41 protein-coding genes and 1 riboswitch (2 of these 42 only partly in view) are annotated in these 57,671 nt (G+C 33.8%); of the genes, 32 read left to right on the forward strand and 9 right to left on the reverse strand.

Annotated elements, in window-relative coordinates:
- Positions 1-1,061, forward strand: a protein-coding gene (locus tag NST60_RS14210) for an IS3 family transposase (protein ID WP_341099089.1) whose coding sequence is annotated in 2 segments (ribosomal slippage) — positions 1-169 and positions 169-1,061 — 1,170 coding nt in all (it extends 108 nt beyond the left edge of the window). Because the reading frame shifts where the segments join, the coding sequence is not laid out codon by codon here.
- A 204-nt stretch (positions 1,062-1,265) separates the two neighbouring features.
- On the opposite strand, the gene NST60_RS14215 is transcribed toward NST60_RS14210, so the two are convergent.
- The 4 genes from NST60_RS14215 to NST60_RS14225 form a co-directional block, all read right to left on the reverse strand.
- Entirely contained in the window at positions 1,266-1,526 is a 261-nt protein-coding gene (locus NST60_RS14215; protein WP_016205452.1) for a hypothetical protein, read from the reverse strand.
- Positions 1,527-2,011: 485 nt separating this feature from the next.
- Positions 2,012-2,251 (reverse strand): UPF0236 family transposase-like protein, encoded by a 240-nt coding sequence (locus tag NST60_RS14220; RefSeq protein WP_341099091.1) that lies wholly within the window; start codon positions 2,249-2,251, stop codon positions 2,012-2,014.
- Between the two features lie 156 nt (positions 2,252-2,407).
- On the reverse strand, positions 2,408-2,566 hold the full coding sequence (locus tag NST60_RS26815) for a transposase (protein ID WP_445304399.1): 159 nt from the start codon (positions 2,564-2,566) through the stop codon (positions 2,408-2,410).
- 95 nt (positions 2,567-2,661) lie between these two features.
- A complete protein-coding gene (locus NST60_RS14225; protein ID WP_341099093.1) occupies positions 2,662-2,991 on the reverse strand; it encodes a helix-turn-helix domain-containing protein in 330 nt (109 codons plus the stop codon).
- An 873-nt stretch (positions 2,992-3,864) separates the two neighbouring features.
- Between NST60_RS14225 and NST60_RS14230 the strand changes: the two genes are divergently transcribed.
- The 16 genes from NST60_RS14230 (at position 3,865) to NST60_RS14305 (ending at position 31,750) form a co-directional block, all read left to right on the forward strand.
- Positions 3,865-5,010, forward strand: coding sequence for a DNA glycosylase AlkZ-like family protein (locus NST60_RS14230; RefSeq protein WP_341099095.1), 1,146 nt, complete (start codon positions 3,865-3,867; stop codon positions 5,008-5,010).
- 27 nt (positions 5,011-5,037) lie between these two features.
- Positions 5,038-8,217: an amino acid adenylation domain-containing protein gene (locus NST60_RS14235; protein ID WP_341099097.1), complete on the forward strand. Its 3,180-nt coding sequence runs from the start codon at positions 5,038-5,040 to the stop codon at positions 8,215-8,217.
- 33 nt (positions 8,218-8,250) lie between these two features.
- Positions 8,251-9,537 carry an MFS transporter gene (locus tag NST60_RS14240; protein ID WP_341099099.1) on the forward strand — a complete coding sequence of 429 codons (1,287 nt, stop codon included), beginning with the start codon at positions 8,251-8,253 and terminating at the stop codon, positions 9,535-9,537.
- Entirely contained in the window at positions 9,515-10,876 is a 1,362-nt protein-coding gene (gene glyA / locus NST60_RS14245; protein ID WP_341099100.1) for a serine hydroxymethyltransferase, read from the forward strand. Before NST60_RS14240 ends, glyA begins: the two co-directional genes overlap by 23 nt.
- A 24-nt stretch (positions 10,877-10,900) precedes the next feature.
- On the forward strand, positions 10,901-11,896 hold the full coding sequence (locus NST60_RS14250; RefSeq protein ID WP_341099102.1) for a TauD/TfdA family dioxygenase: 996 nt from the start codon (positions 10,901-10,903) through the stop codon (positions 11,894-11,896).
- Positions 11,896-13,707, forward strand: coding sequence for a non-ribosomal peptide synthetase (locus NST60_RS14255; RefSeq protein ID WP_341099103.1), 1,812 nt, complete (start codon positions 11,896-11,898; stop codon positions 13,705-13,707). The genes NST60_RS14250 and NST60_RS14255 overlap by 1 nt, the downstream gene beginning before the upstream one ends.
- A gap of 19 nt (positions 13,708-13,726) precedes the next feature.
- Positions 13,727-18,238: an amino acid adenylation domain-containing protein gene (locus tag NST60_RS14260; RefSeq protein ID WP_341099104.1), complete on the forward strand. Its 4,512-nt coding sequence runs from the start codon at positions 13,727-13,729 to the stop codon at positions 18,236-18,238.
- Between the two features lie 17 nt (positions 18,239-18,255).
- A complete protein-coding gene (locus tag NST60_RS14265; protein WP_341099106.1) occupies positions 18,256-19,884 on the forward strand; it encodes a condensation domain-containing protein in 1,629 nt (542 codons plus the stop codon).
- Between the two features lie 15 nt (positions 19,885-19,899).
- A complete protein-coding gene (locus tag NST60_RS14270) occupies positions 19,900-21,765 on the forward strand; it encodes a non-ribosomal peptide synthetase (RefSeq protein WP_341099107.1) in 1,866 nt (621 codons plus the stop codon).
- Positions 21,766-21,779: 14 nt separating this feature from the next.
- The gene (locus NST60_RS14275) at positions 21,780-25,817 is read left to right on the forward strand and encodes an amino acid adenylation domain-containing protein (protein ID WP_341099108.1); all 4,038 of its coding nucleotides are present in this window, start codon (positions 21,780-21,782) and stop codon (positions 25,815-25,817) included.
- The gene (locus tag NST60_RS14280; protein WP_341099110.1) at positions 25,814-25,987 is read left to right on the forward strand and encodes an MbtH family protein; all 174 of its coding nucleotides are present in this window, start codon (positions 25,814-25,816) and stop codon (positions 25,985-25,987) included. The genes NST60_RS14275 and NST60_RS14280 overlap by 4 nt, the downstream gene beginning before the upstream one ends.
- A complete protein-coding gene (locus tag NST60_RS14285) occupies positions 25,987-26,709 on the forward strand; it encodes a 4'-phosphopantetheinyl transferase family protein (RefSeq protein ID WP_341099112.1) in 723 nt (240 codons plus the stop codon). The genes NST60_RS14280 and NST60_RS14285 overlap by 1 nt, the downstream gene beginning before the upstream one ends.
- Entirely contained in the window at positions 26,710-27,540 is an 831-nt protein-coding gene (locus NST60_RS14290; RefSeq protein ID WP_341099114.1) for an SDR family oxidoreductase, read from the forward strand.
- Positions 27,541-27,554: 14 nt separating this feature from the next.
- Positions 27,555-28,265, forward strand: a complete 711-nt coding sequence (locus NST60_RS14295) for a thioesterase II family protein (RefSeq protein WP_341099115.1) — start codon at positions 27,555-27,557, stop codon at positions 28,263-28,265.
- Positions 28,266-29,270: 1,005 nt separating this feature from the next.
- Positions 29,271-30,914, forward strand: coding sequence for a PTS transporter subunit IIBC (locus NST60_RS14300; RefSeq protein WP_101729532.1), 1,644 nt, complete (start codon positions 29,271-29,273; stop codon positions 30,912-30,914).
- Positions 30,911-31,750 (forward strand): endonuclease/exonuclease/phosphatase family protein, encoded by an 840-nt coding sequence (locus NST60_RS14305; protein WP_254415812.1) that lies wholly within the window; start codon positions 30,911-30,913, stop codon positions 31,748-31,750. Before NST60_RS14300 ends, NST60_RS14305 begins: the two co-directional genes overlap by 4 nt.
- Before the next feature lie 160 nt (positions 31,751-31,910).
- On the opposite strand, the gene guaD is transcribed toward NST60_RS14305, so the two are convergent.
- Positions 31,911-33,278 carry a guanine deaminase gene (gene guaD / locus NST60_RS14310; RefSeq protein ID WP_224428324.1) on the reverse strand — a complete coding sequence of 456 codons (1,368 nt, stop codon included), beginning with the start codon at positions 33,276-33,278 and terminating at the stop codon, positions 31,911-31,913.
- A gap of 157 nt (positions 33,279-33,435) precedes the next feature.
- A riboswitch (purine riboswitch) is annotated at positions 33,436-33,537 on the forward strand.
- Between the two features lie 182 nt (positions 33,538-33,719).
- Between guaD and NST60_RS14315 the strand changes: the two genes are divergently transcribed.
- The 6 genes from NST60_RS14315 to cysK all read left to right on the forward strand — a co-directional run bounded on the left by NST60_RS14315 (position 33,720) and on the right by cysK (position 44,062).
- Positions 33,720-35,078 carry a uracil-xanthine permease family protein gene (locus tag NST60_RS14315; RefSeq protein ID WP_224428325.1) on the forward strand — a complete coding sequence of 453 codons (1,359 nt, stop codon included), beginning with the start codon at positions 33,720-33,722 and terminating at the stop codon, positions 35,076-35,078.
- A 25-nt stretch (positions 35,079-35,103) separates the two neighbouring features.
- The gene (locus NST60_RS14320; RefSeq protein ID WP_224428326.1) at positions 35,104-36,093 is read left to right on the forward strand and encodes an aromatic ring-hydroxylating dioxygenase subunit alpha; all 990 of its coding nucleotides are present in this window, start codon (positions 35,104-35,106) and stop codon (positions 36,091-36,093) included.
- A 546-nt stretch (positions 36,094-36,639) separates the two neighbouring features.
- Entirely contained in the window at positions 36,640-39,030 is a 2,391-nt protein-coding gene (locus NST60_RS14325) for a TOTE conflict system archaeo-eukaryotic primase domain-containing protein (protein ID WP_224428327.1), read from the forward strand.
- 256 nt (positions 39,031-39,286) lie between these two features.
- A complete protein-coding gene (locus NST60_RS14330; RefSeq protein ID WP_217989369.1) occupies positions 39,287-39,847 on the forward strand; it encodes a transposase in 561 nt (186 codons plus the stop codon).
- A 1,271-nt stretch (positions 39,848-41,118) separates the two neighbouring features.
- Positions 41,119-42,456 carry an ISLre2 family transposase gene (locus NST60_RS14335; RefSeq protein ID WP_341099119.1) on the forward strand — a complete coding sequence of 446 codons (1,338 nt, stop codon included), beginning with the start codon at positions 41,119-41,121 and terminating at the stop codon, positions 42,454-42,456.
- Positions 42,457-43,126: 670 nt separating this feature from the next.
- Positions 43,127-44,062 carry a cysteine synthase A gene (gene cysK / locus NST60_RS14340; RefSeq protein ID WP_101729581.1) on the forward strand — a complete coding sequence of 312 codons (936 nt, stop codon included), beginning with the start codon at positions 43,127-43,129 and terminating at the stop codon, positions 44,060-44,062.
- Positions 44,063-44,258: 196 nt separating this feature from the next.
- Here the strand turns inward: cysK and NST60_RS14345 are convergent, their stop codons facing one another.
- The 4 genes from NST60_RS14345 to NST60_RS14360 all read right to left on the reverse strand — a co-directional run bounded on the left by NST60_RS14345 (position 44,259) and on the right by NST60_RS14360 (position 49,441).
- Complete coding sequence (locus tag NST60_RS14345) at positions 44,259-45,611, reverse strand: gluconate:H+ symporter (RefSeq protein WP_341099120.1); 1,353 nt, start codon at positions 45,609-45,611, stop codon at positions 44,259-44,261.
- A gap of 522 nt (positions 45,612-46,133) precedes the next feature.
- Positions 46,134-47,180 (reverse strand): mannonate dehydratase, encoded by a 1,047-nt coding sequence (uxuA, locus tag NST60_RS14350; RefSeq protein ID WP_016205073.1) that lies wholly within the window; start codon positions 47,178-47,180, stop codon positions 46,134-46,136.
- A gap of 174 nt (positions 47,181-47,354) precedes the next feature.
- On the reverse strand, positions 47,355-48,071 hold the full coding sequence (locus tag NST60_RS14355) for a GntR family transcriptional regulator (RefSeq protein ID WP_101729530.1): 717 nt from the start codon (positions 48,069-48,071) through the stop codon (positions 47,355-47,357).
- Positions 48,072-48,223: 152 nt separating this feature from the next.
- On the reverse strand, positions 48,224-49,441 hold the full coding sequence (locus NST60_RS14360) for an MFS transporter (protein ID WP_341099122.1): 1,218 nt from the start codon (positions 49,439-49,441) through the stop codon (positions 48,224-48,226).
- 184 nt (positions 49,442-49,625) lie between these two features.
- On the opposite strand from NST60_RS14360, the gene NST60_RS14365 reads away from it, so the two are divergent.
- The 9 genes from NST60_RS14365 to NST60_RS14405 form a co-directional block, all read left to right on the forward strand.
- Complete coding sequence (locus NST60_RS14365; protein ID WP_341099123.1) at positions 49,626-50,402, forward strand: MerR family transcriptional regulator; 777 nt, start codon at positions 49,626-49,628, stop codon at positions 50,400-50,402.
- A gap of 215 nt (positions 50,403-50,617) precedes the next feature.
- Positions 50,618-51,271, forward strand: a complete 654-nt coding sequence (locus NST60_RS14370; protein WP_169189300.1) for an SMI1/KNR4 family protein — start codon at positions 50,618-50,620, stop codon at positions 51,269-51,271.
- A 238-nt stretch (positions 51,272-51,509) separates the two neighbouring features.
- Positions 51,510-51,932 carry a DUF1801 domain-containing protein gene (locus tag NST60_RS14375; RefSeq protein ID WP_016205077.1) on the forward strand — a complete coding sequence of 141 codons (423 nt, stop codon included), beginning with the start codon at positions 51,510-51,512 and terminating at the stop codon, positions 51,930-51,932.
- 596 nt (positions 51,933-52,528) lie between these two features.
- Positions 52,529-52,789, forward strand: a complete 261-nt coding sequence (locus NST60_RS14380) for a hypothetical protein (RefSeq protein ID WP_341099126.1) — start codon at positions 52,529-52,531, stop codon at positions 52,787-52,789.
- A 114-nt stretch (positions 52,790-52,903) separates the two neighbouring features.
- A complete protein-coding gene (locus NST60_RS14385) occupies positions 52,904-53,413 on the forward strand; it encodes a nucleoside deaminase (RefSeq protein ID WP_341099127.1) in 510 nt (169 codons plus the stop codon).
- 709 nt (positions 53,414-54,122) lie between these two features.
- Positions 54,123-55,352 (forward strand): MFS transporter, encoded by a 1,230-nt coding sequence (locus tag NST60_RS14390; RefSeq protein ID WP_101729580.1) that lies wholly within the window; start codon positions 54,123-54,125, stop codon positions 55,350-55,352.
- Between the two features lie 141 nt (positions 55,353-55,493).
- Positions 55,494-56,267 (forward strand): IclR family transcriptional regulator, encoded by a 774-nt coding sequence (locus tag NST60_RS14395; protein WP_224428467.1) that lies wholly within the window; start codon positions 55,494-55,496, stop codon positions 56,265-56,267.
- Between the two features lie 60 nt (positions 56,268-56,327).
- A complete protein-coding gene (locus NST60_RS14400) occupies positions 56,328-57,569 on the forward strand; it encodes a Zn-dependent hydrolase (protein ID WP_224428468.1) in 1,242 nt (413 codons plus the stop codon).
- Positions 57,570-57,644: 75 nt separating this feature from the next.
- Positions 57,645-57,671 carry the 5' portion of a dihydroorotate dehydrogenase electron transfer subunit gene (locus tag NST60_RS14405; protein ID WP_224428469.1) on the forward strand. The gene runs 759 nt beyond the window's last position, so only the first 27 of its 786 coding nucleotides appear in the window; its start codon is at positions 57,645-57,647; its stop codon lies off the right edge, out of view.

The following is a 57,671-nucleotide window of genomic DNA, read 5'->3' on the forward strand; positions in this document are numbered from 1 at the left end:
GTTTCTCAAATCAAAACGTGGATGAAATGGTATCGGGAAAATCAAGTTCATCGATTCGATCAACCAATAGGAAAGCAATACTCATATGGGTATGGACCAGATGGTTCAAGTGATGAAGAGAAAAAGGAACGCCAAATGAATCATTTAAAGCAGGAGAATGAAATCTTAAAAAAGTATTTGGAGATCGAAAAGGAGCTGAAAAAGAAATTGTCCTCCGACTAGTAAAGACATTACGAAAAAAGTATACTATATCAGCTATTTTATCCGCTTTACATGTACCAAGATCTACTTATTATCGCTGGGCATCTTCGCAATCTGCCAAGTTGTCTAAACAAGAGGAAACCATTATTTTCCTATGTAAAGAAACAAAGTACCGATATGGTCACCGGAAGATCAAGGAGCTGTTAAAGCGTAACTATCAGATTAAATTAAATCGCAATACTGTTCAACGCATTATGCAAAAATACCATCTTCAGTGTAGAGTAAAGCAAAAGAGAAAGTGGAAATCACAAGGGGAATCTGTCATTGTTGCACCAAACTTATTACAGCGAGAATTTTATGCAAGCAATCCTAACGAAAAATGGGTAACGGATATTACCTATATTCAATATGGTCCAGATACTTTATATTTATCTACCATCATGGATTTGTTTAACATTCAAATCGTTGCCTATAGGCTTTATCCCCATCAACAAACTTCTTTAGTAATGGATACCTTGAATGAAGCACTAGCAAAACGAGGAAACCCTGAAGGAGTAATCATCCACTCAGATCAAGGAAGTGTTTACGCCTCTCAAACCTATGCGTATCAAAATCGGATCAAAGAGAAGAATTTAGTCAGTAGTATGTCACGCAGGGGAAATTGTTGGGGCAATGCAGTCATTGAGTCCTTTCACTCAAACCTAAAATCAGAAGAATTTCAGTATGTTAAATTTCATTCTTTGTCTTTAAAAGAAGTTACAGAACGTGTCGATCAATTTATGAGGTATTATAACGAAGAGCGTATTCAAGAAAAATTAGGCTACTACACACCAATAGAGTTTGGTAATATGGCAGCCTAAGAAGGTGTTTTATAACTGTCCCATATTGCTAGGTCAGTCTAATAGAAAGGATAGACTTTTTTATCTAGATTAGTAATGATATGCTTAACTTGATGGCTATGGCCTGGCACCTGTTTCATGACTCTTTAACAGAAGCATCAGGCAAACCAACAATTCGGTGCACTGTGACCAAGAATTGTCAAATTGACATCTGTTAATCCCAATTTAATGTTTACTGCGATTGCGTAAAATAATGAAAATAGTAATATAAATAATTGCGATTATTGCTAAGAATGCTACTACAAAAAATAGATTTCTCATAAAATCCTCGTCCAAAGGCCTTTTATCAAACCCCGCCTTCTTCCATGCTTCTTCTGCATAAACATTACTTGGAATCACCAGATACAGACAGATTACTGCAGTCGATCCAAAATAAGCCAACTCCTTTTTTAGCCAATTTGCTTTTGCGCTTACTAACTTCTTCATAGAGACTCCTCCTTTTTTTCACAAAAAAAAACAAAAAAGTCCCTGAAAATGCTATCGAGTTTGTACAAGCAAATGTACAAACTTCCATAGGATTCTCGGGGACTTCCCGTTAGTTTTTTATTGTATCTTTATACTAATATATCAATAGGATTATAGTCAATGAATTATCAGTTTTTTTGAATCAATATTTTAATTAACTAAAATTCGTAAGTTCATTTTAAAATTTTTATAAATGAATTTACGAATTTGATTTCAAGACGTCTCTGTGCAACTATACCCTATTAGTAAAATAAGGGTTAAATAAGATTTGCTCTATTCTTCTGCAACAATCCATTAACAAATTTCTATAACCATCACACACATATAACATCCCGTGAAACATTCATGTGAAACAAGATTTTTCTGAACGTCGCTGTGCAACGAGTTCACACAATCTAACTCTCTATCAATCTTCGACAAATTTCGGGTCGTCACTGTGACCAAACCTAAGTCACACGATCAAAATAATAATTACGCTTCAGCTCCACAGCTCCAAACGCTGTATCTACTCGTATTTCTCGTTTATCACGTAAAGCAAATCTTCTTTTGTCTCGTTGCTTGGCAATCTCTTGATCCCAATTTTCTAACGTTTGAATAAGGATTTCTTGAAACGTCATTTGTAGTGTTCGAAATAAAGTTTTTTCCAATTCTTTTAATGATGGCATTTTTATGTTACATTGATTCATGAGAGCCTCTCCTTTTCGTAGTTTTCTAGTCAAACTCTACTTTACAAAAGGAAGCTCTCTTTTTTAATACTTAATTTTTTCCAGCTACCGCGCTTTCGCTTGGTGGCCTTTTTGTCTAGTTGGGGGACTCGTCCCCCAACTAGACAAAAAGGATATTTATTCTCCCACAAACATTTTACTCATACGAACAGTATTACGGTTTAATTTAATTTGATAATTACGCTTTAACAGCTCTTTGATCTTCCGGTGTCCATATCGGTACTTTGTTTCTTTGCAGAGGGAAATAATTGTTTCCTCCTCCTTAGATAACTCCATTGGTTGCGAAGATGCCCAGCGATAATACGTAGATCTTGGAACATGTAAAGCAGATAAAATAGCTGATACAGTATATTTTTTTCGTAATGTCTGTACTAATTGGAGGACAATTTCCTTTTCAACTCCTTTTCGATTTCCAAATACTTTTTTAAGATTTCATTTTCCTGCTTTAAGTGATTCATTTGACGTTCTTTTTTATCTTCATCACTTGAATTATCTGGACCATGCCCGTATGAATACTGTTTTCCTATAGGTTGATCGAATCGATGAACTTGATTTTCCCGATACCATTTCATCCACGTTTTGATTTGAGAAACATTTTTAATTCCATATTTCTGCATGATTTCTTGATTCGTAAACTGACCACTCATCTTATCTTTAACAACTGCCCATTTAACCTCACTTGAATATATGTTTTTGTCCACGCAAAACACCTCCGAGTTAGTACTTTGTTTAAGTGTACCATTCGAAGGTGTTTTATAGTGTCTCATTTATTTAGGTTAGTCTAGCCATTATAAGGCTTTTTTGTCATGCCTACATAACGGTTAACTTGTTCTATTTACTCTTGACTTTATATAGTTAGTCTCTCTGAGGGTTCGGAATGTTTCGTTCCGAATCCTTTTTGGATTTTATCGAATTCTCCAGAGGAAAATAGACTATCTTGGCTATACTTAAATTACTGGACTTATCAATGTCCAGTTGGCCATCCTCATTGAGTTGTTCAAGCCAGCGAAAGTAAGCATCTCCAGTATGGACAATTTTATATAAATCCCCTTAGGGTTGTCCAACTAAATGCCATGCTTTTCTTTTGAATGTGGAGTACACCCTCAATGGCATACCCATAACTGTAGGTAAAAGCATAAATGCACAATTTACCCATGTTAGTTCATCAATCGAAGTTAGGAAAAGGAGTAAATCATCAGTCTTTCCTTTTATACGTGAATGATTTTGGCTTGCCCTCTTAGCCGGCGGCAAAACTAGTTCATGTTTGCATTTAGCGTCTTACGACTTAACAGAGGTATATAAAATTATCTGTATATCATTTTTGTGGTGCGGTACTGATAAACATAATCATTACTTTATGGAATAAATAGGTCTAAATACCTTTTATACCATTTTTTAGTGACAAAATAGTGCAATTTAGTTATTATTTAGACAAGGTTTTCCTTTTTTGTAAATATTAAAAAAATAATATTAATTAAGAATTTTATTTTTTTCTTGCTTGGAAGACTTTTTAACAGAGATAGGAAAGGGAATTATTTCACAAAATATAGTTTTGGAAAAAAGGTGTTTTGTTAATGAATATAACCATCAATGAAGCAAGAAACCTAATTTTATATGCTCAAGGGTTCTACAATGAATTTTCAGAACCAATTGATGTCTTGAATTTTTTAGGAACTATACAGTTAGATTCAATTAATGTTTTAGCAAGGAATCAAGAATTAGTTATATATTCTAGGTTTGGTAATTATGATACTGACAAACTTTATAAAACTGTATATGATCAAAACGCATTTGAATACTGGGGCCATTCTGCCTCTTGGATGCCTATGTCTTATTATAAATTATTCTTACATCGAATAAGACTCTTACAACAACATGGACGAAGTGCTACCACAGTCAATAAGCAAGTAAGAGAAGAGTACTCTGAATATTATAAGGTCGTTATGGATCTGATAAAGGAAAAAGAGTTTGTAAGCAGTTCGGATTTTAAGGAGGTTAAAAGGTCAGGTCAAGGATGGTGGAATTTCAAACCAGCTAAAAGGGTGTTAGAAGACTTATTTGATCAAGGTATCATTACAGTAAGTAATCGAGATAAAAATTTTAACAGGATTTACTGCTTATCAGAAAAATACATAACGTGGCATAAAAATAAGACAGACATAGGAATAAGAGACTCGGTTAAAGAGCTTATGTGGTTAGGCATAAATAGGCTTGGTATCGCAACTCAAAGAGAGACTGCAGATTATTTTAGGTGTTACAAATGGTCTGAACCATGGAAAGAGGCTTTCGAAGAATTACTGGAAGAAAAGAAAATAGAGGAAGTCTACATAGAAAATAAAAAAACGAAATATTATTTAGCTAAGGAATTATTTGATAAGTACTCAAATGAGAATATATCAACTAATATGCTGCATCCTGTATTAATATCACCACTAGATAATTTGATATGGGACAGAAAGAGAGTACACAATTTATTCAACTTTAATTATAAAGTTGAATTTTACAAAAAAGTTGAAAATAGAGAATACGGGTATTTTGTTTTACCTCTCTTAAGTAGAGGAGGTATTAGAGGCCGAGCTGATCTTAAATTTGACAGAGGAAATAATGTGCTAAATGTCTTAGGGTTCTGGTTAGAGAATGAAGGTACTTCAGATGAAATGGAACAAGCATTAATAAACCTTAAGACATTCTTAAAAGCTGATAAGCTAGAGTATTTTTAATAAAATTTCTAATTTATGAGGTGCCTTATGCGAACTAGCGATAATTTTTGTGGTTTATTTGAAGAAATTGTTAATGAAAATCATAATGAGTATGCACTAATATCCCCAAATATATCTTATACATATGATGAGTTGAATAAAAAGGCTAATAGGATTGCACATTTATTACAACAAAGAGGAATAGAGAACAAAAAGATAGTTGCTATTTACTTGCCTAGAACAATTAATATAATTCCAATCATATTAGGGATATTAAAAACAGGTGCAAGTTATTTGCCTATTGATAAAGCATATCCTCTTAATAGAGTTGAATATATCTTAAATGATTCTTCCGCCGACTTAGTAATTACTGATCGCAGTGCAAGTTTAACTAATCTACAAGGCAGTTTAATGATTGAAGATATCGAAAAACAGTTGGCACATTATCCATCACATAATTTAAATATTAGTATCTCTAGTAAATCATTAATGTATATCATTTACACATCAGGCACTACGGGTAAACCAAAGGGAGTAATGATTACTCACCAATCCTTATTAGCCTTTGTAAGGGGTGTAAAGAATCAATATAACCTTAGCTCAGAGGATCGTATGTTACAGTTCTTTCCTATAGGGTTTGACGGAAGTGTTGATGAAATATATCCATCTCTCTTATCTGGTTCTAAGTTAATATTTTCTGGAAAAGAAACTTTAGGTTTCGATGATTTAATTGACTGTTGCTACGAATTCAATATAAATATTATTGATTTACCTACCGCGTACTGGCACGAATTTGTTGATTATTTAAACTATACGAAACACAAAAATTTACCTCCTTCTGTTCGTTTAATTATCCTTGGTGGGGAAAAAATGCAGCTAGATAAGTATAGAAATTGGAAGGAAAATACAAGCGCTGCGATTAAGTTATTAAATACATATGGACCCACGGAAACAACAGTTGAAGTGACAGCTTACGAACTTGGTCGTTTGACAGATACTTTAGATGAAATTCCATTAGGGAGTTCTATTGGAGAAAATAAAATATATTTATTAGATGAAAATCTAAATCAGGTAAAAGCAGAAGAAATAGGAACTATTTATGTAGGAGGACCTCAACTTTCTAGAGGTTATCTGAATAAACCTTCTTATACAGCTGAAAGATTTTTACCAAATCCTTTTGATCAAACCGTTGGTGAAAGAATTTATAATACTGGCGATTTAGGGAAGATAAATTCTCAAGGTTTATTAGATTATATTGGTAGAACAGATAACCAAATTAAGATTGATGGTCATAGAATTGACATCAGTGACATTGAAATTACATTACAGACAATGCAAGATATTAAACAAGCTATTGTAGGAACTTTTGAAAGCGATGGTAGTAAGTTGCTTGTTGCATACATTGTTAGTAGAGATAAAGACTTGAGAACAGAAAAAATTAGATCTTATTTAAATAGTAAATTGCCTAAGTATATGATTCCTTCTAGATACCATCTAATTAACGAAATACCCTTAAATACTAATGGTAAAACTGATATGAAACAATTATCGAAACTTAATTTGTCTTATCTTGTTGTCAATAAGAGCTATAATAATGAGAAATTGGATAAGTTAAATACCTTACTAGTTAACGTATTTAAAGTTGAATCTATACATCCAAATACAAATTTGTACGATTTGGGATTGAACTCCTTAAAATCTATTCAAATTATGTCAAGAATTAAAAATGTATTTGGTGTTACTGATATTACATTAGCAGAAATATTCAATATAAATAAGACCATTGATTTGTTGAATCTAATAAACAGTAAGGAAAACAATACTACTAAACAATCAAAATTTCAGATTCTAAAGCCGGTTAAAAACAAAGAAAGACTTGATATACCATTAACATATTCACAAGAAATGGTTCTTTTTTTAAACGCTCTTAACGAGGATAATTTAGCGTATAATACACAGCTAAGTATTAATTTTAATGGCAATCTTAATATTAGGTATCTAGAAGGAGCGTTTACTAAGATTATTGAAAGACACGAAATCTTTAGAACTACATTTACTTTAAAAAACGGAAGACCTGTTCAGAACGTACACAAACCGTTTAAAGCCCATATATCTGTTGTGGATTTAGCTGATATGGATTCGGTAAAACAAACAGCTGAGATTCAAAATATTATGAATGAGCAGTTTTCCTATAAATATAATGCTCAAAAGTTACCTCTTATCCGCTGGAAGCTTATTAAATTGAATGATCATAGTCACATATTAACTCAAACAGAACATCATTTTGTTCATGACGGATGGTCTTTAACTAGATTAATGTATGAGTTGAAAGAAATATATAATAGCCTGGCAAAAAATGAACCTATCGGATTAAAAGAACTAGAAATTCAATTTTCTGATTACTGTATATGGCAGCGTGAAAACATCAAATTAGATAATTTGAATTCAGAACTTCAATTTTGGAAAGGCAATTTAAAAGATGCACCCTGTACTGAAATTCCGACTGATTATAAACGTCCAAGAATTCAGTCATTTTCTGGTGATGCCTTCTATATGATTGTTGAGGATGAGAATGTTGAACATGTGAAAAAAATTGCTAAAGAAGAAAAGAGCTCTCTCTATATAGTTTTATTAAGTATTTTTAACATCTTAATGAGTGAAAGAACTGAATCAAATGATATTGTCGTTGGTTCAAGCGTAGCCAATAGACATTTTGATCAAACCGAAGAGCTTATTGGAATGCTAGTCAATCCTATCGTTTTAAGAACAAAATTTTCTTATAACAACACCTTTAAAGAGTTAGTAAACATTACAAAAAAAGTATTACTAAATGCGCAAGAAAATAAAAATATGCCATTCGAATTACTGGTAAGAGAACTTAAGTTAAAAAGGGATTTAAGCAGAAACCCTATATTTCAAGTAAACTTTGCTTTTCACGATGCATTAATGCCTAATTTAGACCTTTATGAGGTAGAAGGAGAAATTGTATACCATCATAATGCTTCGGCCAAATTTGACATCAATATTACGGGAATACCTCTAAATGACAAACAAAAGATTTTATTTGAGTGGGAGTTTAATAAAGAATTATACCACCAAAAATCTATTGAAAATTTAATGAGTGATTATAAAAATTTGATGGACATTGTGCTAAGTGATAATAATCTTACAATCTCAGATATAATTTCCACATTTAGAAAAGTAAAAAAACAATTAGTAAATAACTAAAATATTTGTTCCTACTTTGAAAGGTTGATTTAAGTGAAGTTAAAAGGTTTATGGAATGACTCAAATTTTTTGAAGTTTTGGGCGGGTGAAACGCTATCTCTCGTAGGCGGTCAGATAACAATTATTGCTCTTCCATTGTTAGCGATAAACATTTTAAAGGCATCTCCAGGCGAATTAGGAGTGTTAGGTGCTATGCAGTTTGCCCCTTATCTATTTTTCGGGTTATTTGCTGGAGTAATGGTAGATAGATTAAAAAGAAGACCATTAATGATTATAGCGGATATATGCAGAGCTTTACTTTTGATATCGATACCCGCTGGTGTTTGGTTTGATTTCCTATCAATGGAACAGTTGTATTTAGTAGGTTTTTTTACGGGGGTCTTTTCCTTATTTTTCGATATAGCATATCAGTCCTATCTACCTACCTTAGTTGGTAAAGATAAAATATCGGAGGGAAATTCAAAATTGCAAGCATCTGGCTCTATATCACAGGTAGCTGGACCAAGCATAGGTGGATTATTAGTTGACTTTTTAACAGCGCCATTTGCAATATTGTTTGATGCTCTATCATTTCTTGTATCTGCAATCTTTTTAAAAGCAATAAAGATCAAGGAAGAAAAAGTTGTAAGTACTAGTGAGAAGAAAAACATTTGGAATGAAATAGGGGAAGGATTAAGTTTTGTCTTTAAGAGTAATTTTCTTCGACCTATAGCGATGTGTACAGGTATCAGTAATTTTTTCGGAAGGATTCTTTTTACAGTTTTTATAATATATTTATCTGTAAATTTAAATTTCAGCGCTACCACAATAGGCTTAATTTTTGGAATAGCAAGTGTGGGTGCTTTTGTAGGGGCCCTTCTGGCAAATCACATTGTCAAAATGTTGGGATTAGGAAAAACAATAACTTTCTCTATTCTATTCGGAAATTCGTCGCTACTACTAATTCCTTTAACAGATGATAATTCTATTCTAAGTATACTGTTTTTACTAGCTTCACAATTCTTTTGGGGGATGGCAAACCCAATTTATAACATTAGTCAAGTTAGCTTTAGACAGTCCTATACTCCATCTCATTTATTAGGAAGAATGAACGCTTCAATGAGGACACTTGTTTGGGGAACGGTTCCTCTTGGTTACTTAGCAGGGGGGTTCCTTGGAGAGACAGTAGGTATAAAAAACGCAATTATAATAGGAGGATTTGGAGGTTTATTACCGTTTTTATTCGTTCTATTCTCCCCTGTATTTAAACTAAATAGCATTGAGGATGTACTCGAAAAACAAAAAGAAAGTATAGAAGGTGAAAAAATTGTTAGTACTTGATAAAAAAACAATGAACGTTAATGCTGATTACGACGATTTTTTCTCATCAAGCCTTGACTTATTAAAAGAATTTGATAATGAGGTTTATAAATATACATGTCAAGAGTATGAGCGACAGAAATATACATTATCAATGGTAGCATCATCAAGCATAGTTCCGCCTTCAGTTCTAGCGTGCGAAGCAAGTACTTTATCTAGTTTAACTACAGAAGGTTACCCTGGGAAAAGGTATCATGCGGGGTGTTTAGTTGCTGACAAAGTAGAAGAATTAGCTATTGATCGAGCTAAGTCTTTATTTAAGGCAAGTTATGCTAATGTTCAGCCTCATTCTGGGTCGTCTGCAAATCAGATTATATTATTTAATTTATTATCTCCTGGTGACACTGTTCTTAGTTTGGATATTAATTCGGGTGGTCACTTGAGCCATGGAGCTAAAGCATCAATTACTAGTAATTTCTTTTCTTTTGTACATTATGGATTAGATTCACATGGCTACATAGATTATGACCATGCAGAATATATGGCAAAAAAACATAAGCCTAAATTAATTATATGCGGGGCTAGCAGCTACCCTAGAAGAATAGATTTTAAACGATTCCGTGAAATAGCAGACAGCATAGGATCTTTTCTGCTAGCAGATATATCTCATATTTCAGGGTTAGTAGCAACTGGACTACATGAGAGTCCTATTGACTATGCTCATTTCACTACCACGAGCACTTATAAACAGTTATGTGGTCCGCGAGGTGGTCTTATACTTATGGGTAAAGATTATAGTATTGACTCAACTAATAATTTTAAAACTTTAGTTAATAAAGCCACTTTCCCAGGATTTCAAGGAACACCAAACCTTAATTCAATTTTAGCTAAAGCAAATGCATTTTACTATGTACAAACTGAAGAGTTTGCAGAAATCGCTTCGAATATTTTAGGGAATTCTAAAAAATTAGCAGATTTGTTTTTATCCAACGGTTATAAAGTTTTAACCGAAGGAACAGATAATCATATGGTTATCTTAGATGTTACTTCTATCGGTTTAAATGGTTTATTAGCACAGAAGGTTCTTGAGGATTGTGGAATTATTGTGAATAAAAATCTAATACCGAATGATTATAACAATCCATTTATAACTAGTGGGATAAGGATTGGTACAAATTCATTAGCACAAAGAGGGCTAAAACAAGAAGATATGAAGGATTGTTTTGAATTAATAGATAAAATATTACGCTCAACAAGAAAGATTAACGATAAAGAATATTTTGTTGAATCATCATTAGTTAATAACGTTAGAGAGCAAGTGGGGGGATTAGTAAACAACGCACCCATACCCTACTATTAATAAGTTGTTGAAGGAGGAAAAGTGATGGAAATATTAGATAAAGAAATAAAAACATTTTTCTTAAAAGAAAATAGTGAATTACCATTAGTAATAGAGTCAATTGACCCTCAACAAAATTTAATCGAATATGGTTTGGAAAATAAAAGCTTTATAGAAGAAACTATTCATAAGTATGGAGGTATATTATTTAGAAACTTCAAGGTAAACTCCGCAGAGAATTTTAACGATTTTTTAACAGCAATGTTCCCGGAATTAATTGAATATAAAGAAAGATCTTCGCCTAGACAACAGGTAAATAATAGTAAAGTTTATACTTCTACTGAATACCCAGCAGACCAGTATATTTATTTGCATAACGAGAACTCTTATGCAAATGTATGGCCACTAAAAATTTGTTTTTTTTGTGACGTTGAACCAAAAGTAGGGGGAGAAACCCCAATTGCTAATACAAGAAATGTGTATAACAGAATTAGTAGGACTACACGCGAAAAGTTTGAAGAAAAAGGTGTTATGTATGTAAGAAATCTAACCGAAAGGTTAGGATTATCTTGGAAATCAGTCTTTCAAACTGATAATAAAGAAATAGTAGAAGAATATTGTAAAAATGCAGGTTATGAGTATGAGTGGAAAGAAAACAAATTGCAAACTAAAAGAGTAGGGCCCGCTGTAGTCTTTCACCCCTATACTAAGGAACCTATATGGTTTAATCATGCAGTATTTTTTCACTACACGACTTTACCTAAGTTAGTTCAAGATACACTATTAATGCAGATGAAAGAAGAAGATTTTCCTAATAATACTTACTATGGAACAGGTGAAAAAATAGAAAATGAAGTACTAGAAGAGATAAGAAACGCTTATGCAGCAGAAACAGTTACTTTTAAATGGAAAAAAGGCGATGTTCTACTATTAGATAATATGCTTACTGCACATGCCCGAAGTCCTTTTAAAGGCGAACGTAGAATATTAGTAAGTATGGCTGAACCCTATAGTATCAAAAATATAAATGAGGTAAAGTGATGAATCTACAAATTGTAGAACGTAATGAAAGAAGTTCGCTCTTAGAAGATTATTGTTTTACACATGAAAATTTAACTCTTATTGATCTCTTCAAAAAAAGTGTTAGAGAAAACTCATCTAGTTTAGCTATAGAGTATGAGAAAGAAAAGTTTTCTTACAGGTCCATTGATCAATTATCAAATCAGATGGCGCATTATTTACTTAGTCTGAGTATTAATATGGAGACTCCTATTGTTATTTATCTGAATAATGGCCCATTTTTAATTATTTCAATTTTAGCGACTATTAAAGCAGGGTGTTCATTCATTCCTCAAGATTCAAGTTCTTCTTTAGGGAAAATAAACGATATTGTTAAGGATTCTGGTGCAAAATATGTTATCACAGATCAAAATTTAGACATTCCGCACACTAGAACAATACATATAAATTCTGTGAAGAAGAATATGAGTAATATGCCAAAAGAGGACTGTAACGTGTCAATTAGTCCAAAAAATAGTTGCTATATAATATACACATCTGGTTCAACGGGGAAACCCAAAGGTGTAATAATTGAACATAGAAATATTGTTAACTATTTGTTGTGGGCAAAAGATTACTACAATGTAAAAAAGAACAGAAAAGTTCTATTACATTCCCCAGTCTCTTTTGATTTGAGTCTAACAAGTATGTTACTACCCGTTATTTCTGGGGGATCTGTAAAGATACTATCTCGAAGTAATGATATTAATAAACTAATATCAAATACTGAAGAACATCACAGTTTCATTAAAGTAACCCCAACACATTTAATAGCTATTAGCGATTTATTGAGTAAGGATAGTTTTTTAAATATGACAATCCCAAACTTAATAATTGCTGGTGGAGAACTATTAACAAAATCTCATATTGATAAATGGGTTACAAGGAATGAAACTTTAACCTTTGTTAATGAATACGGTCCTACTGAAACAACAATTGGTTCTACTGTATTTTCTTTTAGAAATGATAGAGAAGTATCAGAAAGTATTATTCCCATAGGTAATCCTATCAAAAACACAAATATTTATTTACTCGATAAAGATTTAAACAAAGTAGCTTTTGGTGAAATTGGTGAAATCTTTATTGGGGGAGCTGGTGTGGGTAGAGGATACGTTAGAAATCCCAAGTTAACTAGTGTTAAATTCCTTCCAGATATAAGTGGTAATGGTGGAGTTATGTATAAAACTGGTGATAGGGCAAGATATGATCAAAATCAAAATCTTGTATTCTTGGGAAGAGAAGATGATCAAGTTAAAATAAGAGGTTATAGAATAGAGTTAGGTGAAGTTGAAAATGCATTATTAAAAATTAGCGAAGTTGCTAATGCATCTGTTATTACCAGATTTAATGAGAATTACACTTATAACAGTTTAGTTGCGTTTTTAGAAGGAGAAAATGTAAAAATTGAATCAGTCAGAAAAAGTCTAGCAAGTTTACTTCCCCAATATATGATTCCTGAACTAATGATTAAAATTGATAAAATACCTACTAGTAAAAGTGGAAAGGTTGATAGAAAAATGTTAGAAAATAAATTAAAAAAACTTGATGATAAAAACCAGTTTGTGGTTTCTAAGAAAATTGTAGAAGATTTGTTTATGGAGTTGCTTAACGTTGAACAAGTTAGTTTAGAAGATGATTTTTTTGAAAAAGGTGGACATTCTTTATTGGCAATACAATTTATAGCGTTATTACGAGAAAGACATAATGTAGAGTTTCCGTTAATTGAAATATTAGAAAACTCTAACGTTGAACATATTATTATAACCCTTGAAAAACTATTACCGAATAAATAAAAAAGGTGGCAATTCTATTATGAATGAATTAGTAGGACATGTAATGGGAAAGAAAGATCCCATTCCTATAACACCAGCACAACAGCAATTATTTTATTTCCAACAGCTAAATCCAGAAAGCGCGGCTTACAATAGCTCAGTATATTTGAGATTAGAAGGAAACTTGGACCCTCAATTACTATCGGATTCTATAGATTGGGTCATAAATAAGCATGATATCCTAAGGACAAACTTTATAGTAGAAAATGAGGTCCCTATACAGGTTATTCGGAGTAACGTTGAAAATAAAGTGGAAATAATTGAGATGGAAAGTCGACAAGAGGAAGAGTTGGCAAATATAGTATCTACTTTAATAGATACACCTTTTAATCTTAGTAATGATCCTTTATTAAGGAGTTTAATTATTAAGAAATCCAATAACATTCATTACTTTTTACTAGTAACACATCATATCGTTTCCGATTCTTGGTTTAAGCAGATTTTTAATGAAATCAGCACATATTACAATAGTTGTAAAGATGGAATAGACATTACCTTAAACACTAAGCTCTCTTTTCAATTTGCAGATTATGCACTTTGGCAAGAACAACAAATTAAAAAAGGAGCGTATGAGAACCAAAAAAAATATTGGCTCAAAAAACTTGATAATCCACCAGATTCAAGTATTATTGCTGATTTTAAAAGAGGAAGTGATAACCGTTATGTAGGAACAAGTGAGTTTATTAAGTTTTCTAAAGAACTGCAGGATAAAATTAAAATGTTCTGTAAAAAAGAACGAATTACTCCATTTATCTTTTACCTTGCGGCATTAAATCTTACTCTTCATAAATTTATTGAAAAAAAAGAGTTGATTATAGGAATTCCATTTTCAGGGCGTACTAGAAGAGAACTTGATAATTTGATTGGTTTTTTTGTCAACACATTTCCTGTAAGACTAGAAATAGAAGAAAATTTGACGGTTCGAAGATTTTTAGACAATGTAAAAAAGACGTTTGTTGAAGCCTTAAGTAATCAGGATATACCACTGACATACGTGTATAAGGAATTGAAACAAAAAAGTAATGGCTTACAGCATCCTTTATACGAAATAGTTTTAAATTATGAAGGGAATAGTCAGGAAAATAATTTAAAACTGAAAAATATAGAAAGTAAAATCATTGATACAAAAGTAAATACCTCAAAATTTGACTTGAATCTTTACATTTCAGAGAAAGAGGATAATGTTAGTTTGGAATTGATTTATTGTACTGATTTATTTACCAGTGATACGATAACAAATTTTTTACAATACTTTAGAAATATTGTGGAATTAATTATCAGTGATCCTTCTAAAAAAATCTCTCAATATCAGCTGGAAGAAAATAGGGAGATTCTAAATAGAATTAGAAGATTTAGTCCTCCTAAAACATACAATACTAAAAATCTAATAGAAAAATTTGAAGAGAACGTTTTAAACAATCCCAACAATATCGCGATTAAATATGAGAATGAAAAATATACATATAATGAATTAAATGTTTTAGCGAATAAATTTGCTAAATATTTAAGGGATAAAGGTTTAAAAAGAGGAGATAGAGTTGGTTTATGTTTTGACAGATCAAGTCAGTTATTAATAAGTCTGTTGGGGATTTTAAAGATTGGGGCTGCATATGTTCCATTAGATCCTTATGCACCTCAAAAGCGGATTGAATATATATGCCATAATGCAGAGATAAAGGTAGCGATTATCAATGATGAGAAAGAGAATATCTGTGACTTATCGTGTATAAACACACTTTCTTGGACGGACTTTTTCAGAGTTAAAAATCAATATAAGCCAGATAACTTAGATACTTTAATAGATAAAAACGACCTTTGCTATATTATATATACTTCTGGATCTACTGGTAAACCTAAGGGAGTAATGGTAACACACAAAAATGTTTATAGACTTATGGAAGGATGTCTGGATTTTTTCACATTTACAAAAAATGATAAGTGGACTATGTTTCACTCATTTGCATTCGATTTTTCAGTTTGGGAGATATGGGGTGCTCTTTTTAACAGTTCTACTCTTGTTATAGTTCCATACCATACAAGTAGGTCTCCAGAAGAGTTTTATAATTTTTTAAACGATGAAAATATTACTGTTTTAAACCAAACACCATCTGCCTTTGCCCAATTAATTAATTTTAACAAAAATAACCTGTATTCTACTAAATTGCAAGAATTAAGGTATGTCATATTTGGTGGAGAATCTTTAAGTATTGACATGTTAGCACATTGGACAAACAACTATGGGTTTGAGCAACCTAAATTAATTAATATGTATGGTATAACCGAGACAACTGTTCATGTTACTTTTCATGAAGTTACCCAAAAAGATTTATTAAGGAAAAATATAATAGGAAAACCCTTGAATGACCTAGAAGTATTTGTTTTTGACAGAAATTTAAATCTACAACCTATTAATGTGCCAGGAGAAATGTATATATCGGGAGATGGGGTAACAAAAGGTTACTTAAACAATGATTGCCTTACCGAGGAGAGATTTATTAAGAACCCATATAATGGACAAAAGATGTACAAGACAGGAGACAGAGCTAGATACTTATGGAATGGGGATTTAGAATACTTAGGCAGAATAGATGATCAAATTCAATTAAATGGTTATAGAATTGAACTTGGGGAAATAGAGAGTGCTTTGAATTTAATTAATGAAATTTCTGAATCGGCAGTGATTTTTAATGAATTCGAGAAAAAAATAGAGGCCTTTATAGTATTAGAAAAAGAAATAACTTTAATTGAAATTCGTAATCAATTACGGAGTTTTCTTCCTTTGTATATGATTCCAAGTAGATTGACAATTGTTAGCAACATGCCTATAAATGTTAACGGGAAGATAGATAAAAAGCGATTAGTTCAGGCAAGAGAAATTATAAACGAACCAGAAAATTGTTTAAATGAAGATAAAAATGAATTACAGCAAATTGTAGAAGATGTATGGAAAAGTGTCTTAAATAATCAAAGTATAAAATTAGACGATAACTTATTTGACTTGGGTGGAGACTCTATACAGATAATGCAAATTGCTGCCAAGATGAAAACATTAGGTTATGAAATTTTACCAAGACATTTATATAAAAATCAAACGGTTAGACAACTTGCTTTGTTTTTAGAGAGCACCGGAAGTAATAAATCTATTGCAGACTATAGTCTTGTTTCTGGATCTATGCCCCTCACGCCTATCCAGGAATGGATTCTTCTTAAAAAAAGTTTTAATATTAATAACTTTTATCAACTTGAGTATCTACAAATGAAAGAAAAATTAGATTTGGAAGTAATGGTTAAGTGTTTAGAACTTTTGGTTAATCACCATGATATTTTACGAGTAAAGTTTAAAAAAAATATCATAGGAGTTCAACAGTTCATAGAGGTTTCTGAGAAAAGAGATATATTAGAAAGTTTTAAAGTGGAAAAGAAAGATGAAACTATTGGAATCATAAAATGCAAGTTGGACGAAATGTTAAAAAACTTCAGTATTTCGAGAGGACCAATCATAAAAGCATTACATTTTGACCTGTGGGAAAAAAATGAAAAAGACGTATTAATTTTAGTGGTAAATCATTTAGCTATAGATGCAATATCTTGGAATATTTTGCTTGAAGATTTAGAGTTCTTATATGAGAGAGTTTTGAATGCCCAACATCCTGTCCTTCAAGGGAAAACTACTTCCTTTAAAGAGTGGAGCAACCATTTAGTAAATTATAAAAATTCTAGCGAAATAGATTATGACCATCTTTATTGGTCTGAAAAGAAAGTGGATATTAATATAACTAACCGTCATTATTTATATACAAATAATGGCAGGCTATATCAAAATATCAATGGAGTGTTTAATTTACAAGCTAGAAAAGAAGAAAGTTCTGGCATTATAGACTTGATTATATGTTCTTTATATATGAGTTATAAAAAAACTTTAAATAAACAAAATTTATTATTAGATTTAGAAGGACATGGTAGAGAAGATATTCATAACTCAATAAATATATCTAGGACAATTGGGTGGTTTACTACAATTTACCCTATAACTCTCGAACATCATACTTTAGATACAAAAGAGATATTAGACTATGTTAAAACTGAACGTAAAAGTATTCCGTCCAATGGATTCACCTATAATTTAGTTGCTAAAGATTTATTCGAAGGAGAATCCGGTATCGGAGGAGATATATTACTAAACTACTTAGGTAATATTTCAACGGGCAAGCAAGAATATAAGTTTTGGATTCTGGAAAATCACAGCGATTTTGAAAACATAGAACAAATTACTCACCCTTTGGTCGTTAAAATAAAGAAAGCTAAAGATGATTTAAAATTAGAGTGGATTTATAGCAATGAGGTTTATTCTTCAGAAGATATCTCTAATTTAGCGCAGGAATTTGAATCAGTATTCAAACAAGTCGTTAACTTGGAGAAAAAGCAATTTGTTTCAAGTTTTGATCTTATAAACCAAGAAGATCTGTCTTTAGTTCTAGAACAACTTAAATAACATTTGGGGGTTTATTAGTGGATAAAAATATTAAAGATATTCTTCCTCTGACTAAGATGCAAGAATTAATGTTAATTTATAGTATTAGTAATTCAGAATCCTTTGCAAGCGTTGAGACTTTAATTTACTTAATAGATGGAGAATTAAATCTAGATGTATTTAAAACAGCATGGGAGAGAGTAATAAAAAGTCAAACTATATTAAGAACTAGCTTTGTTTGGGATAATTTACCTCAACCTTTTCAAGTGATACGTCACGATGTTGAAGTAGATATTGAATTTAGAGACTGGACTGGAAAAGACGAAGACATGGTAATTAAATCTATTGAGGAAGAAAACTATACCAACCAATCTAAATTAATAGACTTAACTAAATCACCACTTCTAAACCTAAAACTTATAAAACTATCATCTAATAAGCATTATTTTGTCTTTGGATTTCACCATATTATATTAGATGGTTGGTCAGTAGGCCTTGTCATGGAGGAATTCAAGAAAAACTATAAATTATTATCAGAAAGTAGGGAACTGCCAATACCTTTTGAATACTCATATAAAAATTATGTTGAATGGTTAAATAATCAGGAAATGAATGATAGTTTAAGTTTTTGGGAGCAACATTTAGAAGGTATCACATCTCCTTCTAGCCTTAAAGAATTTATACAGAAGGATTCCAAGGACAATAAAAAACAAGTAGAAATTAGTACTTATATACCTATTAATACTACTCGTAAGTTGGAATTACTAGCTAAATCTAATCGTGTTACGCTAAATACTATTTTTCAAGCTGCTTGGACTATTCTTATCTCTAAATACCGTGAAGAAGAGGATGTAGTGTTTGGGTTCACTGTTTCTGGTAGGCCTCCTGGGATAGATCATGTAGAACATATTGCAGGAGTTTTTATAAATAATATACCTATTAGAATTAAACTTCATCAAGAGCAGAGCTTAAAATCATTGCTTTCTGATATTCAATTTGAAAACCTTGAAGTTCAGGAACATCAACATATTGGTTTATCTCAAATACACAATTTAGTTAATCTGGAGAAAGGATCTAATTTATTTGACCACTTACTCATATTCCAAAATTATCCTCATGATTCCTATCTAGAACAAGAAGATAATAGTATTGTAATGAGAAAAAAATCTTCAAAAGGTCCAAGTATCAACTCAAACTACCATTTAACAGTAGCATGTTCACTTAGAGACAATAATATCTTTTTAAGAATTGTCTACAATGAAGTGAATTTTGACCCAGAAGAAGTAAATGGTATACTTGAAAATTTAAAAATTATCTTTGAACAAATGATTGATGATGAAAGAAATATTAATGAATTTAATTTAGTTCATGAACCCAAAATCATACTTAATGAACGTAAAAAATTTAACCATACGTTTAAAGAGCCAAGTTCTCCAATGGAAATTCAACTCTCTGAAATTTGGAAAGAAGTATTAGGCTTGGACGAGGTAGGGGTCAACCAGAACCTGTTTGAACTTGGCGGTCATTCTATAACTATTATGCAAATTATTCAACGAGTAAAAGACGATTTTGAAATTAAATTATCTATCAGTGACCTTTTTGAAAACCCATCCATAGAGTCTTTGGCGCTACTAATTTTAAACAAGTATGTCTTAACAACAGTTTAGAGAGAGGTTTTAATAATGATTAAAAATATTAGCCTTAAACAAGAAGACACTCTTCATTATTTATTTGAAAAAAATCTAAATAACTATAAAAACAAAACTGCAATTGTTTATAATAACAATTCCATTAGTTATGAAGACTTAAATAAAAAATCCAATCAATTAGCAAGAATTTTGAGGGGAAGAGGATTATCAGTTGAAGATTCGGTTGCCCTTTGTATAGATAGATCTATAGAAATGGTAATTTGTATGCTAGCTATAATTAAATGCGGGTGCGCCTATGTTCCGATACACCCAAAATTCCCCAATGAAAGAATTAGCTATATGATAAAAGCTTCAGGGGCCAAATTTACATTGACTACTTCTAATTATAAACATAAGTTTCTTGTAGAAGAAGTAATAGCTCTTGAAGATATTGAAGGGACATTGCATAACAATTCAGAAGAAAACCTAGAAATTGGAGTTCACAAAAAAAATAAATGTTATGTGATGTTTACTTCTGGTACCACAGGTAATCCTAAAGGAGTTATTAACGTTCATGAAGGGATTGTTAACCAGATTAAATGGCTAATGGAACAATTTCCTTTTACACCAGAGGCAAAGGTTTTGAATAAAGCTGCGTTTAGTTTTGACTGTTCTGTTGTCGAAGTATTTTGGCCTTTAGCAAGTGGAGCCGAACTTCATATATCCTCTGAATTTATGCAAGATGATTTTATCTTGGCTGAATATATCTATGAAAACAATATAACAGATCTTTATTTTACACCATCTAGATTGACGTCGTTTCTTGAGCAACCAAACGCTGCAAGATGTAAATCGATTAAACGAGTATATTCAGCTGGAGAAGCTTTGTCTGTTAAATTGGCGCGAAGTTTTAAAAAAAATTTCCTAAACACACAACTATATAATTTATATGGACCAACTGAATGTTCAGTACAAGTTACTTCACACGAGTACAAGTTGGAAAACAATAATGTTTTCTTAGGTAAGCCATCCTTTAATACTGCTATATATATTCTGGATGAAAATTTAAATCATGTTGCACCCGGTGAAAAGGGAGACATTTATATAGGTGGGGTACAAGTATCAAGAGGATATACAGACTCAGTTAAAACTGCTAATAATTTTATTCCAGACCTATATGCAACTTCTCCAGGTATGAGAATGTATAGGACAGGGGACGTAGCCAATTATACTATAAATAAAGAAATTGAGTACATTGGTCGAAAAGATAATCAGTTGAAAGTAAGAGGATTTCGGATAGAGCCAGGTGAAATCGAAAGTAAATTAAAAGAATATCAAGGAATTAAAAACGCTTTGGTATTGAATCATACAAAGCATGGGAATGAACGGTTGGTTGCTTTTATTGAAGTGACTGATAAAAATATTAATACCAATAATATAAGAGGTTTTTTAAAAGAAGGCCTACCACATTTTATGATACCTGGACTATTTATAAAGGTTGAGAACTTCCCTTTAAATAACAATGGAAAAATTGATAAAAAACAACTATTAGATATTGATCTTAATAAGAACTTTTCAGAAGAATTGTACGAGGAACCTAAAAATAAAAAAGAAGAAGAAGTGTTAACGATATGGTCGGGAGTATTTAAAAACACAAAAATAGGTGTAAATGATAATTTCTTTGAATTAGGGGGAGATTCATTTGCTGCAACAAAATTAGTATTTCAAATGAAAGAAAAAGGTTTTAAGTTGTCTATAGTTGATTTATTTGAATACCAAACCATTAGAAAGTTATCCGAGAATATTGAGTATACCGAGTTGCCGAAAAATGGTAGTGCTAGTAAGAAAAATTACAAACTACTTTCTATGAACAACTTAGACAAGGACCTACTCTCACAGATACTTAATAAGATTGACTAAGGAGATTCAAGTTTATGAAAACTACAGATATATCCTTTAAGGAAAGACAATTATTAGAAGAAATATTTTTAAACAAAATAAAAAGTAGTAAAAAGGAAGAAGATATTCCTGAAATTATTGAACACGAAATAATCCCACTTTCATTTGGACAAAAACGATTGTGGTTTATGGAACAGTTAGGCACAAGTAATACAGCCTATAACTCTGCGGACGCATTAAGGTTAAGAGGTAGTTTGAACATTCAAGTTCTAAAAAAGTCTATTGAGATAGTTATTCAGAGACATGAATCATTACGAACAACATTTAAATCAATAGATGGTGAACCATATCAGTATATAAATCATTTTAGACAAGTTCCAATTAATCTTGAAGATATTTCGAATGAAGATGAAGCATCTAAAGAATTTGTACTTAAGGGAATTTGTAGTGAAAATCTGAAGCATCCTTTTGATTTAGAAAAGGGACCTCTCTTCAAGATTACTATAGTAAGACTATCCTCTTTAGAACATATTTTATTAATAACTATCCACCATATATCTACTGATGGATGGTCAATGAGAAATTTATTTACAGAAATTTTCTCTAGTTACAATGCGTTAGTTTCATCGTCTGAAATTGCTCTGCCAGAATTAAAATACCAATATGCTAATTATTCTATGTGGCAACATAATCGTCTGTCCTCTGGTCAATTAAATAATCAACTTAATTATTGGAAAAATAAATTAAAGAGTATTTCAGAGCTTAATTTTCCAGCTAACAATTTAAGGAAAAAAAATAATCATAATAATGGAGAACAACAAAGTTTAGACCTTCCTATGAGTCTAGTCTCAAAATTGCAAGACTTAAGTAGTAGTAACAACGTTACATTATTCATGACAATGTTGAGTGCATTTAAAGTATTGCTATATAAATATACAAATCAAGAAGATATAACTATAGGTACTTCAGTTGCTGGAAGAAGTAGGAAAGAGTTTGAAAATCTAATAGGCTTTTTCGTAAATCTATTGGCCTTAAGAACAGATATTAGCGGAAACCCTACCTTCAACGAGTTGCTTACTCGTGTAAAGGACACTTGTTTAGAAGGATTCTCAAATCAGGACTATCCATTTGAAAAAATAGTTGAGGAATTAAATCCAGAAAGAGATCCCTCAAAGTTACCATTATTTCAAATTTTGTTTCAAGTTCAGCAAAAGCCCGAGAAAGGCCTAGAAGTTCATGGATTACAAGTGTTTAGATATATACTGGATACAAACAAAAGTAAGTTTGATATGATGGTTAATATTGTTCAAAATGTTAGAAAATATAGAATTGATATAGAGTATAACAGTTCTCTATTTTCTAAAGATACAATTAAAAGATTTCTGAGAAATTACGTACAAATACTAAATGAAATTTGCATGAATTCTGAGAAGAAAATTTCACAACTTAATACCTTAAGTAATAATGAATATGGATTCCTTATAAATGAAATTAATCAAACTAATATTAATCTCGGTTTATTGTCACTCCATGGTCTTTTTGAAAACAAGGCAAAACAAAACCCTGATGCTATTGGTATAATTTATCGTAATAAAAACTATTCCTATAAATATATAAATGAAAAATCTAACCAACTTGCTCATTATCTAATTGGTAAGGGAATAAAGAGTGGTTCAAACATAGGTATTTCTATGAATAAATCTTTAGATATGGTTATAGGTTTCTTAGGCATATTAAAAGCTGGATGTGCTTATGTTCCAATCGACCCTAATTATCCTTTTGAAAGAATAAAATACATGGTTAGTGATGCTCGTGTTAGCCATATATTGACACATGAAAATATTTCACAAACGTTGCCATTAGAAAATAACATTGAGTACATTCATTTTGATCAGCTAAAGTATCGTATAGACAAAAAAAGTATTGAAAATCCTAATATTGATACTAATGGAAACAACTTAGCTTACATAATGTATACATCAGGATCTACAGGAAAACCAAAAGGAATTATGAATATACACAAAGGTGTAGCAAATAATATTTTGGATCTAAATACTAGATACAATGTATCTGATAAAGATGTAATATTAAATATTTCTTCTATGAGTTTTGATATGTGTGTATATGAAACGCTAGGAATTCTTATAGCTGGTGGTGCTACAGTGATTCCTAACAAAGATAGCGAGAGGAACCCTGAATGCTGGAATGATTTGGTAATAAATTTCGGTGTAACAATTTGGAATTCCGCTCCTGCTTTATTAGATATCTATACATCGTATCTGGAAGAAGAATTTAGTGAAATTTTACCTATAAGATTAATACTTTTAGGGGGAGATTGGATTCCCACAAACCTACCAAAAAGATTTGGTAAATTTGCCGATAAAAATATTGAGGTAATAGCTTTAGGGGGAGCTACTGAAGTTTCCATACATTCGTTACTTTTCTCCGTAAACATGAATGATGTATATCAAGAGAGCATACCTTATGGGAAACCTATGCATAACCAAAAAGCCTATATATTGGATGAGTATTTAAATCCATGTCCTATTGGTGTTAAGGGAGATCTTTACATCGGAGGCATTGGGCTTGCCAGAGGATACATTAATAACCCAAGGTTTACTGCTGAAAGATTTCTACCTAATCCTTTCCTAGATAATGAAAGGATTTACATGACTGGTGACATTGGTGAATACCTTCCAGACGGGAATGTAAAATTATTAGGAAGAAAAGACTTTCAAGTCAAAATTAATGGATTAAGAATCGAATTAGGTGAAATAGAAAGTTCTATAAAGAAATTTAAAGAAGTTAAATCCTGTGTAGTCATCGCTAAGAAAATAAATAGTCGGAACATTCTAGTTGCTTATTTAACTATAAATGAAAATTATCACGAATTAGATATCAAACAATCTTATATTAAATCTCATCTTAAAAATGAACTACCTTTATTCATGATTCCGGCTCATATAGTTGTAGTGGATAAAATACCTTTATCCCCAAATGGCAAAGTAGATAGAAAACAGTTAATCAACATGGACATTAACTACAAAGAAGACCATAACATTATTCAACCAAGGTCTAAAGAAGAAAAATATATATGCAATATATGGAAAAGTATACTTGGTTTAAGTAACATAGGAGTAGATCAGAACTTTTTCGAAATAGGAGGGAATTCTTTTAAAGCTATAAAGGTATTGAGAGAGTTAAGAATATTAGAACTTATAGATATATTTAAAAATCCAACTATTGGTTCACTTGCAGAGGTTTACATTCATAGAGCTGATGAAAAAAAAATAAAGACTCAAGCTAACCTACTAGTTAATTTAAAAAGGAATGAAACTGCTAATTACTCCGTAGTTTGTATACCTTATGGAGGCGGCAGCGAAGTAGTTTATTCACCTTTGGCAGAAACTTTAGATAACAGTTACAATTTATACTCTGTATCTTTGCCTGGTCATAGTCTAATAAATAGAGACTTTAATTTTATGTCTGTTGAAGAAATTGCTAGAAAATGTGTAGAAGAAATAATGATGAATATTAATAATGAAGTTATTTTATACGGTCAGTGTGCAGGCTCTCCGCTTACAATAGAAATTGCTAGGTTGCTAGAAAAAAAGAATATTAAGATTAAAGCTGTATATTTGGGGGCATATTTTCCTAATAAAAACTCTTTACAATCATTAGAAAAAGACTTGCAAATGTCAGACACAGACATGATAAATTTTTTAACTGAATTAGGGGGATTCGAAGAGGTACTTGATGAAGCGGAATTATCTTATTTAGTTAAGTCTGTAAAGCACGATCTTTCATCTACTGCTAATTATCTTGCTCATCGTTACCGGAAGCCATCACAAAAACTACGTACTCCAGTTTATTCACTAATTGGTGATAAAGATAGAACTACTTATAATTTCAATGAGAGATATAAGGACTGGAGCTTCTTTGCTGAAGAAGTTAACTTAGTAGTACTAAAAGGTGCTGGACATTATTTTGTAAAACACCAAGCAGATCAAGTAGCTAAAATAATAATTGATCATACAAAGAACAGTAATTATAAAGGAGAGAATTTGAAATGAGCAAATTTTTCGTAGTTATTAATGAAGAAGAACAATATTCTATCTGGCCGGAAGAAAAGGAAATCCCTAATGGATGGAAAAGTGTAGGGGAGAGTAAAGATAAAGAAACCTGCCTAAATTATATAGAAAAAAACTGGGTGGATATGAGACCTAAATCTATTAGAGACTGATGAGAAATAGTATTAATAGGGGTAGAGATCTAAACAATTTAATCTCTACTCCATTTATTAATTTATATTGGTACAAGATTAGAGAGCTAGGGGATGAGCAAATTTTAAAATGTTACACTTTGCTTAATCCTGAAGAGATAAACCGAGCAGATAGATATCTTAAAGTAGAAGATAAGGTAAGGTTTATTGTTGGTAGAGGCATGCTAAGAAAGATTATAAGTTATTACACTTCTATTGAAAATAATGATTTAATTTTTGAACAGAATAATTTTGGCAAGCTCTATATAAAGGATGTAAACCTTGAATTCAATGTATCTCATTCAGGTGATTACGTAGTAATTGCTGCCTCCTATGATAACCCTCTTGGTGTAGATATTGAAAAAAACAATGTATGTATAGAAGTAGAAGATATAGCTGAAGAATTTTTGACTAATGATGAAATTTCTTTTCTAACGGATATATCTAATATAGCGGAAAAAAGAAAGTTCTATTATAAATATTGGGTTAGAAAAGAAGCCGTTGTTAAAGCAATAGGTCAAGGATTATCTTTTCCGTTAAAAGATATAGTGATACCATTGGATTTTATAATAGGTGTTTTTGAAAAGATTTCTATAAAAAAAGAAACTTGGTATATAAGAGATATTCTTTTAGAGAAAGATTACAGTTGTAGCATTGTTGCAAGAAATAAGACTCAATTACGTGTAATTAAAGGTGATATATAAATGGATATTAAAAACGAAACGGTCTGGATAACTGGGGCGGGGCGAGGTCTCGGACGAGAATTAGCATTAACCTTTGGTCGACAGGGATATAATTTATTATTAACTGATATATGTAAAAACATTTTAGAATGTCCTTATAATATGGCTTCACTTGAAGACCTAGAAAAGACAAGGGAAATGGTGTTAGCTCAACGAAGTGATATTAATGTAGTTATTAAAGAGTGTGATGTAAGAAATTATTTAGATATAGAAGAGATGCTTATACAAAGCTTAGAAGAGTTGGATAATATAGACATATTAATTAATAACGCTGGGATTGTTGGGCCCGGTGGAAAAGAATCACACCTCTTGGATGGAGAAGAATGGAATGTCGTAATAGACATTAATCTAAATGGACCATGGAAATGCTCAAAAGCAATCATACCTTTAATGATGAGAAATAATAAAGGGGTTATTTTAAATATTGGATCTATTGCTGGAACCATTGCTTTCGGATCCTTTTCAAGCTATATTGCTAGTAAACATGGTTTAATAGGTCTTACCAAAGCTCTGGCTGTTGACTATGCGAAGTACAATATAAGAGTTAATTGTATAAGCCCCACATCTATGAAAGATGAAGAGAGATTAGATAGTCAAATGCTGAACGGAGTAGCAGAAATGTACGGTACAAATCTTATGACTTATATGAGAACTTCTTCTCAAAATCATTTAACCAACGAGTTAATTAACGCTTCTGATGTGGCTAATACATGTTTGTGGTTGTCTTCGGAATATGCTTCCCAAATAACAGGAATTAATATACCTGTTGATGCAGGATATACGGTTAAATAAAAGGGGGTGGCTCTTTGAAAAGTTTTAAATTGTTCTGTTTTCCTTTTGCTGGAGGTTCATCAGAATATTATAGAGGTTGGTTTAGGGAGCTAAATAAAGATGTGGAACTCATTCCTGTAGAGATAGCAGGTAGAGGAAAAAGGTTTGGTGAGAAACTACAAAATAACTTAAAAGATATGGTTGATGATATTTTTTTAAAAGTAAAGGATCAAATTTCACCCGGGGATCATTTTGGTTTTTTTGGCCACAGTATGGGCGGTCTTCTAAGTTATAATTTAGCTTTGAAATTTCAAGAAGAACAATTCTCTTTTCCTGAAAAGATTTTTATTTCTTCTACAGCCGCACCCGATACGATTAGACAGCTCAAATACCATACCTTGCCTGAAGATGCATTCATCACTAGTATTAAGAAAATGGGAAGCTTAAATACAGAGGTTTTAGATAACAAAGATATGAGAGATGTTTTTATTCCAATACTGCGGTCAGACTTTCAGGCTGTAGAGACATGCAAAGTCGAGCTCGGGAAAAAAGTAAAATCGGCTGAAGTTCATATAATGTATGGAAAGCAAGATAAATTTAGTGAAGAAGAAGTTTTGAGATGGCAATATTATTTCGAGAACAGGATTAGCTTTCATGCCTATGATGGAGACCACTTCTACATTGAACATAATTTAGATAGCATAACAGAGTTGATTAATAAATCTATATCAGTGCTAGTCAAATAAAATAAAAAGCATAACTGATTTTAAAACTGAACTGAGCCCCGAATAGTATGTAATAGTGAGTAATGAATGATGCAAATAAAGAACCCACATACGCCAATAAAAAAGTCTCTGAGAGCTCCCTTCATAAATTCACCTATCCTTATCCAATATTTAGTTAATTATACCCGCTAATATTAGTTTAGGACAGTTAAATAAAAAGTAAACACAAAGCTACACTTATATCTATCTTTGACACTTTTCTATGCCTTTAAAGTAAAAATGTTGCGGCAAGTAGAGCGAAGAAACACTTTATTATAGTTGGAAATAGGGAAACATGGGGAAGCCAGAAGTATTTCTCTAATGCTTGGACGCATTTAAAACAAATTGATGTCAAATAAATAGAGAATACAATATTATCTTTTTCAATTTTATTAAATCGCATACAACATTATAATAATCATTCTGTGATAGCATAATATGAAAAATTTATTATCTATCTTGATTATTATAATGTTGGAAACTATATAAATGGATTGAATGGCTATTATCTTAAGAAACGCGGTAGATTATTCACAAGTGTAGGAAGATATCGTGATTGTCCATTCGTAAGTACCAAGTAGGGGGAAGTGATGAAGTAGTTAATCAAAAAAAGTTGTTGTTTATATATAATAGTTTAATTCAGCATTAATTAAGTGTTCATTAAGCGTTATTGGATTAAAGGTATTTTTTTGAAGAAACACATTGTTAGCTACTATAAGACGATCTGTTTATTGAGAAAAATTTGTTCTTTCAATAAGAGTAGTTCAGTAAGAGAAATTAATTATGAAGTGGTTTGACAGAAGTAAGGTTTTATTTCAATTAAAGGAAAAGTATACTATTTAATGCAATCGTTTGCATAATTTTTCGTATTTTTCACCACTAATTACTAATAACAAGAATATTTTTCTTGAAAAATGGTAGATATATTACTATAATCATAGATATGATTTAATGCAAACGTTTTAATTGGAAATAGGAGGGAACACAATGAAAAAGATGTTGTCATTTGAATTTTGGCAAAAATTCGGAAAAGCATTGATGGTAGTGGTAGCTGTTATGCCGGCAGCTGGGATTATGATTAGTTTAGGTAAGCTGATTGCCATGATTGATGCTTCTGTTTTTATCACAATTGGAAGCGTTGTAGAGAATATTGGCTGGGGGATTATTGGGAATTTACATATTTTATTTGCCTTAGCAATTGGTGGTTCGTGGGCAAAGGAAAAAGCAGGCGGAGCCTTTGCTGCGGGAATTGCCTTCTTATTAATTAATAGAATTACAGGCTCTATCTTTGGGGTCACAAATGAAATGCTATCTGAAGATGGTGCATTTACGCATACTTTATTTGGAACCAAGATTTTAGTAGAAGGATATTTTACAAGTGTATTGGAAGCGCCTGCACTTAATATGGGTGTTTTCGTGGGGATTATCTCTGGCTTTATCGGAGCAATTGTCTATAATAAATATTACAATTTCAGAAAGCTGCCAGATGCACTGGCCTTCTTTAATGGAAAACGATTTGTACCGTTTGTGGTTATCCTTTGGTCTGTTATCGTTTCCTTGATCCTTGCGGTGATTTGGCCAACGATTCAAACAGGCATTAACCATTTTGGATTATGGATTGCGACTTCAAGTGAAAGCGCTCCAATCCTAGCGCCTTTTATCTATGGTACAGCTGAACGTCTACTTATTCCATTTGGTCTACACCATATGTTGACGATTCCAATTAACTATACCTCACTAGGTGGAACGTATACGATCATGTCTGGTGTGATGGCTGGTAAGGAAGTATTTGGACAAGATCCACTTTGGCTAGCTTGGGCAAGTGATTTAGTAAATCTACAAAATGCGGGTGATACTGCGGCATATAATCAACTGCTCTCATCTGTTACTCCAGCACGTTTTAAAGTAGGGCAGATGATTGGTGCAACAGCAATTTTGATGGGAGTCGCTGTTGCAATCTACCGAAATGTGGATATGGATAAAAAGAAAAAATATAAATCAATGATTTTTTCCGCAGCCATCGCTGTCTTCTTAACAGGGGTTACAGAGCCATTAGAATTCATGTTTATGTTTGCTGCTCCAGTACTTTATGTTGTTTATGCTATTTTACAAGGATTAGCTTTTGCCTCTGCGGATATTGTCCATTTACGGCTCCATTCCTTTGGAAACTTAGAACTGATTACACGTTTGCCGATTGCTTTTAAAGCAGGCTTGGGAGGCGACGTCCTAAACTATGTAATTGTATGTATTGTCTTCTTTATAGTGAGCTATTTTATTGCGAATGTCATGATTAAGAAATTTAATTTTTCAACACCAGGTCGTAATGGTAACTATGAAAGTGATGCAGATTCTAACACCACTGAAGCTGGGAACGCTGGTCCTACTAACAGCCAAGTGTTAGAAATTGTCGACTTATTAGGCGGAAAAGCTAATATTACTGATGTGGATGCCTGTATGACAAGACTGCGTGTCTCTGTAAAAGAGCTAGATAAAGTAGGCGATGAATCGTCATGGAAAGCAGCTGGTGCAATGGGCTTAATTAAGAAGGATGGCGGTGTTCAAGCTATCTATGGTCCAAAGGCTGACATTCTGAAATCAGACATTAATGACTATTTGGAGCAAAGTGAATGAAATTATTAACATTAAATACCCATAGCTGGATAGAAGAAAGTCCTTTAGAAAAACTGGAAGCGATCAAGGTGCAATTGCTTGCTGATTCCTATGATGTTATTTCCTTACAGGAAGTAAATCAATCGATGGATGCAGAGGAGGCAGAGGTGGATTCTTTTTTCATTGCCCCCAATCAAGATACGGTAATTAAAAAAGATAACTTTGCTTTTCTTCTCCAGCAGGAGCTGAAGAAAGAAGGGCTTGAATATTATTGGAGCTGGGTTCCTAGTCATATTGGTTACGACCAATATGATGAAGGAATCGCCATTCTCACTCGATTTAAGGTAACAAATGCAAGAGGGATATTGCTGTCCCGCAAAGATGATTATACAGACTATCATACAAGAAAAGCGTTGGAAGTTAGTTTTCAAGCAAGTGAAAGAAACTATTTAGTATACGGATTGCACCTCTCTTGGTGGCAGGATGAAACCGAAAGCTATCCTTTCTTGTATGAATGGAACAAGCTTGTTGAAGCATGGGAAGCGGAAGCACGGGCAGGTGGATATATCTTGTTGATGGGCGATTTTAATAACCCTGCTCATATCGAGAAAGAAGGCTATAGCGTTGTTTCCAAGCACCCCCATTTAAAGGATGCTTATCTAGATGCCACGGTCAAAAATGGCAGCCATACTGTGGTGAAGAAAATTGATGGCTGGGAGAATAATAGTGATCTGCTTCGGATTGATTATATCTTTGTTTCTTCTAATCTATCTGTTTACTCATATGAAACTGTTTTTGATGGAAGAACCACGCCGGTTGTGTCTGATCATTTTGGGGTTAAGGTAGAGATAGGGTGACAAATAGGGTGACAGGCACCATAAAAAGACACTGTCTCTCTACAAGGGACATTTAAATATATTCTTCCATATTAGCTTTTTTACTTAGCAGAAGCACCCTAATCAAACGTTTGATTAGGGTGCTTCATGTTATCTGATTGATTGTAGACCAATAGAATTCTCAAGAACGGGAGTGAACTTTCTCTCCTTGAACCCAAACTTCCGAGATATTATCTGGGCGTACGAGATAGAGGATCTTTTGGAAAATATCATCTAAATCTTCTGCTTCAGAGAAAATCGGCAGTTTTGCAGTTGGTGCTTTTGTATCAATGATTTGTACATCCCAAGTGTAGTTTTCTTGTAAACGTCCGATTGGCAGACTTAAGCTTTCACCCCCGCCGGCAGTTGCTAGATAAAAGGCTTCATGAATAGAAATTTGGGAATCTGGTACGCCTCTTTCCTCTGCGGGAAGAGCTGGATTTACGCCATCTTCTAGCATTCTCGAGGAAACAACGGCTTGCTTCGCATTATCATACAGACTTGGAGTGGCACCAGCGGAAATATCTGTACCTAGTCCGATATCAATTCCCATTGATTGAAATCTTTTTATGGGCAGTACGCTATTGGCGAAGTAGGCGTTGGATAGCGGGCAATGGCTGATGGCTGAACCAGTTTCCACAAATAATGCGGCATCGTTGTCATCTAAGAAGTTACAATGAGCCATCACAGATTTGTCGCCTAATAATCCAAAATCATGGAGAGCGAATGCATCATGCTTACCCAAGCGTTCTTTTACATAACCATGGGCCCAGTCACTTTCACTGCAATGGGACTGAATATGGGTATCATATTTTGCTGCCAATTCGCCAAGTCCCTTAAGGGCTTCGTCTGAGCAGCTTGGAATAAATCGAGGTGTAACAACAGGATAAACACCTTGTTTCGCCTCTTTGGCTAACTCTTTCACGGCTAAAATAAATGACTCTGTATCAGCTAGAGCTGTTTGTGTATCGGCATCTCGGTAATAGGATGGGTTTTGTTCTGGATCATCCATGACGACTTTGCCTACTAAACCTCTTTGCCCTTTTTCTGCACAGATTTTTGCCAATAACAAACTCGCCTCTTTGTGGACAGTCGCGAAATAAAGAACGGTTGTTGTTCCATTTGCAAGCAAGGTGCTTACCAAGTCTTCATATACTGATGAGGCGAAGGATAAATCTGCATACTTAGCTTCTAGTGGAAATGTATAGGTATGCAGCCAATCGTATAGCGGGATATCTAAAGCTGTACCCGACTGTGCCCATTGCGGTGCATGAACATGCAAGTCTACAAAACCAGGTAAGAAATATTGCCCCTCTGCTAAACGGTGGAAGTTAGCTTGTCCTTCATAAGTCTCTAACAAGGCTGGATATTCGGCCTGTTCCGGTCCAATCATTTTTTTTATCATTCCATTGGTATCGATAAAGAATAAATAGTCTTTCAATATAGTTACTTTTTTGGGAGATTCACTAGAAAAAGCAGTTCCGTGAAAAATATGCGTATAATTGTTCATAAACACCTTCCTAATGTTCGTGTTTTGTGTTAATATAGTCATTGTAGCAAGTTGATAATTGCTAGTAAATAAAAAATTTTATTGCGTATTTTAAAAAATGAAGTGAATGTTGAAGGTGGGCTTGAGCATTGCAAATGTTTCAGGTTGCTATAATATTCAAAAATAAATAGTGTATTTTCATATAATCGTAGGGATATGGCCTACAAGTTTCTACCTGTTTACCGTAAATAAACTGACTATGAAAAGCAGAGATAAAATGGACATGACGTCCCTTTATAGGGAGATGTCTATTCTTGTCATACTTTGATTATAAAGGGCTCGAAGTGCATGCTTTTCTTTTGTTAAGGAAGGTATGTACTTCGAGCTTTTCTGTTCGGTGAATTTGCTCGTTAATGAAGAAACAAGGATTATATGAAGGTATCATCAACAGGGGGTACTGGGATGGAGAATATGGCAAAAAATTTGGAAGCAAAGGGGAATATACAGAAAGGAAAAGAAGAAATTACCGTTGGCAAATCGATTTTTCTAGGAGTACAGCAAATATTAGCGATGGATTTGTTTATCCCGCCGATTATCTTGGCAGGCTTATTGTCCTTTTCCGTATCGGATAGTGCATTGCTGATCCAAATGACCTTTATCGCATGTGGAATTGCAACGATTATTCAAGCAGGCTTTGCAATGAAGCTTCCTGTTATGCAAGGACCTTCCTTTGTGCCATTAAGTGCACTTGCAGCAATTGGAACGACATCAGGAATTGGAACAATGATAGGCAGCTTAATACCTGGTGCGTTAATTATTGCCTTGCTTGGTTATCCGCTTAAACTCTATAGCAAAGTGGTTAGAAAAGTCATCCCACCGATTGTTGCTGGGACTGTTATTGTGGTTGTAGGGATTTCTTTAATGCCGAGTGCGATTAATTCTATTTATACAGCAGAAGGTAGTTTTGGCGAAAATATCTTGGTTGCGACCGTTACAGCAGCTGTATTGATTTTCTGTATGTACGTAGGGGAAAAGGCTAAATCTAAATGGAAATATATAAAAGTAGTATCGGTTATCTTAGCACTAGGATTAGGCTCACTTGTTGCCTCTTTCTTCGGTTTAGTTAGTTTTGCCTCATTAGAAAATGCAAGCTGGTTTCAAATGCCAAGTCTATTTGCATTTGGAGCGCCACAATTCAATGTTCATGCCATCCTAGTCATGATTATAGTTTACTTAATTGTCACTATTGAAACAACGGGAACATGGTTTACTGTAAGCAATGTAACGGGTGAAGAGCTTAATGACAAACGTTTAAATGGCGGTGCATTCGGTGAAGGGTTAGGCTGTTTTGTCGGTTCTTTTTTTGGTGGAACGCCAGTAACGGGCTATTCCTCTAATGCTGGTATTATTGCGATTACAGGAGTAAAGAGCCGTAAGCCAATTATTATGGGTGGAATTATGTTAGTAGTTCTAGGCATGATGCCAAAACTGACGAGTTTGATTGCCTGTATCCCTAGTGTGGTGATTAATAGTGTATTTGCGATTTTATGCGTAATCATTATGATGAATGGATTTAAAGTCGTGAAAGGATTGGAATTTACGGAGAGAAATATGATTGTTATTGGAGTTCCAATCATGCTCGCTTTATTTGCTGTATTAATGCCGGCGAATGTGTTAAATGGGCTGCCTGAAATTGTTACTTACTTTGTATCATCAGGGACAGCTATAGGAGCCATTGCTGCATTAATTCTTAATCTAGTTTTGCCGCAAAAACAAGTAGAGCGTGTAAATACAAACAAGCCAACGGTAAATATTAACTAAAAATAGGAACAGGAGAGGCGCGATTATGCAACAAGATAGACTATGGAATGAATGGCATCCAGTATGTAAAGCAGAGGAATTGCAGGATGATCCGAAACAAGTATTTGTTCTTGGAGAAAGAGTAGCCATTTTTCGAAATGAGAAAGGCGTTCATGCCTTTAAAGATTTGTGTATTCATAGAGGAGCGGCACTTTCGCTTGGTAAGGTAAAAAACGGAAATTTAGTTTGTGCATACCATGCTTGGGAATACGATTGTGCAGGGGCGTGTGTCAAGATTCCAGCATTGCCAAAGGGACGAGCTATTCCAAGAAAAGCGAAAGCAACCGTTTATCATTGTGAGGAATACCTTGGACTTATTTGGGTGAACTTGGGGGATGATCCAGCACCGCTTATTTCTTATCCTGAATATAGTACAGAAGGATATCGAACAGCGATATGTGGTCCTTATGAGGTAAAAGCAAATGCACCGCGAATCATTGAAAACTTCCTTGATGTTTCCCATCTTATGTTTGTTCATGAAGGCTTGCTTGGGGATGAGGATCATGCCGAAGTGGTCGATTATAAAGTGGATTTTATCGATAACCGTTTTATTACAAGTAAAATTCCTGTCTACCAGCCCAATCCAGATGGACGTTCAAAAGGTGGATATGCCAATTATGTGTATGAAATTCTAAATCCAACAACTGCTCGTTTCACGAAAACAACAGATGGATCAGAAGATGCGTTGACGATTTTGCTTGTCGTCAATCAAGAAGATAACGAACAGTCGAAAGCCTTTATGCTGTTAACAAGAAACTATGATTTAGATAAACCAGATGAACCATTTATCGAATTCCAGGATAAAATCTTTTATCAAGATTTAGATATTGTTCAAAGCCAAAAGCCAGAATTACTGCCATTGGATCTGCAGGCAGAATTGCATCTTAAGTCTGACGCCCTGACGATCAGCTACCGTAGATGGCTGCAGGAACTTGGGGTGGAGAATGGAACAACTCCTGGTGACAACTCCTGGTGACAGGCACCATAAAAAGACAAAAAGCTAATTCTGTCTCTCTCTGGAGGACAAAGTGGAAGAGGGATCATTTTTTGATTTCTTTTCCTTTTTTTTGTCGGGAAATGCAGGGATTTTGTATGGGATGTAGAATGTTATGTTTTAAGCTGTCTCTTGCTATCTTCCTATTTATTTAAAGGGGGTAGAATAAGACACTTTTCTAAGTTTAGTCTAGGTTAAGTGAAATTCTGAAAGGGGATTGTGCTTTGATAAGCACTTATTTCTTTTGAAAAAACATAAATCCCCCCATAAAACTGGCGCGAATAATAGGGGGTAATTCAAGGAAATGCTTTTAATTGTAATTCCATGTTGCCAACTCAAGTATTTGCTTCTTTACTAGATTATGATTTGGACTGATATTTGAGCTCGTAAATAGTCGCATTTAATTGAAGCCTTTATTTAGGCCTAATAGACTATAATAACTAGCTAATACAGGTTTTTGCCTTCTATCTTCCTATTTTTGTATAATAAATATATGTAGATAAATGACCAACTTTTCGAGGTGGTAATATGCAAGATACTGAACGCCAATTACTAATGAAAATTAAAGAATGTGAAAGTCTGAAGTATGAAAATCTTCAATTAAAAAAGCTTTTAAAAGTTCATAATATAGAATTTAGTTTAAATGAATCATTTATAGAACCGACAGGAAATAGAACGAAAGCAGAAAAAGTTAAAGAAAGAATTCGGATTTATAAAAAACTCTTTAAAGGTAGAGAAGATGTATTTTCTATTCGTTGGGAATCTAAAAGCGGAAAGTCCGGCTATACACCAGCTTGTACAAATGAATGGCACCCGACTTTATGCAAAAAACCATCTATTAAATGTGCGGATTGTCAGCATCGAAAGTTTATTCCATTAACAGATAAAGTCATCTATGATCATCTAACTGGTAAACATACTATTGGACTTTATCCCCTTTTGCAGAATGAAACATGTTGTTTTTTAGCAGTCGACTTTGATAAGAAAAACTGGAAAAATGATGTTCTTGCTTTTATGGAAACTTGTAAAGAGATGAACATACCTGCAAGTATTGAACGGTCTCGTTCTGGAAATGGATGTCATGTTTGGATTTTTTTTAATCAGGCAATTCCGGCTTCCTTAGCTAGAAAGCTAGGGGGCGTTTTATTAGAACGAACACTTGAGAGAAGATATCAATTGGGGATGGATTCTTTTGACCGTTTATTTCCCAATCAAGATACACTTCCAAAAGGTGGTTTTGGAAATTTAATTGCTCTTCCCTTACAAAATACCCCCAGAAAAAAAGGTAATAGTGTGTTTGTGGATGAGAATTTTTCCCCATATTCTGATCAATGGTTATATTTAGATAATGTAAAGAAAATGAACCAAGATGATGTAGAATCGATTATTAAAGTATCAAGGAAAAATAATGGGGATTCAAATCTCATTAAGGAAAATAATGAGATTGTATCTAATAGGGTAAAGGAAATGAATAATTTACCTACTAAGATAATCGTTATTGAAAAGAATGGATTATATATAGATAAAATAGGACTTCCCTCTTTCTTTATTCAAAAACTCGTAAATCTATCAACATTTAAAAACCCAGAATTTTTTAAAGCGCAAGCAAAACGTTTAACCACATATGGTATACCAAGAAATATTATCTGCTCGGAAGAAATAGATAACTTTATTATTTTACCTCGTGGTTGTAAAGATGAATTAATTAAACTATTTAATGAATTAGCAATCGAATATGAATTTCAAGAAAGTACAAATCCGGGAAAACCTTTATCTTTAAACTTTTCAGGTACATTAAGAACAGAACAAGAACAAGCGGTATCTAAATTATTAGAAAATTCTATAGGAATCTTGTCTGCTACAACAGGATTTGGAAAAACAGTTATTGCTGCGGCATTAATAGCGAAAAGAAATGTAAACACATTAATTATTGTTCATAGGAAACAATTGATAGAACAATGGAAAGATCGTTTATCAGTATTTTTAAGGTTGGAAGGTAACCAAATTGGACAGCTTGGCGGCGGGAAAAATAAGCAATCTGGAATCATTGATATTGCTACAATCCAAAGTCTTAATTATAAAGGGGAAATTAAAGAATATGTAAAACAATATGGCCAAATAATTGTAGATGAATGCCATCATATTTCAGCTGTTAGTTTTGAGCGAGTTTTAAAATATTCGAATGCTAAATTTATTCATGGTTTAACAGCTACTCCAACTCGTAAAGATGGTTTGCAACCGATTATGACCATGCAATTAGGACCCATCCGATATAAGGTGAATGCAAAAAGTCATGCAAAGACACTTACTTTTGAACATCATTTAATCCCTAGATATACTAATTTTAAAAGTATGGGAAAGGAAAAAGAAATTCAATCCGTATATCAAGAACTTACAAATAATAAAATTCGAAATCAACTAATTTTTGACGATGTCCTTAAAGAACTAGAAAAAGGGTCTGCGCCGATAATTTTAACAGAAAGATTAGATCATGTTCATGACTTAGAATCAACTTTCAAAGGGTTCGCAAAAAATATAATTGTCTTGACCGGTGGAATGACTAAAAAAGATGAGAAAGAAAAAATTAGAAATCTTGAAAAACTCCCTGATAATGAAGAAAGACTTATTATTGCTACTGGAAAATATATTGGAGAAGGCTTTGATAATGCTCGTTTAGATTGTTTATTTTTAGCTATGCCAATTTCTTGGAAAGGCACATTGCAACAATATGTAGGGAGGTTACATCGTATTCATGAACTTAAATCTTGTGTTAAGGTTTATGATTATGTAGATCATAAAGAGCCGATGTTAAAAGCTATGTTTGAAAAGAGAATGAAGGGATACCAATCGATGGGGTATAAAATATATGATGAAAAATCACATAATCAGAGTAAATCTGAACAAATGAAGCTGTTTTAAGAGTGACAGGCACCATAAAAAGACAAAAAGCTAATTCTGTCTCTCTCTGGAGGACAAAGTGGAAGAGGGATCATTTTTTGATTTCTTTTCCTATTTTTTTGTCGGAAAATGCAGGGATTTTGTATGGGATGTAGAATGTTGTATTTTAAGATGCCTCTTTCTATTAGAGGGCATAGAATAAAACCCTCTTGCTAATCTCCGTCGATTTTATCCTTCATAATATGCAAGCAAAATTCATAAAAAGGGAGGTTGTTCGTTGGCTAGAAAAAAGCGTGTTTGGTATCCTGGTGCTAGTTATCATATTACGAGTCGAGGTATTCGCCGTACTTCTTTATTTTTGGACGAGGAAGACCGCGAAAAGTATCTGCGATTATTGACAGAAGTAATGGAGGAAAGGCCATTTATTCTGCAAACCTATTGTTTAATGACAAATCACATCCATCTTCAAATTAAAACTCTTCAACATTCCCCAAGTGACATTATAAGAACTCTCCATTTTAATTACGCGATATATTTCAATAAGAAATACGATTTTACAGGACATGTGTTTGAAAGCCGTTATGGATCTGAGTTGATTACTTCTGCTCAATATGAATTAGAAGTGAATCGGTACATTCATCTAAATCCAATTCGAGCTGGTATGGTAGAAAGCTTGGAAGAATATCCTTGGAGCAGTTATTTTGACTATATAGAGACCAAAGAGGGAAGTATGGTAAATTCAGAACGGATTTTTGCGTATTTTCCTGACCCCAAACCTGAGCAATATCTTCAATTTTTACATGCGAGAGGAAAAGAATCTGATCAATATCCAATCTAGGTTTTGCAATACCTAGGAAAGTTAAATAAGTTGACCTTATTTAAAGAGTTTTTCCACCAAGGTTTACGTTTTTCTTCTATATCTGTTGTGGGAGTCAATTGAATTTGATGATCTCCGTTATATAATAAGTCAAGGCTCACTTGTTCTCCTTTTTTCCAGCCATTTGATTTTATAGCTTTTAATATCCAAAGGGAACAGCATGTTCTTCTAATGCATTTGACCATTTATAAGTTTTTGAAGTTTCAGTTTCTCTTATTATTTCAGAATTCTAGGTCACAGGGACGGCCCGAAATTTGTCGAAGATTGATAGAGAGTTAGATTGTGTGAATGTGATAAACTAAGGTTACAGGTCACAGTGACGCCTCGAATAATCTTGTTTCACAGGAAAGTTTCATGGGAGGCTTTATTATATAAAAACATCACTTTCTGCTAACAATAGAGAAAAGAGTACGAAACTAATTAATCAGACAAACAAAATAATTGTATCGAATAAGTTACCCTCCTTGTTAAAAGAAGATCAAAGATACGAAATTATTGTTTTAGGAAAAGAAAATGAAATACTTAGAAGTAAAGCATTTTAGAATCAATGTCATCAGAAATAGAGTGATAGGATAAAAAGAGCAATCTCTCAGTGGAAAAGAGATTGCTCTTTTTGGTAATTTTCTAATCAAACGTTTGATTGAATAAGGTTCTTAAGAAAGGGAGTGAGCTTTCTCTCCCTTTTTTGGTTATAGTGACATCCTGAATAATCTTGTTTCACGGGAGATTTTGTTATTCAGTTTTAAGGTAGGAATCGCATATAGAAACCAAAATCACAAAGGAAGTTGCATTGTTTTAACATTATAATTCACACAAAAACGCAAGGGAGTATATATAACCTTGCGTTTTTTTTAAGTCGGTTTAACTATCTCTGTATACTTGCAACATAAAAGGTTTGGATAACAACAAAAATGATAAATAATGTTAAGGCAAAAAAAGTAATAGCTTGCCATTTGTTTTTAAGCATATATTGCTCAATCCCCGTTAAAAACATCGATATTGCAAGCAGAATTTGTATAACGGCCGTATAGAACAAATTTACAGTGTGTATGAGTAAAATGTTTGTGGGAGAATAAATATCCTTTTTGTCTAGTTGGGGGACGAGTCCCCCAACTAGACAAAAAGGCCACCAAGCGAAAGCGCGGTAGCTGGAAAAAATTAAGTATTAAAAAAGAGAGCTTCCTTTTGTAAAGTAGAGTTTGACTAGAAAACTACGAAAAGGAGAGGCTCTCATGAATCAATGTAACATAAAAATGCCATCATTAAAAGAATTGGAAAAAACTTTATTTCGAACACTACAAATGACGTTTCAAGAAATCCTTATTCAAACGTTAGAAAATTGGGATCAAGAGATTGCCAAGCAACGAGACAAAAGAAGATTTGCTTTACGTGATAAACGAGAAATACGATTAGATACAGCGTTTGGAGCTGTGGAGCTGAAGCGTAATTATTATTTTGATCGTGTGACTAAAAAATATATTTGTCTATTAGATCACTATTTACAGTTTCAGGGGAATAAGGGATTTAGTCCGCTACTAGAAGAATGGGGGTTAGAACTAGCGACGAATGGCTCCTCCTATCGAAAGGCGGTGGAAACGTTCGAACAATTTTTAGGCTATTCGGCGATGAGCCACGAAGCATTACGGCAACATCTTCTTCAAACAAGCGTACTTCCCGCTAAGGAAAAACGCCCTTTTCAAAAGGTATTGTTTGTCGAAGTAGATGGATTATATGTGAAGAGTCAAGAAAAGAAAAAGCGTGGATGGGAGTTGAAATTCGCCGCTGTACACGAGGGATGGAAAGAAAACGGAAAGCGAATCAGGCTCCGAAATAAAAGGCATTTTCTTTATGAAGGAAAAGAACCCTTTTGGGAAGCCTTTGAAACGTTCTTACAGAATCATTATGCGTATGATCCTACCCAAACCTTGCTTATTATTAATGGTGATGGAGCAGGCTGGATAACGGCATGTCGGGAGTATTTTCGGGAACGCGCCTTTTTCACCATGGACCGTTTTCATGTCGCTCGTTCGATGAAGCAACTAATGAAGAGCCATCCTCGATACCGCTACATGAAAAGAGCGTTAAGAAACTACCAGGTAGAAACATTACTTCTAGAGTTGAATAGCGCAGTAGGAACAATGGATACACCAGAAAAAGAAGAAAAACTAGAGCATTTCCTTGCCTTTTTAACGCATCATCAGGAAACCATAAAAGATTACCGTAGTTGGTTACAGGAAAAAGGTGTGGACACGACAGCGTATCGTCCAATGGGAAGTGCAGAGGCGATGATGAATCAATTAGCCAAACGATTAAAGAATGGAAGAGCATGGAGCAAAAAAGGCGTCATGAGCATGGCACGTTTGTGGATTGGGTTGAAGGATGATCTATCTATCCAAACGATATATGGAAAATGGGAAAAAGCCACGGAAAAATCAAAGAAAGAGCATCGACCGAAAAGAAAAATACCCACAAAATTAGTAACAGAAACCGTGCGTCAGAACATGCCATACTTAAATCAAGCGATTGGAAAACCCGTTCACTTTGCCTTACAGGGATTAAAAGGTTTTTAAAAAATGAGAGAATCAACAGTTGGAAGAACAAAACCAATTGGAAAGCGGATACAAACTTAGAGGTTTTACTTTATAAAAAAGGGAGCTAAAAAAACTCCCACAAAAACTTGACTCAATCTTACAGTGTTTGATGTAAAAGTTAAAATTACGATAATTAGCAGTGGGATCACCAATATTAACTGAGCAATTGCGATAGGCTTTACTCTATTCTTAAAAAAACGGTCACTTAATTTCATTGTTCTCTCTCCAATAGGGGAAATTTAAAATTTTTCCAATTTCCTTTTTCTTAAATTATATCATCAAATTTTTAAAAGTATGTTATTGAATTTAGTAACTTAGGAAGCTTTGGGATAAAAAGAAAGATAATAATCGTCTAATACTTCTGTACGTTTTGCACTACTTTCTCCTCTTTTATAGTCAAAGAAATAGAGAAGAAAGACCAAGTCTCTCCTTCTGTAGTAAAAGGGTGGGGAAAGGGAGTGATGAGTATTTCAAAGGAAAGCCATAGAACCGTCCCCCCTGATTCCCTTCAAAAAGATAAATTTAATTTAAAAAATTCAAAAAAATTTAAAATCATACTTGTACTTTTGTGTGTAGAGTAGTAAAGTTTATATATCTGATATGTTAAATCGGGATTAAGAGTGTAGGAGGAATGGAAATGGTAAACAAAGTGGCAAACATCGCAACTAATTTAACTCAACTCATTGGTAATACACCTCTGTTAGAACTTGTAAACTTTAATGAAGCAAATAATGTTGGAGCACAAGTTATCGCTAAATTAGAGTATTTTAATCCAGCTGGAAGTGTAAAAGATAGAATTGGTCTGGCGTTGATTAGAGATGCAGAAGAAAAAGGGCTAATTAATAAAGACTCGGTTCTTATTGAGCCAACAAGTGGTAACACTGGTGTAGCATTAGCATTTGCCGCAGCGGCATTAGGATACAAACTTATCATTACACTGCCTGAAAGCTTTAGTATCGAACGTAGAAAATTGCTTATTGCCTTAGGAGCAGAGTTGGTTCTAACACCAGCGGCAGACGGTATGCCTGGAGCAATTAAAAAGGCGGAAGAATTGGCTGCTGAAATTCCTAACTCTTATATCCCTCAACAATTTAAAAACCCAGCCAATCCAGAAATTCATAAAAAAACAACAGCGGAAGAAATTTGGAAGGATACAAATGGAGAAGTTGATATTTTTGTAGGGGGAGTGGGAACTGGCGGTACGATTAGTGGAGTAGGAGAAGTATTAAAATCGAAGAAGAATTCTGTTCAAATTATTGCAGTGGAACCTGCTAGTTCACCAGTTTTATCAGGCGGTACAAAGGCTCCACATAAAATTCAAGGAATTGGACCTGGATTTGTCCCAGATAACTTCAATCGTTCTGTAGTGGATGAGATTTTTACTGTAGCAAATGAGGATGCTTTTGATGCAGCAAAGCAATTGGCAAGAACGGAAGGACTAATCGTAGGCATTTCTTCAGGAGCAGCTGCTTTTGCAGCAACTCAAATAGCGAAAAGACCAGAAAATGCAGGGAAAACAATTGTTGTTTTACTTCCTGATACAGGAGAAAGATACTTATCAACAGAACTTTTTCCAGCAGAATAGAATATGGTCACAGTAACGCCACGAACGCCACGAATAATCTTATTTCACAGGGATGTTTAGTATAGCGATTTATTTTTTCTAAGTCAAAGAAACGAAAGTTTATCACCCTTTCTAAAAAAATCAAAGCCAGTGAAACTTTACGAAACGTAGAATTTCACTGGCTTCTTAATTTTGAGAGCAGGGGCTTGTCCCATCTTTATACAAATAAACTAAGCAATAAGACAAATCCTAATCCACAGACAGAGATAAGCGTTTCGAGTACTGTCCATGTTGCAAATGTTTCCTTCATTGTCAATCCGAAGGACTCTTTAATAATCCAGAAACCGGTATCATTTACGTGTGAAGCAATAACACTACCAGATCCTGTTGCCAATACTAATAGGGCTAAATTTACATCACTACCAGCCAACATTGGAATAACTAATCCAGCTGTTGTTAACGCGGACACGGTTGCCGATCCTTGTGCAAGTCTAATGATTGCTGCAATTAACCATGCAAGGACTAATGGGGAAATGGTACTTCCTTCGAAAATTTCAGCAACATAATCTCCGACACCACCATCCATTAATACTTCTTTAAGTGAACCACTAACTCCTAGGATTAATAGTAGCATCCCTATCGCTTTAACAGAACTTTCCACTGATGTCATAATGCTATCAATTGGGATTTTTCGTGCGATACCCATTGTATAGATAGCTAGCAATACGGACAATAGCATAACCATAGATGGATGGCCAATCGTCTCCACAATGGCAAAGAATAAGTTATCCTCTAAACCTACTACATCTCTAATTAGGGTAACAATTGTAGATATACTCATTAATAGAACTGGAAATAATGCGGTGAATGCACTCACACTAAATTTTGGCGTATCTTCTAATTTATAGGCTTTTGCATCGCCTAATTTTGCAATACTGCCTTCCATCACTTTATTAAAAGCTGACGGAACTACTTTTTTTGCAAATATTGTGAATAGTGGTCCTGCAATAAGAATCGTTGGAATAGCAATGACAAAGCCGTATAGCAAGACCATTCCAATATTTGCCCCATATTGAGCAGCTATCACAGTTGGTCCTGGATGCGGTGGTAAGAAAGCGTGTGTTACAGATAATGCCGTTGTCATCGGCAGTCCTAACCAAACAAATGAAATTTTTGTTTGTTTGGCAATTTGATAAACGATTGGTATTAATAAGACAAGTCCTACTTCGAAGAATAAGGCAATACCAAGAATGAAGGAAGCAAGAACGACTGCCCATTGAACATGCTTCTTACCAAATTTATCAATTAATGTCATTGCAATACGTTGGGCTCCGCCAGCGTCAGCAATTAGTTTCCCTAAAATAGCTCCAAGCCCAAAAATCAATGCTGTACTAGCCATTGTTTTACCTAATCCATTTTGGATAGATCCCATGATTTCATTGATTGGCATTCCAAGTCCCACACCTAATAAGAACGAAATAACCACCAATGTGATAAAGGTATGAAGCCTGACCTTCATAATCAAAAATATTAAAAGTAAAATACCAATAGCAGTAATAATTAATGGCATAACTTTCTCTCCTTTAGTTAATATTCTAGTTGTGATGAACTATAATCTTACAATTCTAGTTTTCTCTCAGAATATCTCAACATAAAATCGCTTTTATAACAATATAAGTGTCCACATCTTGTATCCAATGAGGATGGGACATAACTAAATAGATACTCTGTAAAGACGAACAATTTCTAATATAGCTAGTAAATAGCGGCTGCTTTCGCATACTTTTTACAAGAGGAAATATAATTAGTTGGAAAAACAGAGCAGCCGGAATACACGAAGACTCCTATGGGATTAGCGAGACAGTCTGAGACCCTGCAGGCCACAGGCCGAAGCGGCTCAGCGCGAGCCCCATGGAAAGCGAAGTGTATTCCGGCTGCGGGGAATCGCACCAAACTTCATGGAAACATCCTTTGAAAAACAAATAAAAGCCCGAACAATTATACGGAACATTCATTAGCATCTTCGTATAATTGTTCGGAATTATCCTTGGCTGGAATACTTATGTCCCAGCCTCATTGGAATAATGTTAGCTTATTTTGATTTTTTGATTGCTTCAATTAAACCATTTATATAAACTGCTCCTAAAGCTCGATCGTACAATCCATATCCTGGTCTTCCTTTTTCACCCCAAATCATCCGGCCATGGTCTGGACGAAATGGTCCTTCAAAACCGTAATCGATGAATGCCTTTACAATTTCATAAAAATCTAATGAACCATGTGATGATAAATGGGCTGTTTCCCAAAAAGATTTTTCCCCGGTAATTTTTACGTTTCGTAAGTGGGCAAAGTGAACGCGGTTTTTTATCCCTCCGAAGTATTTGACCATATCAACAAAGTCGTTGTTCGGATCGCATCCTAATGACCCTGAGCAAAGAGTAAGTCCATGGTTTGGTGAGTCATATAAATCTAAGAATCTTTCTAAGTTCTGTTTATTGGTAATAATTCGTGGTAATCCAAAAATAGACCAAGGTGGATCATCCGGGTGAATCGCCATTTTCACGTCACTTTCAACTGCTACTGGTAGAATCTCTCCAATGAAGTATTCTAAATGCTCCCAAAGCTTTTCTTCATCCACACCTTCATACTGTTGTAATAAGCCTTTTAAACCGCCTTCACCATAAGAAGTATCCCACCCAGGTAGTGATAATTCTCCAAGCATCGGATTCATCTTTTGAACCGTTGCTTCATCATAAATTAATGTTGTGGAACCATCTGGAAGCTCATACGCTAAATCGGATCTAGTCCAATCAAATACAGGCATGAAATTATAACAAATGACTGGTATTCCAGCTTCCCCTAAATTACGGATCGTTTGTTTGTAATTTTCGATATAACGATCTCTTGTTGGTAATCCTAATTTAATATCTTCATGCACTGGTACACTTTCAATGACAGAAATCTTCAAGCCGACACTTTCGACTCTTTTCTTTAAAGCTACGATTTTATCCATTGGCCAAACTTCTCCAACAGGTACATCATATATAGCGGTTACAATTCCTTTCATCCCAGGAATTTGAGCAATATACTCAATTTGTACTGGATCATCTTCTCCATACCAACGAAATGACATTTCCATTTCAGATGCCTCCCTTTTTTTCTATTTGCATTACCATTTCATACTAGTATGCTAGCATGCTAATGAAACGTTTACAACCATTAATTTTACTGAAATGTCATTTTATTAATCGCTTTCACCAAATGTTATAACTATTAGTGACAACAAAAAAATGCCAGTAGCTAGGTTTCTACCCTAGAATACTGGCATTTTTTTTGTAAGATCAAAATATTCAACATATGGACTATTAGGCTTATATAAATCTTCCCAAAGCTTTGTTGGCTCAATAATATGTTCTCTTACAATAGTTTCTACCTGATCTACATCTTTATTTTCAATCATTTGCACAATCGCTTTGTGTTGAAGGATTGCATCACTGAAACTAAGGTTCATCTCGGCTAAAAGTCTCATTCGATTGTAATGGGTACTTAATCGGATAATGGAATCCCAGACATTTTCCTTGTTGTTTCCCTGAAAGATCAGAAAATGAAATTGTTTATCTAATTTGTGGAATTCCTGCTCCATTCCTTTTTGATCTAATAATAATTCTTGATGTGCGATATTATTTTTCAACTCTACCAATACATTTTTCGGAAAGGATATACAGGATTGTTTTAAAATTTCTTTTTCCAAGATAATTCGTACAAATATTGCTTCTTCAATCAAGGTTGGTTTAATTTTTGATATATACGTTCCTACTTGTGGAATTACTTCTACTAAGTGTTCTTCTCGTAACTTTGCCATTACCTCTCGAATTGGAGTACGAGAAATTTGAAGTGCCTCGGCAATCTCTGCTTCACTTAAAGATTGACCCGGTTTTAATCGCAACGACATAATCGCTTCTTTTATTACTCTGTATGAATAATCTCTATTATTCTCACCAGGCAACTTGGCTTGCACCTCTATTAGCATGGATTTTCTACACCCCTAAATCAAACGGTTCGACCCGTCATTTTTCGAATTATACTCATTATTATAGCACCAACATTTCGGATAACCAATTTTATTTTGCTGTTTCGGGTCAAGGGGTCAGGTACTAAAAGTGGTCTTTTCCTGAAGGGAAATTAATAGTTAGACTTATAATTTCTAAACGTCTTCCCTCTCCATAAAATGGCAAGAGCAATAATTAATCCAACAATTGAAAAGGACAAAATGACTAATTGAATATCAAATCCTCTAGAAACGAGTAAAGTTACACTTGCATAGGCAAGCGGATCAAACCCGTTCATTGCTAAGAAGACAATACTCATGACCCTCCCCATAATGCGGGGATCAGTATCTTCTTGTGCTGAAGCGAAAAATGGGATTGAAACAAATGTCATGGTAAATCCAATGAAGAACGCTAACGCTGTCAAAATATACAAATTAGGAATTTGGCTAAATGCTATAGCTACGATTAATGTTGCAATTAATCCAGCAATTGATGTTAATCCTCTACGGCGTATTTTGATCATAGCGATTATTGCTGTACTCACTAGCATCCCCACCCCTAAAGCAGCATCAATGTAACTAAGATTAATGGGTGTCCCTCCATACGTTTCTACTAAAATTGGGATTGCGATCGATATCGCTCCGAAGGCAAAGAAGTTTAACGTAATTAAAATAAGGATACCTGTAATTAAAAATTTACTTGCTTTTACATAAGAAAACCCTTCTATTAGATCTTTAAGCGGCGTTTGTTGAATGGTATTGTCTACGGGACCTTCTTTCAAGAAAGGTGGAAACATAAAAAAGGCAGACAAAAGAACAATAATAGCCGAGACTAAATAACCAGTTGTGACGCCAGCGAATTCCATGACACTCCCAGATATAATAGGTCCAATAACAAAACCAATCTGACCCAATCCCTGAATAACGGCATTTGCTTGTTTTATTTGGTTTTTCTGTACTATTTTCGGGATTAATGATGTCCCAGCTGGTCCAGAAAAAGCATCTAATGTTCCAAAAAAGAATCCCAAAATGATCAGGTATACAAATGTTAATTGATTTGCATTGTTCATTAAAAATAGGATAACTAATAGAACGCCTTGGATTAAACTCGTACTGAACATAATTGTCGTCTTCTTGAATTTATCAGCAAGAACCCCACCAAATGCCATCATGAGAATACGTGGCACAGTAATGGCAATAAGTATAATGCCCAATAAACTAGCAGAACCTAATTCCGAAATAACAAACCAAGTTGTTGTCATGAAAAACATGCTATAACCAATAATCGCTAAAAAACTACCAATAAATAGAAATATAAAAGGGGGATTTCGAAATAATGATTGTTGTTCCATACATAACCTTCCTCTCAAACTTAATATAGAACCAATCATAGATGGTGACGTAATGTCGTAAGCAACCTTTTTCTAAAAAAAATATCCTATTTTCATTTCGTTCATTTATATTAGTAAAACTATTAACAAGTGTATTGATTGTGACCTTACGTAACAGTATATAATTCAGTAAGGTGGTGTTAACATGGAAGTAACAATTGGTCAGTTTGCAAAGTTAGTAGGTTCAACAGTGAGAACGCTACGGTACTACGATAAAATAGAATTACTTACCCCAAAAAAATATAATAAAAATGGTCGAAAAGTATATACAAGATTAGACTGGGAACTTTTTCAACAAATAATGATTTTAAAACATTTTGGTCTGTCTTTAAATGAAATAAAAGAACAAATAACTAATCAGAAGTTAAAAAATCGAGAGTTATTGCTTATGCAGAAGCAGTTAATTGAAAAAAAACAAGCAGAATTAAATGATAAGTTAGAAGTAATTACGAGAATGGAACGGTTGTACAATATTGAAGGTATTTCTGAGGAAGAATTAAATGAATTTGCCTTTATTATGCTTGATTTATTTAGGCGGGAAAAATCACAAATCCAAGCATGGGAAGAACATTTTATAGCGGACAAGGAGCTTATGAAAGAAATAAAGATGCTTCATGATCCAAAATATAAGGAGAAAATGGATAGAGAAATATGGAACTTAATTCAAGCGATTAGAAATGCTATTCAGTACAATGATTCTCCAAGCAGAAAAAAAGTACGAGAAATTCTAAACGAAATGGATAATATATTTCCAGCGAGTAGAAACTTTTTAAATCTTATTGACGATGATGGCTTTTTTGCCAAGTACAATGATGAGTTTAATAATTATTTTCCAGAAAATATAGCTAGCTATATTTATAAAGAATTGAAAACGTACTATGATGATAAAGAGAATAGTAAGGGTAAAGATAATAATAAGTAAGATAAAACGGGTAATTGTTAACGCAATTATTTATTTAGGAGAGGAGAGCAGCATTTTTTCGAAGATGTGAATTTGCGAAGAGTTAAGAACGACAGATGCTCATTATTTTAATCTTTAGTGGATAGAACAAAAGGCAGAAAAGATGATTATAACGAGTTCAAATAAGCCAGGGGCGTAAATTATATATTATATTTGAGAAATGGTGGGGAGATTAGATGGATTATGAAGTAATAAGATATAGAATTGAGACTATTACTTCTAGGATTAAAGAGATTGGTGGAGAAGTCCAAGAAGTTATTATTGATGAACCAGCTTCGCTTGAACAAATAATCAAAACAGAGGAACAACTTGGGGTAAGGTTACCTGAAAGTTTCAAAAAAGTTCTCAAAGAGTTCTCAGGCAATTTCAGCCTGCGTTGGTTTTTACCTGACAATATGGAGCAACCAAATGAATTCCGAGAAATTTTCTCTGGTAGACCTCATTGGAGCTTAGAACTGCTTTCTCAATTTGAAGAAGATCGTATGGGCTGGATTGAAAATGTTTTTCCTAATCCTGAAGATGAATATGATGTCATTTGGCATAATAAATTGGCTTTTTGTGAAGTAGGAAATGGTGATTACTTAGCTTTTGATATGAGTAACACGGAAGATGATGCTCCAATAGTTTATCTTAGTCACGATAATGGAGAAGGACACGGTTATAAAATTGCAAATAACTTTATTGAATTCGTCGATAATTGGTCAAGAATAGGTTTTGTAGGGAGTGAGGATTGGCAATGGCTACTTTTCACAACAAGTCCTGATAGCGGAATAGTTGCAGATGGAGAGGCAGCAAAACGTTTAAGAACCTGGTTTGGATTAGATATTTAAATAGCAAAGAGCTTTGAATGTCTCTCATATATCCCTTTTAGGTTTTGGAAATAAATTGTTAACAACAATCATTTCTATACTACAATTTTAGTATATAAAGGGGAAATTTATAAAGTTCTCAAAAGTATTTGTAGGATATTTGGTTATTAAACAGGAAATTAGGATTGATTCTAGAATGTAATAATCCTGACAATAATGTAAACAAGTATGTAATTAGAATATAGGAGAGTGCGCATATATGTATGAACCGAAGATGAAAGAAACAGACAATAGTGTAATTGAATTTATTGAAAGAGTGGAAAGTGAGAAGAAGAAGGCAGATGCCTATCAGTTATTAGAAATTTTTGAAGAGGTAACTGGTTACGACGCAAAAATGTGGGGGCCAAGTATTATAGGCTTTGGTAGCTATCACTATAAGTATGCATCAGGACATGAAGGGGATGCACCGTTAGTAGGTTTTTCACCAAGAAAGGCAAAGATTAGTCTTTATTTGGCCTATGAAAGTGAGGAAAGAGAAAAATTATTAGAGAACTTTGGTAAGCACACGAAGAGCAAGGCTTGTATTTATGTAAATAAATTAGCTGATATCGATACCAATGTTTTAAAGGATTTAATTATACATACGGTAGAAACATATCAGAATCTCTATCCTAGTGAATAAGGTTATTGGCATGGTTCTATGTTCATGTCTTACTGACTTTTTATGGCTATAATTGCTACCCAAAATAAAGGTGTCAGGCATGTGCTTGACACCTTTATTTTGGGTAAAAGTTATTCATTGAGAACTGAATATAGAAGGTTGTGGCAAGAAAATGCTTTGCCACGTAAAATATTCAAGCACCCATTGGTCTACAACGTAAGACTGTTGCTTCATGTATACCTTAGTGGGTACGTCAACCATCTCAACTTTCTCTAGAAGATTTTCAGATTTACTAGATTAAGATTTGATATATAGTAAAGAAGTCAGTTAATAGATCAATGTTATTGAGATAAAAATTAAAAGAAATCATATTCCTAATGTTGGAAAACTTTTACTCTAGCATATATGTGTGTCTCAGTTTTGTTTCCGGAGTATACTTTCTTTGTTTTACCTCATAAAGATAGTATGTAGGATAATATTAAAACCAGATTAGATAAAAATAAGAATAAAACCAAGGTACACAAACTAATTTTTTTAAACATTTCATCTTTTTTGAAAATGTGGTATTATTTAACAATAATAAGTATGTATTAAACTGAAAAAAAGGAAGTGTTTTGGTGGGATTTTGTAAAATTTATAGAAATTTGGTAGTTGTTTCAAACTACTTACTAGTATTTGGTTTGTTTTTATTGATTAATAGACTGAATTTTTTAATTCAAAATCCAGATTTTTTCTTTCCGCAGAAAAATGAAACAATAAAATGGCTAAGCCTGAATCCACCAATAATTAATATAGTAACTTTTTTGCCTTTATTTTTAGGTGTAATTTATTTATTGGTTATTATTGTGGAAATAATCGGAGAAAAGAACAAAGCTTGATTTAAAACGGGACAAGGGGCAGTTACCACAAAAAGACAAAAATTTCAATTTTTCTTTTTGTGAAGGATAAAGGGCTATATAGCGAGAAAGGTAGCTCAGGAGAGGATGAGACTATTGAATATTGATAGAGATAGATATTTTTTGGAGTTAGCACTGCAAGAAGCAGCAAAAGCACTTAACGAGAATACATATCCAATCGGAGCAGTTATAGTAGATGAAAACTATAACTTAGTTGCGAAAGGTCGTAACAGAGTACATACTCAACAAGATGCAACAGCTCACGCTGAAATTGATGCAATTCGAAATGCTGGAAAATCAATATTTAATGCAAAAGTTAATCGTGAAAAGTTTACGATTTATACCTCTTTGGAACCTTGTCCGATGTGCACTGGTGGTATATTATTTGCCAATATTAAAAGAGTAGTCTGGTTACTTAACGACGATATGGGTTTCGGCGGTTATAAAAAAATACAAGGTACAAAAGTATTTGATAAGAAATTCTGTGAGGTTGAAGTAGTTGAAGAACCTTTTGATGATCTGAAAGAGAGACAAATGGAATTGATGAAACTATGGTCATCAAATCCTAATAATGTTATAAACTTACGAAAAGCGGCTATTCAATAAAAGGGATTAAATGAATAAGGGACTCCGTAACAGAGTCCCTTTCTGGAAAATCTACTTATGATAAGAATTATATTCAGACAAGAAATGACGATAAGTACTTTGGATCACCTAAGAAATTGAAGCATATGTAAAATACATACCAGATTTTAAAAGACCCGTATGAACTTGATGAACCCGATGATTATTTTAATTGGCGAGACCTAATCGAGGAATTAAAAGACATCAAGGAACAGAGCTGAGTATATACAACTGCTTTTTGAAGCAAATCCGCAATTGTTTAACATTTCTTTAATTCCAATGATTAAATTAAAACGAGCTAAAATTGAAGCTATTTTGCCGTTTAATAACCATAATATATATGGAATAATTCCTAAAATTAAATTTATAAATTGTTGCTACCCTCATCTAGTTTCCAGATGAGGGTATTTGCATGATTGATTCTATCTTTAAATATCTGAAAATAAAAAATATTGTCATATTTTCTGACAATATAATAGATTTCCAAAAAACTTAGTAGTATCATACGTTTATGCTACTTAATTCTGAAACATCGTTCCGTTCAGTGAAACATTTGACGGTAGAAAGACATGATAGATTGTATTTTAGGAGAGGAGATAGGGATTATTTATTACTTCTGCTAGAAAGATGGGAGTCTTTTTTTAGAAGGATAGAATGAAATTTTGTTAAGGGGAGGATTTATCCAGTGAATATGAAAGCATATGAAACAACAGAGGTACCAGAAAAGAAAATAACGGGTTATCAGTGGAAAACATTATGGTCTTCAACGGTTGGCTATGCCATGGATGGGTTGGATATGATGATCTTGGCTTATACGCTGCCACTTATTATTGCTTTTTTTGGCATTAATCAAGCTCAGGCGGGAAGTCTTTCTACGATTACTTTGCTTGGTGCTGTAATTGGTGGGATTGTGTTTGGGGTAATGGCTGATAAATATGGGCGAGTACGAGTGTTTACTTGGACTATTTTAATTTTTTCTGTTTTTACAGGTTTATGTGCTTTTGCGCCTAATTTAGAAACCTTTGCCGTCTTTCGCTTTTTAGCTGGTTTAGGGCTTGGGGGAGAATTTGGAATTGGGATGACACTCGTAAGTGAGACTTGGCCGAAGAAGTATCGATCTCGTGCTACTTCTGTTGTAGCGGTTGGATTTCAATTAGGGATTGTTCTTGCTACTTTAACGGTATTGTTTGTTGCCCCAAAATTTGGATGGCATGGTGTCTTTCTTGCAGGGGTTTTACCAGCAATTTTTGCTTTTTGGTCCCGTAGAAATTTAAAGGAACCAGAGATTTGGACAAAACTGAAAGAAGAAAATAAAAATAAGATAGCGATTGGACAGTTATTTGCTTCAAAGGAAACAACGAAGATAACGATTGGCTTAATTATCGCTACAAGCGTTCAAAATTTTGGTTTTTATGGCATTATGACTTGGATGCCAACCATGCTTGCATCAGAACTAGGCTATGATTTTAATAAAACAACGTTGTGGACTGTAACGACGATTATTGGCATGATTATCGGTATCTTAATTTTTGGTTATTTAGCAGATAAAATTGGCCGTAGACCATCTTATATAACTTTCTTGATTGCAGCAGCAATCATTGTTTGGATCTATTTCCAAGTTACTTCAATGGCAGCCTTATTGCTTCTTGGTGGAGTATTAGGATTCTTTGTAAATGGAATGATGGGTGGATATGGTGCACTTCTAGCGGAGCATTATAATACAGAAGTTCGTTCGACTGCGGAAAATATTATTTTTAATGTCGGAAGAGCTATTGCGGGATTTGCGCCATTTATTATTGGTTATATTTCGCTCAATCATTCTTTAAGCTATGCACTTAGCTTATTATCTGGTGTCTATATTTTATCTGCATTAGCCTTTATCTTTTTAATTCCTGAATCGAAGGATAAAGAGATTGTATAACAGGCAGAGGGGTGGTTCCATTTACGCTTTATCTATATTTTTTGTGAGGGAGAAGGGTGTATTTATGGCACCTTCTCTTATTCTAAAAAAATGGAACAGTGTTCCGACAAGAGAAACTTATTTTTAAAGGAGAGAAAAGGCATGGAATGGTTAAATCGCTTTACAGATGTAATGGACTGCCTTTCTTCTGGTTCGAATATGGGGATGGGAGTTAGTGAACTTGCGAGAGAGACCAATTTAAGTAAGGGTACCATTCATCGAATGCTTACAAGTATGTGTGAACAGCAGCTTGTTATCCAGGATAAAGCTACTAAACAATACTATCTTGGACCGAAAACGATGTTGTGGGGTAGTCAATTTTTAAGATTGCAGGACCCTATTAAACTATTAGGCAGGTATGGAGAAAAATTATCAAATCAAACCAATCTTTATACCTTCATTTGTAGATATCATGGGGGAGATGTGTACTGTGTTTATACCCATCAGCCATCAGATTTACGTAATAAGTATTTTGTGCATGTGGGACAACGGATGCCGATTCATTGTGCAGCTGCAGCAAAAGTAATTGTAGCCTATCAAGAGGAAGCGACTATAGAGAAAATCGTGCAAGAAACACCCTTTGAAGCTGCCACTCCATACACCAAAACTAATCCTCACGACATAAAAAAGGAATTAAACGAAATCTATCATTCCCAACTTGCTTTTTGCGTAGAAGAATTGGAAATAGGGGTATCAGCCATTTCTGCGCCGATATTTTACGATGAGAAAAAAACGAATGTCAGTATCAGTATCGTTGGAGAAAGTGAATATATCGAGATGTATCAAGAAAAATTAGTGAAACAAATAAATGAAGTGGCGAAAGAGGCCAGCGAGCATATGAAATCTATGCATCTATTAAGTTCTATTCGCTTATAAAGAGAGGGTGGAGTAAACGGCTATTTTTTCTCCAAAGTTCATAATCAAGGAGATAGAAAGATGGATCGAAAAAGAAGATATGAAGAGCTTTTGAATAATATGAATCAATATAATTCGGGAAGTAAAGGGATTACGAGAGTTGCCTTTACGAATGAGGAACAGGCATGCAGTCATGCATTTATGCGATTGTGCAAAAATGAGGGGCTAGAAATTAGGATGGATTATGCCGGAAATATTATTGCCAAAAGAGAAGGGAAGCATAAAAAACTTCCGCCAGTAGTAATAGGTTCCCATCTCGATACGGTTTACCAAGGCGGGAAATACGATGGGGTAGTTGGAGTTACTGCGGGATTAGAAGTAATAAAACGACTAAACGAACAAAAGATTGAAACCGATCATCCGATTGAAATTATTTCATTTGCTTGTGAAGAATCCTCGAGATTCGGTGTGTCTACGGTGGGAAGTAAGGCAATGGCAGGAACCTTGCACAAAGAAAAGTACCAGCAGCTAAAGGACAAGGATGGAATCACTTTTGAAAAAGCTCTTTCGCTTTGTGCGTTACGATTTGATCAATTGGATTTAGCGAGTCGGTCGCAGGAACGCTTTAAGGCTTTCTTTGAACTACATATTGAACAAGGTCCTATTCTTATAAACAACAATAAGAAAATTGGGATTGTAACAGGGATTGCCGCACCCGTTCGACTCATTATTGAAGTAAAGGGAGCAGCTTCTCATTCTGGTACAACACCAATGAATATGCGGAAGGATGCCTTGCTTGGGGCAAGTGAAATAGCACTCGCTTTAGAAGCAGCAGCTAAAGAGGAACAGCATCATGGAACAGTCGCAACAATTGGGGTTCTTTCCATTCCGATGGGGGCGATGAACGTTGTCCCAGGGATAGTGGAAATGAAAGTAGATATTCGTTCCACTTCCATTGTCTCAAGAAATAAGGTACTCGATGCTCTGTCTAAAAAGTTGGAAGATGTAAAGGAAAGAAGAGGATTAGAGATTATATCGCAAGAGATTAGTAAGGAAGATCCTGTCCATTTATCGGAGGAACTTTCCCTGCAAGTAGAAAAAATTTGTCAGGACAAAAGTCTTCCTTATCAATGGATGCAAAGTGGGGCAGGGCATGACGCCATGAATATGACTTCATTGGGGCCGGTAGGCTTAATCTTTATTCCGTCTTTAAACGGAATTAGTCATCATCCAGATGAGCATACCGATTTAGACGATATATTGACCGGAATCGATGTGTTAGAGGCAGCTGTTTTACAGCAGGCAGTAGATCTGTCTTCATAGAGAACAAGCAAACGTGGTCTACACGGATACACACTTTTTGCTAGATCAGTACAGCAAGAGAAAGGGGAGATAAGGATGGCAGTGAAGGCGGAAATTTTATCA

Origin of the sequence: Niallia sp. FSL W8-1348 (assembly GCF_038006745.1) — a bacterium.
In the GTDB taxonomy this organism is placed as follows: Bacteria; Bacillota; Bacilli; order Bacillales; family Cytobacillaceae; genus Niallia; species Niallia alba.

What these genes read in the sequence shown, in the direction of transcription:
- NST60_RS14215 (WP_016205452.1), bottom strand. Translation starts at nt 1,526, where the DNA reads ATGAAGAAGTTAGTAAGCGCAAAAGCAAATTGGCTAAAAAAGGAGTTG.
- NST60_RS14220 (WP_341099091.1), bottom strand. Translation starts at nt 2,251, where the DNA reads ATGAATCAATGTAACATAAAAATGCCATCATTAAAAGAATTGGAAAAA.
- NST60_RS26815 (WP_445304399.1), bottom strand. Translation starts at nt 2,566, where the DNA reads ATGGAGTTATCTAAGGAGGAGGAAACAATTATTTCCCTCTGCAAAGAA.
- NST60_RS14230 (WP_341099095.1), top strand. Translation starts at nt 3,865, where the DNA reads ATGAATATAACCATCAATGAAGCAAGAAACCTAATTTTATATGCTCAA.
- NST60_RS14235 (WP_341099097.1), top strand. Translation starts at nt 5,038, where the DNA reads ATGCGAACTAGCGATAATTTTTGTGGTTTATTTGAAGAAATTGTTAAT.
- NST60_RS14250 (WP_341099102.1), top strand. Translation starts at nt 10,901, where the DNA reads ATGGAAATATTAGATAAAGAAATAAAAACATTTTTCTTAAAAGAAAAT.
- NST60_RS14255 (WP_341099103.1), top strand. Translation starts at nt 11,896, where the DNA reads ATGAATCTACAAATTGTAGAACGTAATGAAAGAAGTTCGCTCTTAGAA.
- NST60_RS14260 (WP_341099104.1), top strand. Translation starts at nt 13,727, where the DNA reads ATGAATGAATTAGTAGGACATGTAATGGGAAAGAAAGATCCCATTCCT.
- NST60_RS14270 (WP_341099107.1), top strand. Translation starts at nt 19,900, where the DNA reads ATGATTAAAAATATTAGCCTTAAACAAGAAGACACTCTTCATTATTTA.
- NST60_RS14275 (WP_341099108.1), top strand. Translation starts at nt 21,780, where the DNA reads ATGAAAACTACAGATATATCCTTTAAGGAAAGACAATTATTAGAAGAA.
- NST60_RS14280 (WP_341099110.1), top strand. Translation starts at nt 25,814, where the DNA reads ATGAGCAAATTTTTCGTAGTTATTAATGAAGAAGAACAATATTCTATC.
- NST60_RS14285 (WP_341099112.1), top strand. Translation starts at nt 25,987, where the DNA reads ATGAGAAATAGTATTAATAGGGGTAGAGATCTAAACAATTTAATCTCT.
- NST60_RS14290 (WP_341099114.1), top strand. Translation starts at nt 26,710, where the DNA reads ATGGATATTAAAAACGAAACGGTCTGGATAACTGGGGCGGGGCGAGGT.
- NST60_RS14300 (WP_101729532.1), top strand. Translation starts at nt 29,271, where the DNA reads ATGAAAAAGATGTTGTCATTTGAATTTTGGCAAAAATTCGGAAAAGCA.
- NST60_RS14305 (WP_254415812.1), top strand. Translation starts at nt 30,911, where the DNA reads ATGAAATTATTAACATTAAATACCCATAGCTGGATAGAAGAAAGTCCT.
- guaD (WP_224428324.1), bottom strand. Translation starts at nt 33,278, where the DNA reads ATGAACAATTATACGCATATTTTTCACGGAACTGCTTTTTCTAGTGAA.
- NST60_RS14315 (WP_224428325.1), top strand. Translation starts at nt 33,720, where the DNA reads ATGGAGAATATGGCAAAAAATTTGGAAGCAAAGGGGAATATACAGAAA.
- NST60_RS14320 (WP_224428326.1), top strand. Translation starts at nt 35,104, where the DNA reads ATGCAACAAGATAGACTATGGAATGAATGGCATCCAGTATGTAAAGCA.
- NST60_RS14325 (WP_224428327.1), top strand. Translation starts at nt 36,640, where the DNA reads ATGCAAGATACTGAACGCCAATTACTAATGAAAATTAAAGAATGTGAA.
- NST60_RS14335 (WP_341099119.1), top strand. Translation starts at nt 41,119, where the DNA reads ATGAATCAATGTAACATAAAAATGCCATCATTAAAAGAATTGGAAAAA.
- NST60_RS14345 (WP_341099120.1), bottom strand. Translation starts at nt 45,611, where the DNA reads ATGCCATTAATTATTACTGCTATTGGTATTTTACTTTTAATATTTTTG.
- uxuA (WP_016205073.1), bottom strand. Translation starts at nt 47,180, where the DNA reads ATGGAAATGTCATTTCGTTGGTATGGAGAAGATGATCCAGTACAAATT.
- NST60_RS14355 (WP_101729530.1), bottom strand. Translation starts at nt 48,071, where the DNA reads ATGCTAATAGAGGTGCAAGCCAAGTTGCCTGGTGAGAATAATAGAGAT.
- NST60_RS14360 (WP_341099122.1), bottom strand. Translation starts at nt 49,441, where the DNA reads ATGGAACAACAATCATTATTTCGAAATCCCCCTTTTATATTTCTATTT.
- NST60_RS14365 (WP_341099123.1), top strand. Translation starts at nt 49,626, where the DNA reads ATGGAAGTAACAATTGGTCAGTTTGCAAAGTTAGTAGGTTCAACAGTG.
- NST60_RS14370 (WP_169189300.1), top strand. Translation starts at nt 50,618, where the DNA reads ATGGATTATGAAGTAATAAGATATAGAATTGAGACTATTACTTCTAGG.
- NST60_RS14375 (WP_016205077.1), top strand. Translation starts at nt 51,510, where the DNA reads ATGTATGAACCGAAGATGAAAGAAACAGACAATAGTGTAATTGAATTT.
- NST60_RS14390 (WP_101729580.1), top strand. Translation starts at nt 54,123, where the DNA reads ATGAAAGCATATGAAACAACAGAGGTACCAGAAAAGAAAATAACGGGT.
- NST60_RS14395 (WP_224428467.1), top strand. Translation starts at nt 55,494, where the DNA reads ATGGAATGGTTAAATCGCTTTACAGATGTAATGGACTGCCTTTCTTCT.
- NST60_RS14400 (WP_224428468.1), top strand. Translation starts at nt 56,328, where the DNA reads ATGGATCGAAAAAGAAGATATGAAGAGCTTTTGAATAATATGAATCAA.